Genomic DNA, 57,671 nt, shown 5'->3' with positions numbered 1-57,671 from the left:
CTGGGCTGACAAGGGCGACTTGCGGGTGCTGCTGCCCGCGACTTTTGGCTACCAGGCGCCGTTTTCGCTGATCATGCGCCGTGGGCGCAGCCGCGAACCGTTGATCCAGACCTTCCGCGACTTACTCAAAGCACAGCTCAATCAGGCCTGAACATGTCCAGACTCCAATGCCCCCGCTGCCTGCGGCCGACCACCCACTGCCTGTGCGCGCTGATCCCGAGCCTGGACAGCCGCACCCGAGTGTTGCTGTTGCAACATCCCAGCGAGGTCAACCATGCCCTCAACACCGCACGTCTGGCCGCGTTGGGCCTGGTGAATGCGCAACTGGTGGTGGGTGAAGTATTCGAAGGCTTGCAGACCTTGCTCAACCCCCCTGGGTATCAGGCGCGGCTGCTGTTTCCCGGCGAGGACGCGCAGCCGCTGCAGGCCTACAGCCCATCCGACAAACCGCTGCTGCTGGTGGTGCCCGACGGCACCTGGCGCAAGGCGCGTAAATTGCTGCACCTCAACCCGCTGCTGGCGGCGTTGCCACGGGTGACGCTGACGGCGGGCGCCGTGTCCCGTTATCGGTTGCGCAAGGCACCGGGGCCGGGGGCGTTGTCGACGGTGGAGGCGATCGTGCAGGCGTTGACGGTGCTGGAGGCGCCGCAGTCATTCGAGCCGTTATTGCGACCGTTCGAGACGTTGATCGAGGGGCAGATTGCGGCGATGGGGGAAGAGGTTTTCCTGCGCAATCATGGGGGGGATTAGCAGGGGCACCGAGGTGGGGCCATCGCCGGCAAGCCAGCTCCCACATTGACCGCGTTGCTCAAGACATGCGCGGTCAATGTGGGAGCTGGCTTGCCGGCGATGGCGCCCGCGCAAACACCGTTAACGCTCGCGCATCGCCTCCGTCCTCGCCTTCAGCACCGGCTTGAGCAAGTAATCCAGCACGCTTTTCTCCCCGGTAATAATGTCCACCGTTGCCACCATCCCCGGGATGATCAGCAGCGGTTTTTTCTCCCCGCCCAAATGGTTCTTATCGGTGCGCACCTGGATCAGGTAGAAGCTGTTGCCCTTGTCGTCGGTAATCGTATCGGCGCCGATCAGCTCCAGTTTTGCCGCGAGCCCGCCGTAGATGGTGTAGTCGTAGGCACTGAACTTGACCATCGCCTTCTGCCCCGGATGCAAGAACGCTACGTCCTGGGGCCGCACTTTGGCCTCGATCAGCAGGTTGTCTTCCAGCGGTACGATTTCCACCATGTCGCTGCCCGGTTGGACCACGCCGCCGATAGTGTTGACCTTCAGTTGCTTGATTACCCCATGGACCGGCGAGACCACGGTGGTGCGGCTGACACGGTCATCAATGGCGATGCTGGTGGCGGTGATTTTCGATAGATCAGTGCGCTTTTCGTTGAGCTCCTTGGCCGCTTCCGAGCGGAAGGTCTGCACCGATTCGTCGATCTTGCTCTTGATCTCATTGATCGCCGACTCCGCCCGGGGGATCGCCAGGGTGGTGGCGTTCAATGAGCCACGGATCTCCACGGCGCTGCGTTTGAGGCGCAGGATTTCCACTGGCGAGACCGCGCCGGTGCCCACCAGCGGCGCCGACATGTTCATCTCTTGCTGCAGCAGCGCCAGGCTGGAGCTGAATTGGCCCTGCTTGGAGCGGAATTCCGCCAGCTCCTGGGTTTTCTGCCGCAGTTGTTCGCTCAAGGTCCGCTGTTCGCTGCTCAAGCGCCGCTGGCGTTGTTCGAACAACGAGCGTTCGTCCTCGGCCACTTGCGGGGCCTTGGCGATCACTTCATCGGACAATTTGAACGGCCGCCCCTCGGCCTCGGCAGACAGGCGTTCGACCTGGGCGGTGAGGGCATAACGGTCGACTTCGCTTTCGCCCTTGTTCGAGCGAAACCGCGTGTCGTCCAGTTGCAGCAACTTGTCGCCCTTGTCCACCATCTGTCCTTCGCGCACGTAAATCTGGGTGACGATGCCACCCTCCAGGTTCTGGATCACCTGCACTTTGCTCGACGGGATGGCCTTGCCTTCGCCCATGGTCACTTCATCGAGCACGGCAAAGTTGGCCCACAGCAGGGCGCAGATCAGCAGGCCGGCGGTGAGCCACACGATAATCCGTGAACGGCGCGGCGAATCCTGCAGTGCAGCGCCCGCCAGTTCGGGCATGAATTCGCTGTCGGCGGTTTTGCCAAAACTCTTGAAGTAGCCCGGTGATGAGGGAGTGGCTGACATGGTGGGGCTCCTAGACGGCGGCCGAGCCGACACGGCCCTTGCGCAATGCATCGATCACACTTTCTTTGGGGCCGTCGGCCACGATGCGGCCGTTGTCCAGCACGATCAAACGGTCGACCAGGCTGAGCATCGAGGTGCGGTGCGTGACCAGGAGCAACGTCTTGCCCTTGACCCATAGCTCCAGGCGCTGGCGCAGGGTTTCTTCGCTGCTGTTGTCCATGGCGCTGGTGGGTTCGTCCAGCAACAGGATCGGCGGGTCGAGCAGCAGCGCGCGGGCCAGCAACACCGCCTGGCGTTGGCCGCCGGACAGCAGTTGCCCGCGCTCGCCCACCGGCCGGTCGAAGCCTTGGGGGTGTTGACGGGCCAGCTCGCTGACGCCGGTCAGCTCGGCCACTTCGAGCATCCGCGCATCGCTGATATAGCGCGCGCCCAGGGTCAGGTTGTCGCGCAGGCTACCGGCCAGCAGCGGCAGATCATGGGCCACATAGCCCACTTGCTGGCGCAGGTCGGCCACGTCCAGTTGCCGCAGGTCGAGACCGTCGAGCAGCAATTGGCCCTCTTCTGGGGTGTAAAAACCCATCACCAGCCGGCCCAGGGTGCTTTTGCCCGAGCCGCTGCGCCCGATAATCCCCACGCGCTCGCCCGCCTTGAGCTGGAAACTGACCTGGCTCAGGGCCGGGGCGTTTTGTCCGGCGTAGTGGAAGGTCACCTGGCTGACTTCCAGGGCGCCCGTCAGTTGCGTGCGTTCCAGGGGGCGCTGTTGCGGATCGCGTTCCTGGGGCAGGGCCATCAACGCGTCGGTGCTGCGCATGGTCAATTGCGCCTGCTGATAGCGGGTGATCAACCCGGCGATCTGCCCCAGCGGCGCCAGTACCCGGCTGCCGAGCATGTAGGTGGCCACCAGCGCACCGACACTGAGGCTGCCGGCGATGATGCTGTAGACCCCGGCGACAATCGTTGCCATCCCGGAAAACTGCTGGATGAACAACGTGCCATTGGTGGCCAGCGCCGAGAGGTTGCGCGCGTGGCTATCGAGGCGGGTGAGGGCGCCATGGGTGCTTTCCCACTGGTGCTGGCGCTCGCTTTCGGCGCTGCAGGCCTTGAGGGTTTCCAGGCCGCCGAGGGTCTCGATCAACAGCGCCTGACGTTCGGCGCCCAGGCTCAGGCTTTTTTGCACGGTGTCGCGCAGGCGAGCCTGGATCAGCATCGCAAAGCCGATGGTCAGCGGGAACGCACACAAAGGAATGATCACCAGCCAACCGCCGAGCAGGCCGATCACCACCAGCATCAGCACGGCGAAGGGCAGGTCGATCAGGCTGGTGAGGGTCACGGCGGTGAGAAACTCGCGCAGGCCCTGGAAGTCATGGATGCTCTGGGCGAAACCGCCGATGGTGGCCGGGCGCGCCTTCATCGACATGCCGGTGATGCGCTCGAACAGGGTGGCCGAAAGAATCACGTCGGTCTTCTTGCCGGCGGTGTCCAGCAAGTGAGCGCGCACCACCCGCAGCACCAGCTCGAAACCCGTGCCGATCAGCAGGCCGATCACCAGGACCCACAAGGTCGACGTGGCCTGGTTCGGCACCACGCGATCGTAGGTCTGCATGACAAACAGCGGCACCATCAGGCCCAGCAGGTTGATCAGCAAGCTGGCGAGAATCGCATCGCTGTACAGCCAGCGCGACAGCTTCAAGGTGTCGCGAAACCACGCCTCGACCCGCGGCACCAATGGCGCGCGCAGGTCTTCGATCTCGTGCCGTGGCCGGGCGAACAGGGCCTGGCCGCTGTAGGCCGCGTCGAGCTCCTCGCGGCTGACCCACTGTTCGCCGCCTTCGGCTTCGCTGGGCAGGATCAGCGCCTGGCCATCCTCGCTCCAACGCCGCAGCACCGCGCAGCGGCCTTCGTTGAGCAGCAGCAGCACCGGCAGGTTGAGCGCCGATATTGCCTTCAAGTCCCGGCGCAATACCCGCGCCTGCAAGCTGGCCCGGGCCGCTGCCCGTGGCAGCAAGTCCAGGCTCAGGCGTTGTTGCGCCAAGGGCAGGCCGGCGCTCAGGCTGGCGCGGCTGACGGTACAGCCATGCAGCTTGCACAGGATCAGCAGGCCGTCGAGCAACGGGTCATCAAAGCTCTGGCGCGGGTCGACGCCCGGGTTCAGCGGTTCCATCTGGCTCACGGCGGTCTGCTCCACGTCGTTGGCTACTTCAGGTCAGGCAAGTGGGCTTCGCTTCTGACTTCCGACTGGGCAATGGCTTCGGCCGGCACCACCACGCGCTCCTTGTTCAGCAGCTCGCCCATGTTGGCCAGCACGCGGTACATGGAGAACTCTTCGGTGTAGCGCACTTCGGTATAGCGCCGGTTGGCGTTGTACAGCTCGTTTTCACTGTCCAGCAGGTCCAGCAGTGTGCGCTGGCCCAGGCCGAACTGATCCTGATAGGCCGCGCGCACCCGTTGGGTGGTTTCGGCGTATTCGCGGGCGGTAGGGGTCTGGATGCGTGCGTTGTCCATGGCGTGCCAGGCCAGGTTGAGGTTCTCGTTGAGCATGCGCAGGGCGTTGTTGCGGATGTCCATGGCCTGGTTGATCTTGTGCGAGTCCGACGCCAGGCGGGCCTTGTCGCTGCCGCCACGGAACAGGTTGTAGTTCATCACCACGCCCACCCGCCATTCATTGTCGTGGCCCAGGTCGCCCTGCACATTGTTATTGGCGCCCACCGCAGCCTCGGCGTCGAAGCGTGGGTAGAACGGCGACTTGGCTACTTCGTACTGACTCTCGGCGGCCATCACATCGGAATGGGCGGATTTCAGATAGGGGTTGTTCTCCAGCATGCTGCGCCGCGCACCGAGTTGGTCGGCGGGCAACTGACCCTTGATCGAGGCTGGGCTTTCCAGTTCGTCCGGCATGCGCCCGACCACACTATAAAAATTCGATTCGGCGTCTTGCAGGTCGACCATGGCGGTCTGGTAGTTGTTGTCCGCCAGGGCCCGACGGGCGGTGGACTGGTCGCGGTCGGCGGTACTGCCGATGCCGCGCTCGGTGCGCAGGCCGATCTGATCGGTGACCCGCAGGTGCGCCTGCAGGTTGTTCTTGGCCAAGGTCAGCAGGTCGCGGCGCTTGAGCACTTCCAGGTACACCTCGACGGTGCGCAGGGCCAGGCTTTCGGCAGTACCGCGGGTGTAATAGGCACGTGAGTTGACCACGGCGCCGGTGCGTTGCACTTCGTTGGAGGTGTTGAAGCCGTCGAACAGCATCTGGCGCAGGCGCAGTTCTGACTGGGTGTAATTGTCGGTCTCGGTGTGGTGGTTGCCGCCACGCGCGCGGGTGGTGCTGTTGTCGCTGTAGCCGCGGCCATAGGCGGCATTCAGGTCGAGGCTGGGATAGAAGCCACCCTTGGCGACTTTCACATCTTCATCAGCCGACAGCCGGCTGTTACGGCTGGCATTGAGTTCCGGGTGAGTGTCCAGCGTGCTTTGGATCGCTTGGGTCAGCGACATCGCTTGGGTGTTGGTGCATGCCATGGCGATCAGAATGGCGCTGCAGAGGGGGGTAAAGACGCGCATGGGAACATCTCCTGTGTATCAGTGCTGCTGGTCTGTCGCCATTTATTTGACGAATTTAGGGGGCAAACCGTCTCAGGCTTGTAACAACAGAGCTAAGAACATTTGCAGGAGGACCTAAGAAGAATTTCTCATAACGTTTATGTCCAAAAAAACTTATGCGTTCTGCGTGAAGCAAGACATTGTTCAAAGCACAAGCCTTGAGTTATGTGCGCTTCGGCGCATTTTCAGGGCCTTGGAAAGTTCAATCGCAAGTGCAAGCGGATCGTGGGGTAGCGGAAAAAAGGGAATTTAAGGGTGACGGTTTTTTGTCACTTGGTCCCTGGGAAGGCTCTCTGCAAGCGGGTCGAAGCGCGGTTTGGCGGCTGATTTGAATCAGTTTTGTGCCACTTCCGGGCGAAGGTCCGGGCCACTGGATCCACTGCATTTGTGCACGTAACCGAGGTGCCGACTACTGGGGTCGGACAGGGAGATAAGCACATGGCCAAGTTAATCGGTGTTGTCAGCAAGGTGGTTGGGGAAGTCTTTGCCGTGGCGGGAGATGGCAGCCGCCGGAGCCTGATCGAAGGCGACCGACTGTTTGCCGGCGAGCAACTGCAGACCGGCGCGGCCGGTGCGGTGGCGGTGCAACTGACCAACGGCCATGAGCTGACCCTGGGGCGCGACAGCAGCCTGGGCCTCTCCCCGCAACTGCTGGCCGGCCAGGCGCCGCAGGTTCATGGGTCTGAAGACCTTGCGCCGAGCCAGGCGCAGTTGACCGATGTGCAGCAACTGCAAAAAGCCATTGCTGCCGGTGCCGACCCGACCCAGACCGGTGAAGCCACGGCTGCTGGCCAGACCGGCAGCACAGCGGCGGGTGAGTTGGGCGGTGGGCACTCCTTTGTGCTGCTGACCGAAGTCGCCGGGCGCGTGGAGCCGGTCATCGGCTTTCCGACGGCGGGCTTTGGCGCGATTCCCGAGTTTCCGTTGTTCCAGGTCGCCGGCCAGCCGGATACCGGCAACGACCAGCCGGTGGTGGTGCCTCCCGACAACCCGGTGAGCCTGGGCGGGCTGGAGGTCGAGGGCGGTGAGTTGACGCTCGACGAGGCCAATCTTGCCCAAGGCTCGGCCAGTAATCCGGCGGCGCTGGTGCAAAGCGGCACCTTCAACGTCTCGGCGCCCGATGGCCTGCAAAGCCTGACCGTGGGCGGCATCAGCGTGGTCAGCGGCGGGGTGGCCAGCAGCTTCCCGCAAACCATCACCACCGGGCTGGGCAACACCCTGAGCATCACCGGCTACGACGCGGCCACCGGGGCGATCAGCTACAGCTATACCTTGACCGGCAATGAGGCCCATCCGTCAGGTGGCGGCACCAACAGCCTGGGCGAACAATTTGCGGTGGTTGCCACCGATAGCGACAACGACACCGCCACCGGTTCCCTGGATATCACCGTGATCGATGACGTGCCCAAGGCGCTGGACGACAGCCACGAGGGCAGTGCGTCGGAAAGCCTGTTGACCCTCAGCGGCAACGTATTGGACAACGACACCCAGGGAGCGGACCGTATCGCCACCGGCCCCATCGTCGGCGGTACCTTCACCGGCCAATATGGCACCCTGGTCCTGGCTGCCGATGGCAGCTACACCTACACGCTGAACACCGCCGACCCTGACTTTGTCACGCTGCAGGGCGGTGGCAACGGCACGGAAACCTTCACCTACACCCTGACCGACGCCGATGGCGACAGCAGCACCGCCAACCTGGTGCTGCAAGTGCATAACAACGACGATCCGGTGGTGATCGGTGGCATCAGCATCAATGGTGCCGACCTGACGCTTTATGAAAAGAACCTGGTGGACGGCAGCAGCCCCGACGCTGGCGCGCTGACCCGCACCGGCAGCCTGACCGTGTCGGCAGCGGACGGCTTGCAGAACCTGTCCGTGGGCGGTATCAGCGTAGTGTCCGGTGGTGTTGCCGCCGGCTTCCCGCAATCGATCGCCACCGGCCTGGGCAATACCCTGACCATCACCGGTTTTGACCCGGCCACCGGAGTAATCAGCTACAGCTACACCTTGACCGGCACCGAGGCGCATCCAACGGCGGCGGGGGTGAACGAACTGACCGAAAGCTTCAGCGTGATCGCCAGTGATACCAACAACAGCACGGCCACCAGCACGCTGCATATCAGTGTGGTGGACGACGTACCGACCGCTGCCGATGACAGCAATGCGCAAGTGGCGTCTGAAAGCCTGTTGACCCTGACTGGCAGCGTGCTGGGCAATGACGTGCAAGGCGCGGATCGGGTCGCCACCGGCCCGGTAACTGCGGGTACGTTCACTGGTACTTATGGCACCTTGCAGCTCTTCGCCGACGGCAGCTATGTGTACACCCTCGATAAGACCGACCCACAGTTCATGGCTCTGAATGGTGGCGGCAGCGGCACTGAAACCTTCACTTATCAATTGAACGACAGCGACGGTGATAGCAGTACCGCCAGCCTCGTCTTGCAGGTGCATAACAACGACGATCCTGTGGTACTGACGGGCCTTGAGGTGAACGGCGGGGAAGTCACTGTCTATGAGAAAAACCTGCCGCTGGGCAGCGCTATCGATGGGTCTGCTTTGACCCAATCCGGCACCTTTACTGTGACCGCATTGGATGGACTGAAAAATCTGACTGTGGGCGGTATCAGCGTCGTCAGCAATGGCGTTGCGGCGACCTTCCCGCAATCGGAGCCAACCGGTTTTGGTAACACTCTGACCATCACCGGCTACAACGCCAGTACTGGCGTGATCAGCTATAGCTACACGCTCAACGGTACCGACAGCCACCCAACCGGCGCGGATGCCAATAGCATCAGCGAGTCGTTTGCGGTAACTGCCACCGATAGCAACAACAGCGGCGCTACGGGCACGTTGGACGTCAATGTGGTCGACGATGTGCCAAAAGCCTTCGACGACAATCCCGGCGGCGTGGCCTCTGAAAGCCAGCTCACACTGACCGGCAGCGTGCTGGGTAACGATGTGCAAGGTGCTGATCGGGTCGCCACTGGCCCGGTAACTGCCGGTACCTTCACCGGTACTTATGGCACCTTGCAGCTCTTCGCCGATGGCAGCTACACCTACACCCTGGACAAGACTGATCCACAATTTATCGCCCTGAACGGCGGTGGCAGCGGCACTGAGACTTTCACTTATCAATTGAATGACAGCGACGGCGATACCAGTACCGCCAATCTCGTCTTGCAGGTGCATAACAACGACGATCCAGTGGTACTGACGGGCCTTGAAGTGAACGGCGGGGAAGTCACCGTCTACGAGAAAAACCTGCCATTGGGCAGCGCTATCGATGGGCCTGCTCTGACCCAATCCGGCACCTTCACCGTGACCGCCTTGGATGGCTTGAAAAACCTGAATGTGGGCGGTATCAGCGTCGTCACCAATGGCGTCGCCGCGACTTTCCCGCAATCGGAACCTACTGGCTTCGGCAACACCCTGACCATCACCGGCTACAACGCCAGTACTGGTGTGATCAGCTACAGCTACACCCTCAACGGCACTGACAGCCACCCAACCGGCGCAGGCACTAACAGCATCAGCGAGTCGTTCACGGTGACTGCCACCGACAGCAACAACAGCGGCGCTACGGGCACGTTGGACGTCAATGTGGTTGATGACGTGCCAAAAGCCTTCGACGACAACCCCGGCGGTGTGGCCTCTGAAAGCCAGCTCATCCTCAATGGCAGCGTGCTGGGCAATGACGTACAAGGCGCGGATCGGATCGCCACCGGGCCCGTAACACCGAACACCATCGTCGGTACTTACGGCACACTGCAACTGTTTGCCGACGGCAGCTACACCTACACCCTCGACAAGACCGCCCCCCAATTTATCGCCCTGCACGGCGGGGGGAACGGTACCGAGACTTTCACCTACCAGTTGAACGACAGTGACGGCGATACCAGCACCGCCAATCTCGTCTTGCAGGTCCATAACAACGACGATCCAGTGGTACTGACGGGCCTTGAGGTGAACGGCGGGGAAGTCACTGTCTATGAGAAAAACCTGCCGCTGGGCAGCGCTATCGATGGGTCTGCTTTGACCCAATCCGGCACCTTCACCGTGACCGCATTGGATGGGCTGAAAAACCTGACTGTGGGCGGTATCAGCGTCGTCACCAATGGCGTGGCGGCGACCTTCCCGCAATCGGAACCCACCGGTTTTGGTAACACCCTGACCATCACCGGCTACAACGCTAGCACCGGTGTAATCAGCTACAGCTACACCCTCAACGGCACTGACAGCCACCCAACCGGCGCAGGCACTAACAGCATCAGAGAGTCGTTCACGGTGACCGCCACCGACAGCAACAACAGCGGCGCTACGGGCACGTTGGACGTCAATGTGGTCGACGATGTGCCAAAAGCCTTCGACGACAACCCCGGCGGCGTGGCCTCTGAAAGCCAGCTCACCCTGACCGGCAGCGTGCTGGGTAACGATGTGCAAGGTGCTGATCGGGTCGCCACCGGCCCCGTCACGCCAAATACGATTGTTGGTACCTACGGCACACTGCAATTGGTTGCCGATGGCAGCTATGTTTACACCCTGGACAAGACCGATCCGCAGTTCATGGCTCTGAATGGTGGTGGCAGCGGGACTGAGACTTTCACTTACCAACTGAACGACAGCGACGGCGACACCAGCACCGCCAACCTCGTCTTGCAGGTGCATAACAACGACGATCCAGTGGTATTGACTGGTCTTGAAGTGAACGGCGGGGAGGTGACGGTCTACGAGAAAAACCTGCCGTTGGGCAGCGCCAACGATGGGTCTGCATTGACCCAATCCGGCACCTTCACCGTGACCGCATTGGATGGACTGAAAAACCTGACTGTGGGCGGTATCAGCGTCGTCACCAATGGCGTCACCGCGACTTTTCCGCAATCGGAACCTACTGGCTTCGGCAACACCCTGACCATCACCGGCTACAACGCCAGCACCGGTGTAATCAGCTACAGCTACACCCTCAACGGCACTGATAGCCACCCAACCGGCGCAGGCACTAACAGCATCAGCGAGTCGTTCACGGTGACTGCCACCGACAGCAACAACAGCGGCGCTACGGGCACGTTGGACGTCAATGTGGTCGACGATGTGCCAAGAGCCTTCGACGACAACCCAGGCGGCGTGGCCTCTGAAAGCCAGCTCACACTGACCGGCAGCGTGCTGGGTAACGATGTGCAAGGTGCTGATCGGGTCTCCACCGGTCCCGTCACACCGAACACCATCGTCGGTACTTACGGCACCCTGCAATTGTTTGCCGATGGCAGCTACACCTACACCCTGGACAAAACCGATCCACAGTTCATGGCCCTGAATGGTGGTGGCAGCGGGACTGAGACTTTCACTTACCAACTGAACGACAGCGATGGCGATACCAGCACCGCCAACCTCGTCTTGCAGGTGCATAACAACGACGATCCTGTGGTTCTGGCCGGCCTGGAAGTAAACGGCGGCGAAGTCACCGTCTACGAGAAAAACCTGCCATTGGGCAGCGCTATCGATGGGTCTGCTTTGACCCAATCCGGCACCTTTACCGTGACCGCACTGGATGGCCTGAAAAACCTGACGGTGGGCGGTATCAGCGTCGTCACCAACGGCGTCGCCGCGACCTTCCCGCAGTCGGAGCCCACCGGTTTCGGCAACACCCTGACCATCACCGGCTACAACGCCAGCACCGGTGTAATCAGCTACAGCTACACCCTCAACGGCACTGACAGCCACCCAACCGGCGCAGGCACTAACAGCATCAGCGAGTCGTTCACGGTGACTGCCACCGACAGCAACAACAGCGGTGCTACGGGCACGTTGGACGTCAATGTGGTCGACGATGTGCCAAAAGCCTTCGACGACAACCCCGGCGGCGTGGCCTCTGAAAGCCAGCTCACCCTGACCGGCAGCGTGCTGGGCAATGACGTACAAGGCGCCGACCGCATCGCCACCGGCCCGGTCACGCCAAACACCATTGTTGGCACCTACGGGACCCTGCAACTGTTTGCCGACGGCAGCTACACCTACACCCTCGACAAGACCGACTCCCAATTTATCGCCCTGCACGGCGGGGGGAACGGTACCGAGACTTTCACCTACCAGTTGAACGACAGTGACGGCGATACCAGCACCGCCAAGTTGGTGCTCCAGGTGCATAACAACAACGACCCGGTAGTGCTGACTGGCCTGGATCTGACTGGCGGGGAGTTGACCGTCTTTGAAAAAAACCTGGTCGATGGTTCCAACCCGAACACGCCCTTGTTGACTCAGACCGGTACCTTCACCGTGACCGCCCTGGATGGTTTGAAAAACCTCACGGTCGGTGGCCTGAATGTGGTGACCAACGGGGTGGTTGCCACCTTCCCGCTGTCGGAAGGCACCCTGCTGGGCAACAGCTTTGTTGTCACTGGCTACGACCCCAACACCGGGGTGGTCAGCTACCGCTACACCCTGCTCGACAACGAAACGCACCCCAATGCCAGCGGGGCCAACAGCCTGTCCGAGCAAATTTCGGTCACGGCCAGCGATTACGACACCAATACGGCGACGGGCACGATTGATATCAACATCATCGATGACCTGCCCATCGCCAATCCCGATGTGCGCTCGGTAGCAGAGGGCGGTGTGGTCAGCGTCAATGTGTTGGGCAATGATGTCGGCGGTGCCGATAGCCCCACCCTGGCGGGTGCGGTGGTCGGGGTGCGGGCAGGGAGTGGTGTCGGTACGCCGGCCAGTGGTGGCCTGGGCGGGAATATCACCGGCAGCTTCGGCTACCTGACCCTGGATGCGAACGGCAATGCCGTGTATCACAGCAACCCCAACTCGGTGAACCCACCCGGAGCGGTGGACACCTTTGTCTACACCGTGCGTGATGCAGACGGTGACTTGAGCACCACGACCTTGACCATCAATGTGGCCGACAGTGGCCTGGTGGCTAGCGTCGATGGCGATGTCACGGTCTACGAAAAAGCCCTGGACCTGAAACTCGATGGCCTCGACCTGGCGCCCGGCACTGTGATCGGCAGCGACCCGACCGCCACCAGCGAAACGGCCACTGGCACCCTGGTGGGCTCGACCACCGGCGGCACTGGCCCGTTGAGTTTCAGCCTGGTGGGCAGTGCGACGGGCAGCTATGGGCAGATCCTGCTCAATGCCAATGGCACCTACACCTACACCCTGACGTCGGCACCGAAGACCTTGCCCAACAGCAATGACGGGCCGAATGTGCTGACCGAGACCTTCACCTACAAGGTCACCGACCAACTGGGCAACTCCACCACCAGCAGCATCGTGGTGAGTATTGTCGACGACATGCCAATAGTGGTGTCCAGCGCGCGTGAGGTCACGGCGACGGAGGTGGATTCCAACCTGCTGCTGATCATCGACATTTCCGGCAGCATGAATGACGCGTCTGGGGCCGGCGGTACGCGGCTCGACCTGGCCAAGGCGTCCATCACCCAGTTGCTTAACCGCTATGACGATATGGGCGACGTGAAGGTGCAGATCGTGACCTTCAACGACAGCTCGCAACAGTTGAGCAGCCAATGGGTCAGCGTCGCCACGGCCAAGACCCTGGTCAACGGCCTCACCGCGTTCAATGGCACCAACTACGACTCGGCCCTGGGCACTGCGCAGACCGCCTACGGCACCGCCGGCAAGCTGGAGGGTGCGCAGAACGTGGCGTACTTCTTCTCGGACGGTAACCCCACCACGTCCAACACCAATAACCCGAACAACCCTGGCAACGCGGTCAACCCGGAGTACGGCGACGGTATCGATGCCACTGAAGAAGGCGTATGGCGGGCCTTCCTCGATGCCAACGGCATCAAGGCCTATGCCATTGGCCTGGGCGCGGGCGTCAACGGCATTTACCTGGACCCGGTGGCTTATGACGGCAGTACCCACACCAATACCAATGCGGTAGTGGTTGCCAACCTGGCGGGCCTGGATGCGGTGCTGGCCGGCACGGTGCAGGGCGCGCCAGTCACGGGTAGCCTGCTGACCGATGGCACATTTGGTGCCGACGGTGGCTTCGTCAAATCCCTCACGGTAGACGGCATCACCTACACCTACAACCCGGCGGCGGGGGGCTCGATGAGCGCCAACCTGCCGGGCGGGCATGGCACGTTCGACACCGTCAGCAACAGTATTACCATCACCACCAATCAGGGGGGCACGCTGATCGTCGACATGGACAACGGCGAGTTCCGCTATAACCCGCCGAAGTTGACGGGCTCGCTGGTCACCGAGACCTTTGGCGTGACCGTCAGCGATAACGACGGCGACCTGGCGACCTCCAGCCTGGTGGTCAAGGTCAACCCCAACGTGGCACCGGTGGCCGGTGATGACCATGTGATCACCAATATCCTGTCGGGCAACATTGTTGTGCCTGCGCAGTTGCTGCTGGCCAATGACAGCGATGCCAACCATGACAACCTGACGGCTATCCCCACCAGTTTTCCAACCGGCTGGGTGGCCAAGAACGCGGCGTTTACCGGGACGGGGGCCAGAACGCTTACCGGTACAACCCTGGGGGATGTACGTACCTCGTTTGCCGATATCGGGGCCCTGACCGCAGCCCTTGCGATCACCGGCAATCTCAGCAGTGTCGGCGGCACTACGCCCGACGATCGCGTGACGGTCACACTCAGGGCGGGGGAGACCCTCAACCTGGATCACAACCGGCCGGTCGGTAACATCGTCATGACCTATTCGCTCAACGGTGGCGGAGAACTCCCTCTCGCGGATGGCGCGACGCTGACTGCGTTAACGGACGGTAGCTATCAGATTCACATTGCCAACACCACCAATCCAGCAGGTGGCAACGTCAATGGCGCAGAAAGCTACCAGTTAGATATGAAGATCAACTATGCCGGCGCCCAGGACTACACGCCGGACTACCACGGTAACTACTCGGTCAGCGATAACCACGGCGGCAGCGACAGCGCCGCCGTAGACATCACCTACCAGGCCGGCACCACCCTCACCGGTACCAACGGTGATGACATCCTCATGGCCGGGCCCGGTAACAACATCCTCAATGGCGGCGATGGCAATGATGTACTGAGTGCTGGCAATGGCAACAACGAGATGCACGGCGGCAATGGCAATGACCTGCTGTTCAGTGGCATCGGCAATGACCTGCTCGATGGCGGTGCGGGCATCGATACCGTGAGTTACGCCAATGCCACGTCGGGCGTGACCGTCAACCTTGGCACGGTGGGAGGGCAAATCACGGGGGGCGCCGGGACCGATACATTGACGGCCCTGGAGAACCTGATCGGTTCCAACTTCAACGACTTCCTCACCGGCAACGGCAGCAACAACCTGATCTCGGGCGGGCTGGGCAATGACACCCTCAAGGGCGAGGGCGGCGATGACATCCTGATCGGTGGTCCGGGCAACAACACCCTGACCGGCGGCGCGGGTGCCGACACCTTCCATTACCTCACCGGCGGTAGCGGGCACGACGTCATCACCGACTTTACCGTGGGCACCGACAAGCTGGACCTCTCGCAATTGCTGCAAGGGGAGAATGCGACGACGGCGTCCCTGGATGATTACCTGCACTTCAAGGTGGTGAGCGGCACGACCACCATCGACATCAGCTCTGTTGCAGGGGCCACGGCTACCCAGACCATCGACCTGGCCGGCGTCAACCTGGCGACCCAATATGGCGTGACACCGGGGGCGGGTGGCCTGATTGCGGGTGGGGCAGACACGGCGACCATCATTAACGGGATGCTCAACGATCATTCATTGAAGGTGGATACCGTGTAACTCCTGTGGCCAGGGAGCTGTTGTGGCAGAGGGGCTGTTGTGGCAGAGAAGCCCCTCTCCACCGACAGCCCTGGGCTTTAGTTCATTGAGTTATAAGCACCACACTTTGCGTGATATGGCCCGCCGGCGTTTGCCGGTATGATAGGCGCCCCCGCAGTCTGGATTGCGAATACGCCATGACCTTGCAGTACCCAACCATCGCCGATTGCGTCGGCAACACCCCCCTGGTCCGCTTGCAGCGCATGGCGGGTAACACCAGCAATACCTTGCTGCTCAAGCTCGAGGGTAATAACCCGGCAGGCTCGGTCAAGGACCGCCCGGCGTTGTCGATGATCACCCGCGCCGAGTTGCGTGGGCAGATCAAGCCCGGCGACACCCTGATCGAAGCCACCTCCGGCAATACCGGGATTGCTCTGGCCATGGCCGCGGCGATCAAGGGCTACAAGATGATCCTGATCATGCCCGACAACGGCAGCGCCGAGCGCAAGGCGGCGATGACCGCCTATGGTGCCGAGCTGTTGCTGGTCACCCCGGAAGAAGGCATGGAAGGCGCGCGCGATCTCGCCGAGCGCATGGCCGCCGAAGGCCGTGGCCAGGTCCTGGACCAGTTCGCCAACGGTGACAACCCGGAAGCGCACTACGCCAGCACCGGCCCGGAAATCTGGCGCCAGACCCAGGGCACCATCACCCATTTCGTCAGTTCCATGGGCACCACCGGTACCATCATGGGTAACTCGCGCTACCTCAAGGAGCAGAACCCGGCGATCCAGATCGTTGGCCTGCAACCGATGGAAGGCGCGGCGATCCCCGGTATCCGCCGCTGGCCCGAGGAGTATCTGCCAAAGATCTACAACGCCGCCCGCGTCGATCGCATCATCGACATGGCCCAGCGTGAAGCCGAAGACACTACCCGTCGCCTGGCCCGTGAAGAAGGCATCTTCTGCGGTGTGTCCTCGGGTGGCGCTGTGGCCGGCATGTTGCGCTTGTCTGCAGAACTGGAAAACGCGGTGATCGTCGCGATCATCTGTGACCGAGGCGACCGTTACCTGTCGACCGGCATTTTCGACGCGCCCAACTGATGGCCAAGCAAGAGCGAGGCCTGCGTTTCCAGCCAACGGGCGGTAATCGGGCGCCACAAATCCCGGTCGGTAAAAAACAGCGCCTGACCATCGAACGCCTGGCCAACGATGGCCGGGGGATCGTGTTTTTCGAAGGCCGCACCTGGTTTGTAGTGGGTGCACTGGCCGGCGAAGAGGTCGAGGCGCGGGTGCTGGGTGCCCATGGCAAAGTGGTCGAGGCCCGCACCGAACGGGTGTTCAAGGCCAGCGAACTGCGTCGCCCGGCGCCGTGCGCCCATGCCGGCCGTTGTGGCGGATGCAGCCTGCAACACTTGCCCCATGACGAACAGCTTGCCCTGAAACAGCGCATGCTCGCCGAGCAATTGTCCCGTGTTGCCGGGGTCGAGCCCCAGGAATGGGCCGCGCCGTTGAGCGGGCCCGAGTTCGGCTATCGCCGCCGGGCCCGCGTGGCCGTGCGCTATGACCTCAAGGCCAAGCGCCTGGACGTTGGCTTTCGCGCCGTGGCCAGCCAGGACATCGTGGCCATCGATGATTGCCCTGTGCTGGTACAGGCCTTGCAACCGATCATGCAGCGCCTGCCCAACATGTTGCGGCGCCTGAGCAAACCTCAGGCCCTGGGGCATGTGGAGTTGTTCAGTGGCTCGTCGATTGCCGTGTTGCTGCGGCATATGGCGCCGCTGTCGGATGCCGACCTGGTGGTGCTGCAAGAATTCTGTGCCTTCCATGATGCCCAGTTGTGGCTGCATGGAGAGGGCGAGCCGCAGCCGTTCGCGGCCGGGGCGGGCCTGGGCTATCGTCTGCAGCAGTGGGACTTGGACCTGGCTTACCGGCCTGGGGATTTTGTGCAGGTCAACGCCGGGGTCAACGAAGCGATGGTTGCCCAGGCGCTGGATTGGCTGGCACCACGTTCCGACGAACGGGTGCTGGACCTGTTCTGCGGCCTTGGCAACTTTGCCCTGCCTCTGGCGCGCCAAGTGCGTGAGGTGGTGGCGGTAGAGGGCGTGCAGGCCATGGTGGACCGCGCGGCGCTGAATGCCGCAAGCAACAATTTGCATAATGTGCAGTTTTTTCAGGCCGATTTGTCCCAGCCTTTGAGTGATGCGCAGTGGGCCAAAGCAGGCTTTTCTGCGGTACTCTTGGACCCACCCCGCGATGGTGCCCTGGAGGTTGTGCGCAAGCTCGCCAGTCTGGGGGCTGATCGCCTGGTGTATGTGTCCTGCAATCCAGCCACGCTGGCGCGGGACACTGTCGAGTTGGTCAAGCAAGGCTACCGGCTAAAACGTGCCGGGATCCTCGATATGTTTCCGCAAACTGCGCATGTCGAGGCGATGGCGTTATTTGAAGCGAGCTAGGATGCTCGCTTAGTCCGACTGGCCTGCGTTCTCCAGGGCCTGTGACCTGCCAGGGAGTTCGCGTTACAAGGGTCAGCGATTTTGACGCGCTACAGGCGCGTCGTAGGGAAGGTAAGCAAGATGGTACAGGTGAGAGCACACCAGCCGATCAACACCGACGGCAGTATCAATCTCGAGGCATGGCTGGATCATGCCATCAGTGTCGATCCGGCACTGGACCGTGAAGCCTTGAAAGCCGCCTGCGAGTTCGCTCGCGAGGCAGAACAGCAAGACAATGCGGCCAAGAACCTCTGGGCCGAAGGAACATCCAGTTTTCGTACCGGGCTTGAAATCGCCGAGATCCTCGCCGACCTCAAGCTGGACCAGGATTCGCTGATCGCCGCGGTGCTCTATCGCGGTGTGCGCGAAGGGCATATTGCGTTGCCGCTGGTCAGCCAGCGTTTCGGCGCGGTGGTGGCCAAGCTGATCGATGGCGTGTTGCGTATGGCTGCGATCAGCGCCAGCCTCAGCCCGCGCCAGTCGATGGTGCTCGGCACCCAGGGGCAGGTGGAAAACCTGCGCAAGATGCTGGTGGCGATGGTCGACGACGTACGCGTCGCGCTGATCAAGCTGGCCGAGCGCACCTGCGCGATCCGTGCGGTGAAAACCGCCGATGACGAAAAGCGCAATCGGGTTGCCCGTGAGGTCTTCGATATCTACGCGCCCCTGGCTCACCGCCTGGGCATCGGCCATATCAAGTGGGAGCTGGAGGACTTGTCCTTCCGCTACCTGGAGCCCGATCAATACAAACAGATCGCGACCCTGCTGCATGAGCGGCGGCTGGACCGTGAGCGCTTCATCAGCGATGTGATGGGCCAGTTGCGCTCGGAATTGCAGGCTACCGGTGTCGAAGCCGATATCAGCGGCCGGGCAAAGCACATCTATTCGATCTGGCGCAAAATGCAGCGCAAGGGCCTGGCCTTCAGCCAGATCTACGACGTGCGCGCCGTGCGTGTGCTGGTGCCGGAAATGCGCGACTGCTACACCGCGCTGGGTATCGTCCATACGCTGTGGCGGCACATTCCCAAAGAGTTCGACGACTACATCGCCAACCCCAAGGAGAACGGCTACCGCTCGCTGCACACGGCGGTGATCGGCCCCGAGGGCAAGGTGCTGGAAGTGCAGATCCGTACCCACGCCATGCACGAAGAGGCAGAGTTGGGCGTGTGTGCGCACTGGCGCTACAAGGGTACCGACGTCAAGTCGGGCTCCAACCAGTACGAAGAGAAAATCTCCTGGCTGCGCCAAGTGCTGGAATGGCACGAAGAACTGGGCGATATCGGCGGCCTGGCCGAGCAACTGCGGGTGGATATCGAGCCCGACCGGGTCTACATCTTCACCCCCGATGGCCACGCCATCGACTTGCCCAAGGGGGCGACGCCGCTGGACTTTGCCTACCGCGTGCACACCGAGATCGGCCACAACTGCCGTGGCGCCAAGATCAACGGGCGCATCGTGCCGCTCAACTACAGCCTGCAGACCGGTGAGCAGGTCGAGATCATCACCAGCAAGCACGGTACGCCGAGCCGCGACTGGCTGAACCCGAACCTGGGCTACATCACCACGTCGCGTGCGCGGGCGAAGATTGTCCACTGGTTCAAGCTGCAGGCGCGGGACCAGAACGTCGCCGCCGGCAAGACCTTGCTCGAGCGCGAGCTGGGGCGCCTGGGCCTGCCCCAGGTGGATTTCGACAAGTTGGCCGAAAAGGCCAACATGAAGATTGCCGAAGACATGTTCGCTGCCCTCGGTGCCGGCGACCTGCGCCTGGCGCAGTTGGTCAACCTGGCCCAGCAACTGGTGGAACCGGAGCGTGGCAGCGAGCAACTGGAACTGATCCCACGCAAGGCCACCGGCTACAAGCCGGGCAAGCGCGGCGATATCCAGATCCAGGGCGTAGGCAACCTGATGACCCAGATGGCCGGCTGCTGCCAGCCGTTGCCGGGCGATGCCATCGTCGGCTACATCACCCAGGGCCGTGGGGTGAGCATTCACCGCCAGGACTGCGCCTCGGTGCTGCAGTTGGGCGGGCGTGAGCCGGAGCGGATCATCCAGGTCAGTTGGGGGCCGGTGCCGGTGCTCACCTACCCGGTGGACATCATCATCCGTGCCTACGACCGCTCGGGTCTGCTGCGGGACGTTTCGCAAGTGCTGCTCAATGAGCGGATCAACGTACTGGCAGTCAATACCCGCTCGAACAAAGAGGACAACACTGCACTGATGTCCCTGACCATCGAGATTCCGGGGCTGGACGCGTTGGGGCGGTTGCTGGGGCGTATCTCCCAGTTGCCGAACATCATCGAGACACGGCGTAACCGCACGCCATAAATCGCTGGATGAGCGCGGTCTAAAATGTGGGAGCGGGCTTGCTCGCGAAAGCGCTGGATCAGTCAATATATTCGGCGACTGACACAACGCCATCGCGAGCAAGCCCGCTCCCACATTTGATCCTCAGCGCTCCCCGAACAGAGATTGACCGATGTATTCACTTGAAGACCTGCTGCACCTGATGAACCGCCTGCGTGACCCGCAATATGGTTGCCCGTGGGACATCAAGCAAACCTACGCCAGCATCGTGCCCCATACCCTGGAAGAAGCCTACGAAGTCGCCGACGCCATCGAGCGCGGGGATTTTGATCATCTGCAAGGCGAGTTGGGCGACCTGTTGTTCCAGGTGGTGTATTACAGCCAATTGGCCCGGGAAGAAGGGCGCTTCGAGTTCGCCGGGGTGGTCGACAGCATCACCCGCAAGCTGATTCGCCGGCATCCCCATGTGTTCCCCACCGGCGACCTGTATGCGCCGCTGGATGTTCCTCAGTTAAGCGAAGAGCAGGTCAAGGAGCGCTGGGAGCAAATCAAGGCCGAGGAGCGCGCAGAAAAATCCCAGGCCCCGCAGCAACTGTCCCTGCTCGATGATGTACCCAGCGCTTTGCCGTCCCTGTCCCGCGCGGCCAAATTGCAAAAACGCGCGAGCCAGGTAGGCTTTGACTGGCCAGCGGCGTTACCGGTGGTGGATAACGTGCGTGAAGAGCTCGATGAGGTGCTCGAAGCCATGGCCGACAACGACCCGGCAGCGATTGCCGATGAAGTCGGTGACCTGCTGTTTGCGGCGGTCAACCTGGCCCGGCACCTCAAGGTGGACCCGGAAACCGCCCTGCGCGGTGCCAATGCCAAATTCGAAAGGCGATTCCGATTTATCGAACAGGCATTGCGCGACACCCACCGTCCCATGGAAGATTGCACCCTCGAAGAGTTGGACGCCCTGTGGGGTGAAGCCAAACGCCAGGAAAAGAATGTGTCCAACTGCGGTTGAGCAGTTGCCTAAGTGAGTAAGCACCATGAGCATTTCCCTTCGCGACCAGTTGCTCAAAGCAGGCCTGGTCAATCAGAAGCAGGCCAAGCAGGTCGGCAAAGACAAGCAGAAGCAGCAGCGCCTGGTTCACAAAGGCCAGGCCCAGGCCGATGACACCCAGCAGCGCCTGGCCCTGGAAGCGCAGGCCGAGAAGGTCAAGCGCGACCAGGAGCTCAACCGTCAGCAGCAGGAAAAGGTCGAGGCCAAGGCCCGTGCCGCGCAGGTCAAGCAATTGATCGAGACCTCGCGCCTGCCCAAGCTGACCACCGAGGACTACTACAACTTTGTTGACGACAAGAAGGTCAAGCGCCTGTCGGTCAATACCTTGATGCGCAACAAGCTGAGCAACGGCTCGTTGGCGATTGTCCACCATGGCGGTAGTTACGAAGTGATTCCACGGGAGGCCGCCCTGAAAATCCAGGAGCGCGCGCCTGAGCGCATCGTCCAGCTCAACATCCTCACCGAGACCCAGGTGCCGGATGAGGATGATCCATACGCCGCGTACCAGATCCCTGATGATCTGATGTGGTAACAACCTTGCGGTTGTAAGCGGGGCTGTTGTGGCAGGCGGGCTTGTTGTGGCGAGCGGGCTTGCCCCGCGCTGGGCTGCGAAGCGGCCCCAAAACCCAAGCCCACCGTTGTATCTTAAAGATCGCGGCCGGCCTTATTGGGCCTGCTTCGCAGTCCAGCGCGGGGCAAGCCCGCTCGCCACAACAAGCCCGCTCGCCACAATCACTTCCACCTCCGGGGTCATAGCCACGGAGCGGCCCATAGCACTCCAGTGAGTCAGGAACTGGATGCCTGGCGTTTCATTTCGAGGGTTTCGAGCTCGTTTTTATAATTGTGGGCGTCGCACTCGTTGTGAAACATGCCTACCAGCAGGTCTTGTTGATGCACATCCCAGATATGAATGCCGTGGGCCAGGGCCTCGTGGGACATATGGGCATCGTCGCGTTCAGTTACTTTTACTGTCATCTGCTTGCTCCAGTCTCTGGTTGATCTGCGGCAAGGCGTCGCAGGCCTTTGTTATATATTTTGTTAGCTTGCTAAGTAAACTGACTTTGCGTGCAACAATTCATTGCAGTAGCCGCAACAATGCTCCAGGTCCCGTAAACCGCGACATTGCGTCGCAGGAGGGGGCGGTTTATGACAAAAGTTTCATGTTGGTTAGGCTGTTTAGACCTGTAGGAGCCGGCTTGCCGGCGATAGCGGTATCAGCCACCCATGAAAAAATGCAGGCGAAAAAAAGCCCCGCAGTTAGCGAGGCTCTTTCAATCAATCAACGATCAGCTGCCTTTCACAGCCTTGCCATTGACCGTGCCGTCCAACAGCATGATGTTGTATTCCTTACCGTCGGTTTCGACTTGTTGCAGGCGAACCAGCAGGTAGTCCCAATCCTTGGCAAACCACATCACCGTGGTGCGCTTGCTTTGCGTCGGGTCGCGCACGCGCTCAACCTTGATGGCGTCGATCTTGCCGGCCTTGGTGTCGACTTTCTCGGTGCCCAGTACGCGGAAGTCATAGGTCTCGACTTCGCCGTCATCCACTACCTGGTAACTCATGGTTTTCTTGCCGGCCGCTACGTCATGCTGCAGGGCCAACTGGTAGGTGGATTTATCGACCATACCGCGGTTCAGTGGGATCTTGACCGCGTCGCCGCGATCGGTACCGGTGACCATCTTGGCGGTCCAGTCGAAGTCCAGGTCGGCCTTCTTGGCTTTGCCCAGGCCACCACGTTCAAAGTGGTAGGACTGGGGCAGCAGGGTGTCCTTGTCCAGGGTCAGGGTGCTTTCTTCCGTCAGGCTGGCGATCATCATCGAGGCCTTGAAGCTGAGCTTCCAGACGCCGTTACCGGTGCTTTCCAGGCTGCGGGAGGCCTGGCCACTCATGGGCAACTGCTTCCAGTCGGCGGTGTAGCTGGCGGAGAAAGGCTGTAGATCTGCCGCGTGCACGGTAGGCAGGGCAAGCAGAGCAAAAGCGAAGAGCAGGGCACGACGCATAAAATCTCCTAGGTACGAATCAAGTGGCCGCTGGCCGCAAGTAACTGGCCGTCCAACAACGCGCCTTGTTCACCGAGCACCAAGCGTCCTTCGGCAAACCAGCGAACCGCCAGCGGGTAAATCCTGTGTTCCTGGGTGTGAACCCGTTGCGCAAGGCTCTGCGCCGAGTCCGCAGACTCTACCGGAACTACTGCCTGTACGACCAGAGGCCCGCCATCGAGTTCCTCGGTGACAAAGTGCACGCTGCAGCCGTGCTCTGTATCTCCGGCCTCAAGGGCCCGTTGGTGGGTATGTAACCCTTTGTATTTGGGCAGCAGGGAAGGGTGGATATTCAGCAGGCGCCCCTGGTAGTGGCGCACGAAGTCAGCGCTGAGAATGCGCATGAAACCGGCGAGGACCACGAGCTTGGGATTGAAGGCGTCGATCAGTTCGATCAAGGCTGCATCGAAGGCCTCGCGACCGTCGAACGCCTTGTGATCCAGGGAGCGGGTATCGATACCCGCGTCCTGGGCGCGTTGCAGGCCGTAGGCGTCGCTGCGGTTGGAAATCACCGCAGCGATGCGCACCGGGCTGTCGCCGGCGCGCGTGCTATCGATCAGGGCCTGCAAGTTACTGCCGGTGCCGGAAAGCAGCACCACGACATCACAGGTTGCTGGCATCAGTGAGCCTTGAGGTTCTTCAGTTCAACCTGGGCAGCACCTTCGGCAGCGGTGGCGATCTGGCCGATCACCCATGGCTGCTCGCCGGCTTCACGCAGTACGTTCAGCGCAGTTTCCACGTGTTCTTGAGCCACGCAGATGACCATGCCCACGCCGCAGTTCAGCACGCGGTGCATCTCGGTTTCATTGACGTTGCCTTGCTCTTGCAGCCAGTCGAAGACCGCCGGGCGCTGCCAACTGGCCACGTCGACGATGGCCTGGGCGCCTTTTGGCAGCACGCGCGGGATGTTGTCCAGCAGGCCGCCACCGGTGATGTGGGCCATGGCCTTGACGGCGCCAGTGTCCTTGATCAGCTTGAGCAATGGCTTGACGTAGATGCGGGTCGGGGCCATCAGCAGGTCGGTCAAGGGCTTGCCGTCGAGCTGGGTGTTTTCGATGTCGGCGCCGGACACTTCGATGATCTTGCGGATCAGCGAGTAGCCGTTGGAGTGCGGGCCGGACGATGGCAGGGCCAGCAGGGCGTCGCCAGCGGCCACCTTGGAACCGTCGATGATCTCGGCTTTTTCTACAACGCCGACGCAGAAGCCGGCCAGGTCGTAGTCTTCGCCTTCGTACATGCCCGGCATTTCAGCGGTTTCGCCGCCGACCAGGGAGCAACCCGACAGCTCACAGCCAGCGCCGATACCGGTGACCACTTGTGCAGCGGTCTCCACGTTCAGCTTGCCGGTGGCGTAGTAGTCGAGGAAGAACAGCGGCTCGGCGCCACATACCACCAGGTCGTTGACGCACATGGCTACCAGGTCGATGCCGATGGTGTCGTGCTTGTTCAGGTTCAGCGCCAGGCGCAGCTTGGTGCCCACGCCGTCGGTGCCGGAGACCAGCACAGGCTGCTTGTAGCCGGCCGGGATCTCGCAGAGGGCGCCGAAACCGCCCAGGCCGCCCATGACTTCGGGGCGCGCAGTGCGCTTGGCGACGCTCTTGATGCGTTCGACCAATGCTTCACCGGCGTCGATGTCTACACCGGCGTCCTTGTAGCTCAGGGAGGGTTGCTTGCTCATGATCCAGGCCTTTAGGGGGGGATTCAGGGGTAACGACCGATGCGGTGGGGGTACGGAAGTTGAACACTTCAGGACGCCCAGCCGTTGACGGTCTGCGAAGGCGCGCGATTTTATCAGGCTTGAGGGGCAGCGGCCATCCTCGGGCCGACGGGCAGAGGCATATGGTGCTAAAAAAACCTTAATCGGCGCCGCGATCGCCTGTATTAAGGTATAGCCTTTAACCCGCTATCGTTATGACAGTACGAAAACTTACCGGGGCCTTGTGAATGTTTTGCCGGTCGCTGTGGTCACAGCCTTGCTTAACCTTCTTCACGCGGTCTGTTCCAGCCGCTTTTTTGTCGTTCGGGAATCTTTTTTCATGGGTCTGAGTAGATACTTTTTTGTCGGCTGTTTGTCGTTGGTCAGCCTGGCGAGTCATGCCGAAACCCTCAATGGCCTCTATCAAGTGCTGGAGCCTGTCAGCAGCCAGGCGCCGCAAGAGCGTGAACAAGCCACCCAGCGAGCCCTGCAAACCCTGGTGATCCGCCTGACCGGCGACGCCAAGGCGGCCGAGGGCCCCGGCCTGGCAGCGATCCGCAAGGATCCGCAACAGATCATCAGCCAGTACGGCTACGACGCGGGCCCCCCGGAAAGCCTGCAAGTGGATTTCGACCCGGTCAGCACCGACCGCGCCCTGCGCGATGCCGGCCTGGCGTTGTGGGGCAACAATCGGCCGTCGATCCTTGGCTGGTGGCTGAACGATTCCACTGAAGGCAGCAGCCTGGTGGGGGATGGCCAGTCGGCGGCCGAGCCACTGCGTCGTGCAGCCCAGCATCGCGGCTTGCCGTTGCGCCTGCCACTGGGTGATCTCGATGAACAGATCGTTGCCACCGCGCCTAATCTTGAAAGTGCAGATCCCGCGCCCCTGCGTTCGGCCTCCGAACGTTATGGCGCCGATGCCCTGCTGGCGGTGCACGCCCGTGAAGAGGCGGGCCAATGGCAAGCCAAATGGCGCCTGTGGCTGGGTGACAAAGCCGAGCAGGGCAGCGTACAGGGCGCCGACACGGCTGCCTTGGCTGATGCCGTGTTGCTGGCGGTCAGTGAGCGTCTTGCTCCCCGTTTTGCGGTAAAAGCCGGGGTGTCCAGCGAGCAGTTGCTGCAAGTGCAAGGCATGACCCTGGAACGCTACGCCGCCCTCGGTCATCTGCTTGAGCCTTTTGGCGCGCAGTTGCAGCGGGTGGATGGCGATCGGATCGTCTATCGGGTCAATGGCAGCAGCGAGCAACTGCGCAGCCAGTTGAGCCTGGCCAAGTTGCAGGAAGTGCCCGCCGGTGAGGCACTTGCGCCGCAGCCTGTACAGCCGCCCGTGGCCGAGGGGGCTGCACCTGCGCCGCTGCCGCCAGCCGAGCCTGAGCCGCAACTGCGTTTTCGTTGGTAAATGTTCTTCCTTATATAGAAGCAAATGACAGATGGAGTGGTTTATGGCGGATACGCGTCGTTGGGTGTGGCTTGGCGGGATTGTCCTGCTGTGCGTCTTTGTGTTCTTGCTGCATTCGATCCTGACGCCGTTCCTGGTCGCGTTGCTGTTGGCCTATCTGTTCGATCCGGTGGTGGATCGCCTGGAAAAGGCCGGCTTGTCGCGAACCTGGGGGGTGGTGGCGGTATTTGCGCTGTTTACCCTGATCGTCATGGCGCTGTTGCTGGTGCTGGTGCCGATGCTGGCCAAGCAACTGGTCCGCCTGTATGAGCTGGCACCGCAGATGCTCGACTGGCTGCAACACACAGCCATGCCCTGGGCGCAGTCCAAGCTTGGCCTGGCCGATGGCTTCTGGAAGTTCGACAAGGTCAAGGCCGCGATCAGCGAGCACATGGGCCAGACCACCGATATCGTCGGGGTCATCCTCAGCCAGGCCACGGCCTCCAGCCTGGCCTTGATCGGCTGGCTGACCAACCTGGTGTTGATCCCGGTGGTGGCGTTCTACCTGCTGCGCGACTGGGACATCATGATGGCCAAGATCCGCAGCCTGCTGCCCCGTGATCGTGAGGAGCGCATCGTGTCCCTGGCCGGGGAGTGCCACGAGGTGCTGGGTGCCTTCGTTCGTGGGCAGTTGTTGGTGATGGTGGCGTTGGGGATTATCTATGCTGGCGGCCTAATGGCGATTGGCCTGGAACTCGGCCTGTTGATCGGCATGATTGCCGGCCTGGCGGCGATTGTGCCGTACATGGGCTTTGTCATCGGGATTGGCGCGGCGCTGGTGGCCGGCCTGTTCCAGTTTGGCGGCGACTTGTACCCGATGCTGGGGATTGTCGCGGTGTTCATGGTCGGTCAGGCGCTGGAAGGCATGGTGTTGACACCGTTGCTGGTGGGCGACCGTATCGGCCTGCACCCGGTGGCCGTGATCTTTGCGATCCTGGCGGGCGGCGAGCTGTTCGGCTTTACCGGCATCCTGCTGGCGCTGCCGGTGGCGGCGGTGATCATGGTGCTGGTGCGCCATGTGCATGATGTGTACAAGGATTCGGACGTGTACACGGGCGCGGATGACCCTCAGTTGTAAGGCTGATCACAAACCCGGCGCAAGGCCGGGTTTGTTGTCTTCAGGGCTTGGCATTTAGCCATCGCGTCAAACAATCTCCAAAAAATCCAATGAGTTAACGCAAACCTTTGATTTTGCTTGTGGTCTGTTGCATTGTGCGCCCGGCGTCACGGGTATAAACTTTGCAAACTTTTCACAGAGGCCACTAACGGTTCGATTGGAGCCGTTCAGTCAGCATGAAACCGATTCAGCTGCCCCTAGGTGTGCGTCTGCGTGACGACGCTACCTTCATCAATTACTACCCAGGCGCCAATGCCGCTGCACTCGGCTATGTCGAGCGGCTCTGCGAAGCCGACGCCGGGTGGACGGAAAGCCTGATCTACCTCTGGGGCAAGGACGGCGTGGGGCGTACCCACCTGTTGCAGGCAGCCTGCCTGCGCTTTGAGCAGTTGGGTGAACCGGCGGTGTACCTGCCGTTGGCCGAACTGCTGGACCGTGGCATCGGCATCCTCGACAACCTCGAGCAATACGAACTGGTGTGCCTGGATGACCTGCAAGCGGTCGCTGGCAGGGCGGACTGGGAAGAGGCGCTGTTCCATCTGTTCAACCGCCTGCGCGACAGCGGTCGGCGGCTGTTGATTGCCGCGTCAACCTCGCCTCGGGAACTGCCGGTCAAGCTGGCGGACCTGAAGTCGCGGCTGACCCTGGCGCTGATCTTCCAGATGCGTCCGTTGTCCGATGAAGACAAGCTGCGTGCCTTGCAACTACGCGCATCGCGCCGTGGCCTGCACCTGACCGATGAAGTCGGGCATTTCATCCTTACCCGTGGCACCCGCAGCATGAGCGCGTTGTTCGACCTGCTCGAACAGCTCGACCAGGCCTCCCTGCAGGCCCAGCGCAAGCTCACCATTCCCTTTCTCAAAGAGACCCTCGGCTGGTAGTCAGCCCTTTGAAACCGGGGCTTCTGGCAAAATCCAGGCGCCAGAAAACCTGCGTTTGGGCCGCTCTGGCCACGCAAAAGGCTCTAAATGGGGTTTAAGGGCTTAGATGACATAGGTCAAACAAGAAGTCACATAGATCACGATTGAATTTGCAAATCGATGTCATAGAAGGCATAGTCTCGACTTCTTTACATATCAGCCACGGTCGTGCCCATGCTAAATCGCTTCGCACCCCTCGTGCCTCTCGCACTCGTTACCCTGTTGTTTGGTTGCGCCACCCACCCCCAGCAGGTGGTCGAGCAGCAAAAGCCACAGCAACAACATCAAGCCAAATTCGTCGCAACACAGTCTTCTTCTGTTTATGAAGAAGAGGTGGCGACCGAAAAAGAACTGGCCCAGTTCGCCGACAGCAAGCCTTATCAGTTGCCACTGCTGGCCGACAGCATCCTCGAACGCGGCATGTCCCTGATCGGTACCCGCTACCGTTTCGGCGGTACTTCCGAAGCCGGTTTCGACTGCAGCGGTTTTATCGGTTATCTGTTTCGTGAAGAAGCTGGCATGAACCTGCCGCGCTCCACCCGCGAAATGATCAACGTGGATGCACCGTTGGTCGCACGGAACAACCTCAAGCCTGGCGATCTGCTTTTCTTCAGTACCAATGGCCGTGGTCGTGTCAGCCACGCCGGTATCTACCTGGGTGATGACCAGTTCATCCACTCCAGCAGCCGCCGCAGCGGTGGGGTGCGGGTCGATAAGCTGGGCGACAGCTACTGGAGCAAAACCTTCATCGAAGCCAAGCGCGCACTGGCGATGGCCCCGACTACCGTTACCGCTCGCAAGTAAACTTAAAGTGATACTTGAAGTTTGACGCGTAACCGCTAGAATCCTGAGATATTGTTGCGAACCTGACCGCGCAAGCTTGCTTGCGCGGTCTAGTTTTCAGCGTTCGGCAGCGAAAGCCGCATCCAGATCAGGATTGTTCTGCCCATGTCGACCTCGGCCCGCCTAATTCTTCTTGTCTGCGCCGCGCTGCTCAGTGCCTGCGCCAGCCGTCCTCCACCTGCGCCTGTGGCCGTCAAGCCCAAGCCGGTATTCAACTACACCACCCAGAACTTTTCGCCGGTTGCCGAAGATGTGCTGTTTCGCGCCTTGGGCTTGGTCGGCACGCCTTATCGCTGGGGCGGCAACACGCCGGACTCGGGGTTTGATTGCAGCGGCCTGATTGGTTTTGTCTACCGCGATGCTGCTGGCATCTCGCTGCCGCGCACCACTCGCGAGTTGATCGTGATGCGTGCCCAGGACGTGCGTGAAGATGCGCTGCAAACCGGCGACCTGCTGTTTTTTGCCACGGGCGGTGGTTCGCAGGTCAGCCATGCCGGCATCTATGTAGGGGAAGGGCGCTTCGTCCATGCGCCACAAACTGGCGGTACGGTGAAGCTTGATACCTTGTCCAAGGCCTATTGGCAGAATGCCTACCTGAGCGCCAAGCGCGTGTTGCCGGCCGAGCACCTGGCGCGTAACCCTTAAGACCTGCACCGATCAAAAATGTGGGAGCGGGCTTGCCCGCGATGGCGGTGTATCAGTGGATAGATTCCTGGCTGATCCACCGCCATCGCGGGCAAGCCCGCTCCCACAGTTGTTTTTTGGGGCGGCAAATTATTTATTTAACAGCCGACACCCGCCACACCTTATTCCCCACATCATCCGCCACCAACAGCCCGCCTTGCTGGTCGATCACCACCCCCACCGGCCGCCCCATGGCTTTCTCATCACTGTTGAGAAACCCGGTCAGCACATCCACCGGTTGCCCCTTCGGCTTGCCGCCTTCGAACGGCACAAAGATCACCTTGTAGCCACTGTGCGGCTTGCGATTCCACGAGCCATGCTGGCCGATAAACGCGCCATGGCTAAATTGTGCCGGTAGCGTGTTGCCTTCTGCGAAGGTCAGTCCCAGGGACGCGGTGTGTGGCCCGACGGCGTAGTCCGGCGCGATGGCCTTGGCCACCAGGTCCGGGTCCTGCGGCGTGACCCGTACATCCACATGTTGGCCGTAGTAACTGAACGGCCAGCCATAGAAGCCGCCATCCTTGACCGAGGTGATGTAGTCCGGCACCAGGTCGCTGCCGATTTCATCGCGCTCGTTGACCGCCGTCCACAGCTTGCCGCTTTGCGGCTCCCAGGCCATGCCGTTGGGGTTACGCAGACCGGAGGCAAAAATCCGCTGTTTGCCGCTGGCCCGATCGACTTCCCAGATCGCAGCGCGGCCCTGTTCGGGTTCCAGGCCGTTTTCGCCGACGTTGCTGTTAGAGCCGACGCTCACATACAACTTGCTGCCATCCTTGCTGGCCACCACGTTTTTCGTCCAGTGGTGGTTCAGCGGGCCGCCCGGCAGGTCGATGACCTTGGTGCCTGGCGCCTTGATCGCGGTTTCCCCCGGTTGATAAGGGAAGCGCAGCAGCTTGTCCGAATCAGCCACATACAGATCGTTGCCCACCAGGGTCATGCCAAAGGGCGAGTTGAGGTTTTCCAGGAAGACCGTGCGGGTTTCTGCCACGCCATCATGGTCGGCATCGCGCAGCAGGGTGATGCGGTTAGGGCTGGGCACACCCGCGCCGGCGCGGCCCATGACCTTTTCCATGACCCAGCCGCGAATGCCCTTGGAGTCATCCGGCTTGGGCGGCGCGTTGGTCTCGGCCACCAGCACATCGCCATTGGGCAATACATACAGCCAGCGCGGGTGGTCCAGGCCTTCGGCGAAGGCGCCGACCTGGGTACCGGCGGCGGCCTGGGGCTTGGCGCCATCGGGCCAGCCAACGGCCGGGGCGATGTTGACAGTGGGGATCAGGGTTTTGTTCGGTTCCGGCAGCTTGGGCGAAGGCCCGGTGCCGTCGGACACCTGCAACGTTGAGCTTTCCCCGCAGGCGGCGAGTGCGCCTGCGGCCATGATCAGTACGGCGATTCGGGTCTTGTGCATGTTTTTCTCCTCAATGCCTGTAGTCATAGAGGTACGGCCCGTGGCGATGGTTCAAGTGCGTGGCCGGCTTTAATTGACGCTGTACCCCCAACCCACTAACCTTCGCCGCTTGTTTCAGGTGCTCTGTGGCGTACGCGTCGATCGAGTGAAACAGGGAAGCCGGTGAGGGCGCGCACTTTTCTACAGTGCGGCCACGATCCCGGCGCTGCCCCCGCAACGGTAAATGAGTCAAGACGCTGCTTTTGCCACTGTATCGCGTGCGATATGGGAAGGCGCATCGTCGGCCCGCCCTGGTCAACAGGGCGCCACTCATGAGCCCGGAGACCGGCCTGATTCATCCAACAGCATCACGGTGGGCGATGCTTGGCTTCATAGAAATTGTCTTTTCCTGCCCGCCGTTTTTGTCCAGCCCCAACGGAGAGCTGCCATGACTGATTCCCCTGATCGTGACGAACGCCACCTGGCGCGCATGCTGCGCAAAAAAGCGGTGATTGATGAGCGCATTGCCAATTCACCGAATGAATGCGGTTTGCTGCTGGTATTGACCGGCAATGGCAAAGGCAAGAGCAGTTCGGCGTTTGGCATGCTGGCCCGCGCCATGGGGCACGGCATGCAATGCGGCGTAGTGCAGTTCATCAAGGGCCGTAACAGCACCGGTGAAGAACTGTTCTTCCGCCGTTTCCCCGAGCAGGTGCGGTTTCATGTGATGGGCGAGGGCTTCACCTGGGAAACCCAGGACCGCCAGCGCGATATCGCCGCCGCCGAAGCGGCCTGGCAAGTCTCCCGGGAAATGTTGCAGGACCCGTCCATCGGCCTGGTGGTGCTGGATGAGCTGAACATCGCGCTCAAGCACGGCTACCTCGACCTGGACCAGGTGTTGAGCGACCTGCAAGCCCGCCCACCGATGCAGCACGTGCTGGTCACCGGTCGTGGCGCCAAGCCAGAACTGATTGAAATGGCCGACACCGTGACCGAAATGGGCATGCTCAAGCACGCGTTCCAGGCCGGTATCAAGGCACAGAAAGGCATCGAACTTTGAATCAGCCGCGCCATTGCCCAGCCGTACTGATCGCCGCACCGGCGTCAGGCCAGGGCAAAACCACTGTCACCGCCGCCCTGGCCCGGTTGCACCGCAACCTGGGGCGCAAGGTCCGGGTATTCAAATGCGGCCCGGACTTTCTCGACCCGATGATCCATGAGCGCGCCAGTGGCGCGCCGGTCTATCAATTGGACATGTGGATGGTGGGCGAGCAGGAAAGTCGCCGTTTGTTGTGGGAAGCCGCGGGGGAGGCGGACCTGATCCTGATCGAGGGCGTGATGGGGCTGTTTGACGGCACCCCCTCCAGCGCCGACCTGGCGCGCCACTTTGGTGTGCCAGTGCTGGCGGTGATCGATGGCACCGCCATGGCCCAGACCTTTGGCGCCCTGGCGCTGGGGCTGGCGCGTTACCAGGCGGACCTGCCGTTCGCCGGGGTCTTGGCCAACCGCGTCGGGACCGTGCGCCATGCGCAATTGCTTGAAGGCAGCCTGACCGAAGGCCTGCGTTGGTACGGTGCACTGTCCCGGGAAACCGGGATCGAGTTGCCCAGCCGCCACCTGGGCCTGGTGCAGGCCAGCGAGTTGAACGACCTGGACCTGCGTCTGGATGCGGCCGCCGAAGCCCTGGCTGGCAGTTGCGAGGTAGCGCTGCCACCGCCGGTGGAGTTCGCCGCACCCGAGCTGATCGAGGCCGAGCCACTGCTGGCCGGGGTGCGGATTGCCGTGGCCCGTGATGAAGCCTTCGCGTTCACCTATGGCGCGAGCCTCGACTTGCTGCGGGCGATGGGCGCCGAGTTGCGCTTCTTCTCGCCGATCCATGACCAACTGTTGCCCGATGCCGATAGCCTCTATCTGCCCGGTGGTTACCCCGAGCTGCATCATCAGGCGTTGTCGCAAAACACCGCGATGCTGCAGGCGATCCGTGGCCATCACGCTGCCGGTAAGCCGTTGTTGGCCGAATGTGGCGGCATGCTCTATTTGCTCGACTCATTGACCGATGTCGAGGGCACTCGCGCCGAACTGCTGGGGCTGTTGCAAGGCGATGCGGTCATGCAGAAACGCCTGGCGGCCCTGGCCCTGCAAACGGTGGAATTGCCGGAAGGCGTGCTGCGCGGCCATACCTATCATCACTCCCTGACCAGCACGCAATGGCAGCCGATTGCCCGTGGCCTGAGCCCCAATGGCGGGCGCGGTGCCGAGGCGGTGTATCGCCAGGGGCGGATGACGGCCTCCTATGTGCACTTTTATTTCCCCTCGAACCCGGCTGCGATGGCTGCGCTGTTTGCGCCCGAGCGGGACGCCGCTATCGCCGGCAAGCCAGCTCCCACAGGGGATTGCATTGCAACTGTAGGCGCGGGCTTGCCCGCGATAGGGCCATGACCGACAACGCCTTCCCCGCAGCCGAGCGCCAGGCCATCTACCGCGCCATCGCCGAACGCCGCGACATGCGCCACTTCAGCGGCGGCACCGTGGCCCCCGAACTGCTCCAGCGCCTGCTGCACGCCGCGCACCAGGCCCCCAGTGTCGGCCTGATGCAGCCTTGGCGCTTTATCCGCATCAGCGACCGGAGCCTGCGTGGGCAGATCCAGCAGTTGGTGGAAGCCGAGCGCATCCGCACCGCGGCCGCCTTGGGCGAGCGTTCGGACGACTTTATGAAGCTCAAGGTCGAAGGCATCAACGACTGCGCCGAAGTGTTGGTGGCAGCGTTGATGGATGATCGCGAGCGGCATATCTTCGGCCGGCGCACGTTGCCGGAAATGGACCTGGCCTCGCTGTCCTGCGCGATCCAGAATCTATGGCTAGCCTCCCGCGCCGAAGGCCTGGGCATGGGCTGGGTGTCGTTGTTCGAACCCCGGGACCTGGCCGACCTGCTCGGCCTGCCGCCTGGCGCCAAGCCGCTGGCCGTGCTGTGTCTGGGCCCGGTGACGGAGTTCTACCCGGCACCGATGTTGCAACTCGAAGGCTGGACCGAACCGCGTCCGTTGAGTGACATGCTGTATGAGAATTATTGGGGAGTGAGTCAATGAGTGTGGCCTTGCTGAGTGTCGCGGCAGTGGCGCTGGATGCGCTGCTGGGCGAGCCCAGGCGCTGGCATCCGCTGGTGGCGTTCGGCAATTTTGCCGGGCGCATCGAGCAGCGTTTCAACTCCGCAGGTCGCGGCTGGCGCAGCCACGGCGTGACCGCGTGGTTTATCACTGTGATACCGCTGACCTTGCTGGCCACGGCATTGTCCTGGGCGCCTTACTTCGGCTGGGTGATCGAGATCCTCGCGTTGTACCTGGCCCTGGGCATGCGCAGCCTGGGGGAGCACGTGTTGCCGGTGGCCCAGGCCCTGCGCAGTGGGGACCTGGACGAGGCGCGTACGCGCGTCAGTTACCTGGTCAGTCGTCAGACCAGCGAACTGGACAGCACTGAAGTGGCGCGTGCGGCCACCGAGTCGGTGCTGGAAAACGGCAGCGACGCGGTGTTCGCCGCGCTGTTCTGGTTTGTCGTGGCCGGCGTGCCGGGCGTGGTGTTGTACCGCCTGAGTAATACCCTGGATGCCATGTGGGGCTATCGCAACGAACGCTTTGAACGCTTCGGCTGGGCGGCGGCAAAAATTGACGATCTGCTCAATTACATTCCCGCGCGCCTGGTCGCGTTGACCTACGCTGTGCTCGGCAAGACGCGCCTGGCGCTCACATGCTGGCGCCGCCAGGGCCCGACCTGGGACAGCCCGAATGCCGGCCCGGTGATGGCCGCCGGTGCGGGCGCCCTGGGCGTCGAGTTGGGCGGTGCGGCGATTTATCACGGCGAGTTGCACCAACGTCCAGTCCTGGGTGAAGGGCCTCCAGCCGATGGCGATTCCATTGAGCGTGGCTGGCAACTGGTGCAGCGCGGCGTGTGGTTGTGGGTGTTGATCCTGTGCGCGGGGGCACAATTCTATGCTTGAACATGGTGGCCGGCTGCGCAAAGCCGCGATGCAGTACGGCATCGCCCAGGAAGACTGGTTGGACCTTTCCAGTGGCCTCGCGCCCTGGCCCTGGCCAATCCCACCCATCCCGTTACGGGCCTGGGCGCGCTTGCCAGAGACAGATGACGGCCTGGAACAGGCCGCCTGCGACTACTACGGCGCCGCCCAGGTGTTGCCGGTGGCGGGCTCCCAGGCGGCGATCCAACTGCTGCCGCGCCTGCGCCGAGCGGGCAAGGTCGGCGTATTGTCGCCGTGCTATGCCGAGCATGCCGAAGCCTGGCGCCGCGCCGGTTACATCGTGCGTGAGGTGCTGGAGCAGGAAGTCGACTTCTTCCTCGACAGCCTCGACGTGTTGGTGGTGGTCAATCCCAATAACCCAACCGGCCTGAGCCTTACCCCCCAGCGCCTGCTGGATTGGCATGCGCGGCTGGCCCAGCGCGGTGGCTGGCTGGTGGTGGATGAAGCCTTTATGGACAACACCCCGCACTTGAGCCTGGCAAGCCAGGCTAACCAAGTAGGGTTGATTGTGTTGCGCTCCTTCGGCAAGTTTTTCGGCCTGGCCGGGGTGCGCCTGGGCTTTGTCCTGACCGAGCGCAAGCTGCTCAAGCTGCTGGCCGAACAGGTCGGGCCGTGGGCGGTGAGCGGGCCGACCCGGGAGTTGGGCCAGGTCTGCCTGCGTGACAGCGTCGGCCACACCCAGCAGCGCCAGCGCTGCGAGGAAGCCAGCCAGCGTCTGTTCAATCTGCTGGACCAGTATGGCCTGCGCCCGCAAGGCGGTTGTGCGCTGTTCCAGTGGCTGATTGCCGATCGTGCCGAGCAGTTGCATGAGTTCATGGCCCAGCGCGGCATCTTGCTGCGCCTGTTTGTCCACGACAGCAGCCTGCGTTTTGGCCTGCCCGGGACCGACGCCGATTGGCTGCGCCTTGAACAAGCCCTGACTGCCTGGAAACACGCCTCATGACCACCCTGATGGTGCAAGGCACCACCTCCGATGCGGGCAAAAGTACCCTGGTGACCGCACTGTGCCGCTGGGTCGTGCGCCAGGGCGTGGCGGTGGTGCCCTTCAAGCCGCAGAACATGGCGCTCAACAGTGCGGTCACGGCAGAAGGTGGCGAGATCGGCCGTGCCCAGGCCGTGCAGGCCCAGGCCGCCAACCTGGCGCCGCACACCGATATGAACCCGGTGCTGCTCAAGCCCAACAGCGACACCGGCTCCCAGGTCATCATCCATGGCCATGCCGTGACCAGCATGAATGCCGTGGCCTATCACGACTACAAGGCCATCGCCATGCAGGCGGTACTGGCTTCCCATGCGCGTTTGAGTGCGGCCTACCCAGTGGTGATGGTCGAAGGCGCGGGCTCCCCGGCCGAGATCAATCTGCGCGCCAACGACATCGCCAACATGGGGTTCGCCGAAGCGGTGGACTGCCCGGTACTGCTGATTGCCGATATCAATCGCGGCGGGGTATTCGCCCACCTGGTCGGCACGTTGGAGTTGCTATCGCCATCGGAACAGGCGCGGATCAAGGGTTTTATCATCAACCGCTTTCGCGGCGATATCGCGCTGCTGCAACCGGGCCTCGATTGGCTTGAAGCGCGCACCGGCAAACCGGTGGTCGGCGTGCTGCCCTATGTGATGGACCTGCACCTGGAAGCCGAGGATGGCATCGACCAGCGCCAGATCGACAAGGCGGCGCAGGTGCTCAAAGTGGTGGTGCCGGTATTGCCGCGCATCAGCAATCACACCGACTTTGACCCTTTGCGCCTGCATCCCCAGGTGGATTTGCAGTTTGTCGGGCCGGGGCAGGCGATCCCTGCCGCTGACCTGATCATCCTGCCCGGCTCGAAAAGCGTGCGCAGCGATTTGGCCTACCTGCGCGCCAATGGCTGGGACCGTGCGATCGCCCGGCACTTGCGCTACGGCGGCAAGGTCCTGGGGATCTGCGGCGGCCTGCAGATGCTGGGTGAGCAGGTCCACGATCCTCTCGGTCTGGAAGGCACTGCGGGCTCCAGTGAGGGGCTGGGCCTGCTGGCGTTCAGCACCACCCTGGAAGCCGAAAAACAATTGCGCAATGTGCGCGGCCGGCTGGTGCTGGAAGACGCGCCGGTCAGTGGTTATGAGATTCATGCGGGCGTGACCCGTGGCACGGCCCTGGAGCAGCCGGCGGTACGCCTGGATGACGGGCGCAGTGACGGCGCCTGTAGCGATGACGGGCAGATCCTCGGCACCTATCTGCACGGCCTGTTCGAAACGCCTGCTGCGTGCAGCGCCTTGTTGCGCTGGGCCGGTTTGCAGGATGTGCAGGAGGTGGATTACCACGGGCTGCGCGAGCGCGATATCGAGCGTCTGGCGGACCTGGTGGAGCAGCATCTGGACACCCGGTTGCTGCGCCAGTTATGTGGCATTTGAGGGTTTGACCATGTTGCAACTGATCCTCGGCGGCGCCCGTTCCGGCAAGAGCCGCCTGGCGGAAAAACTCGCCAGCGACAGCGCCATGCCTGTCACGTATATCGCCACCAGCCAGCCCCTGGACGGTGAAATGAATGCGCGCGTGACACTGCATCGCCAACGTCGCCCAAGCCATTGGGGCCTGATCGAAGAGCCGCTGGAACTGGCCCGGGTCCTGCGCGAACACGCCGCCCCCGGCCAGTGCCTGCTGGTGGATTGCCTGACCTTGTGGCTCACCAACCTTTTGATGCTCGACGACCCGCAGCGCCTGGGCGTGGAGCGTGAACAACTGCTGGACTGCCTGGCGTCGCTGCCGGGGGAAATCATTTTTGTCAGCAACGAGACCGGCCTGGGTGTCGTGCCGCTGGGCGAATTGACTCGCCGCTACGTGGATGAAGCCGGTTGGCTGCATCAAGCCCTGGCCGAGCATTGTCAGCGTGTCGTGCTGACCGTTGCGGGCCTGCCCCTGACTTTGAAAGGTACTGCGTTATGAGCCAATCCTGGTGGCTGGACCCCTGCAAGATGCTGGACGCTGCGGCCTATGAACAAGCGCTGGCCCGCCAGCAACAACTGACCAAACCCGCCGGGTCCCTGGGCCAACTGGAAGCGCTGGCGGTGCAATTGGCCGGTTTGCAGGGCCGGGTCAAGCCGATGGTCGATCACGTGTGGATCAGCATCTTTGCCGGCGATCACGGCGTGGTCGCGGAAGGTGTCTCGGCCTATCCCCAGGAAGTCACCGCGCAGATGCTGCATAACTTCGTCAGTGGTGGCGCGGCGATCAGCGTGTTGGCGCGCCAACTGGATGCACGGCTGGAAGTGTTGGACCTGGGCACGGTCACGCCATCGCTGGACCTGCCGGGCGTGCGCCACCTGAATATCGCCCCCGGCACGGCCAACTTCGTGCTGGGCGCGGCCATGACCGAGGCCCAGGGACGGCTGGCTTTGGCGGCGGGGCGTGACAGCGTGCAGCGCGCGATCAGCGCCGGTACGCAGCTGTTTATTGGCGGCGAAATGGGCATCGGCAACACCACTGCCGCCAGCGCGCTGGCCTGTGCGCTGCTCGATTGCCAGGTCAGCGACCTGACCGGCCCCGGCACCGGCCTGAATGCCCAGGGCGTGAGCCACAAAGTGGCGGTGATCGAGCGCGCGCTGGCACTGCATGCGGGGCAGCGCGGTGACCCGTTGCAGACCCTGTTCAACCTCGGTGGCCTGGAGATTGCCGGGTTGGTGGGGGCTTATCTGGCCTGCGCCCAAGCGGGCGTGGTGGTATTGGTCGACGGGTTTATCTGCAGCGTCGCGGCGCTGGTCGCCACGCGTCTGAACCCGTCCTGCCGGCCATGGCTGTTGTTCGGCCACCGGGGCGCCGAGCCGGGTCATCGCCACGTGCTGCAAAGCCTGCAAGCCGAGCCGCTGCTGGAGCTGGGCCTGCGCCTGGGCGAGGGCAGCGGCGCGGCGCTGGCGGTGCCACTGTTGCGCCTGGCTTGTGCGTTGCACGGGCAGATGGCGACGTTTGCTGAGGCGGCAGTGGCGGATCGCCCGGCATGACCTTGCACCTGGACCTGCTGCGCCATGGCGAAACCGAACTGGGCGGCGGCTTGCGCGGCAGCCTGGATGATGCGCTGACGGCCAAGGGCTGGACGCAGATGCGCGAGGCGGTGCTGGCGCGCGGGCCGTGGGATCGCCTGGTCAGTTCGCCGCTGCAGCGTTGCGCGCGTTTTGCTGAAGAGTTGGGCGCACGGCTGGATTTGCCGGTGAGCTTGGAGCCGGATCTGCAGGAGCTGCATTTCGGTGCCTGGGAAGGGCAGAGCGCGGCGAAGTTGATGGAAACCGACGCCGAGGCACTGGGGCTGTTCTGGGCTGACCCGTATAGCTTTACGCCGCCAGATGGCGAGCCTGTCGAAGGGTTTTCCCGGCGCGTACACGGTGCGGTCCTGCGCCTGCACCAGTTGTACGCCGGGCAACGGGTGCTGCTGATCAGCCATGGCGGTGTCATGCGTTTATTGCTGGCCCAGGCCCGTGGCTTGCCCCGTGAACAGTTGTTGAATGTCGAGGTGGGGCACGGCGGCTTGTTCAGCCTGCGGGTCGAGGCCGATGGCGTGTTGAGCGAGGGCGCCTGATGTTGCCATTCTGGATTGCCTTGCAGTTTCTCAGCAGCCTGCCGATCCGCCTGCCAGGCATGCCGCAACCGCAGGAACTGGGGCGTTCGCTGCTGTTTTATCCGTTGGTGGGCCTGCTGTTCGGGCTGCTGCTGTGGGGCTTGAGCACGCTGTTGATGGGCGCGCCGTTGCTGTTGCACGCGGCGCTGCTGTTGACGGTGTGGGTGCTGCTCAGTGGCGGCCTGCACCTGGATGGCCTGGCGGACAGTGCCGATGCGTGGCTGGGGGGCTTTGGCGACCGCGAGCGCACCCTGACCATCATGAAGGACCCGCGCAGCGGCCCGATTGCCGTGGTCACCCTGGGCTTGGTGCTGCTGCTCAAATTCACCGCGCTGGTAGCGCTGATCGAGCAACACAACGGCGCTGCGTTGATCCTCGCCCCATTGATCGGTCGCGGTTCGCTGCTGGCGTTGTTCCTCACGACTCGCTATGTGCGTGCCGGGGGACTGGGCCAGGCGCTGGCCGACCATTTGCCGCGGATTGTCGGGCAACAAGTACTGATCCTTACCGGTCTGGCCTGTGTGTTGATCGGTGGTTTCAGCGGTGGGATCGCCGTCCTGCTCGCTGCCATCTGCTTTATGGGGCTGCGCCAAGTGATGATCAATCGACTGGGTGGCACGACCGGTGACACGGCCGGCGCCTTGCTGGAGCTGCTCGAAGTGGCAGTGTTGATCGGCCTGGCTCTGTAACACTTTCTTGCATTTCCTTAATCGCGGGTATATACACGTTCCATGCTTGCCTCCCAATGTTTATGCACCAACCTGCGTCGTGCCGCCCGTGGCGTCAGCAGGCACTACGACGGCGCCCTCGATGGCTTCGGGATCAACGTCGCCCAGTATTCCCTGCTGTGTAATCTGCAGCGCCTGGACCAGCCGAGCATTTCCAGCCTGGCCGATGCCATGGGCCTGGACCGCAGCACCCTGGGGCGTAACCTGCGGGTGCTGGAAGGTGAAGGCCTGGTACGGTTGGTCGAGGGCGATGACCTGCGCAATCGCCTGGTAGTGCTCACGGAGGAAGGCAAGCAGCGCCTGACGGCCGCTTTGCCGGCCTGGGAAGCGGCGCAGCAGAAATTGATCGATAAATTGGGTGTGCAAAAACGCGAAACCCTGTTGGCCTTGCTGGACGAACTCGCTTAAACGCGGGCTAGTTCGAATACAAGCGGGTATATACCCGCAGGCGGAGAATAATAATGACCTCGATGTGGCGTACCAGTGGCTGGATTCTTGTCGGGAGTGCGCTGATCCTGGCTCTTTCCCTGGGCGTACGGCATGGCTTTGGCCTGTTCCTGGCGCCCATGAGCGCCGAGTTCGGCTGGGGCCGTGAAACCTTTGCCTTCGCCATCGCTTTGCAAAACCTGATCTGGGGCCTGGTGCAGCCGTTTACCGGGGCCCTGGCCGACCGCTTTGGTGCGGCCAAAGTGGTGATGATCGGTGGCGTGCTCTATGCCTTGGGCCTGGTGTTCATGGGCTTGTCTGATTCGGCGTGGTCGCTGTCCCTGAGTGCCGGCTTGCTGATTGGTATCGGCCTGTCCGGTACCTCGTTCTCGGTGATCCTCGGTGTGGTAGGGCGTGCCGTGGCCCCGGAAAAACGCAGTATGGCCATGGGCATCGCCAGTGCTGCCGGCTCTTTCGGCCAGTTCGCCATGTTGCCGGGCACCTTGGGCCTGATCGGCTGGCTGGGCTGGTCCGCGGCCTTGCTGGTGCTGGGCCTGCTGGTGGCGCTGATTGTGCCCTTGGTGACGATGATCAAGGACCGCCCGCTACCGGTCATGGCCGGTCAGCAAACTCTGCGCGAGGCCCTGCAGGAAGCCTGTTCCCATTCCGGGTTCTGGTTGCTGGCCTTTGGTTTTTTTGTCTGCGGTTTCCAGGTGGTGTTTATCGGCGTGCACTTGCCGGCCTATCTGGTGGATCAGCATCTGCCAGCGACCGTCGGCACTACGGTGCTGGCGCTGATCGGCCTGTTCAATATCTTCGGCACCTACACGGCGGGCTGGCTCGGTGGGCGGATGTCCAAGCCACGCTTGCTCACGGCGTTGTACCTGCTGCGGGCGGTGGTGATAGTGCTGTTTCTGTGGGCGCCGGTGACACAGATGAGCGCCTACCTGTTCGGCATGGCCATGGGCTTTTTGTGGCTGTCGACTGTGCCGCTGACCAACGGTACGGTGGCGACCTTGTTCGGGGTCAGAAACCTGTCGATGCTGGGCGGGATTGTGTTCCTGTTTCACCAGCTAGGTTCGTTCCTGGGCGGTTGGCTGGGGGGCGTGGTCTATGATCGAACGGGCAACTACGATTTGATCTGGCAGGTGGCGATTGTGCTGAGCCTGGTCGCGGCCGCCCTGAACTGGCCGGTGCGTGAGCGACCGGTGGCAAGGCTGCAGGCGCAGATGGGGGTAGCATGAATTCGATCGGATACTGGTTTGGCGCAGCCGGGTTACTGACGCTGTTGCTGCTGGCCTGGTGGGGCTGGCAGCGTAGCGGGCTGGCGTTGATGCAACTGGGCATGGCGATCTGTTAAGTTGCTTGCCTGACTTTGTCCAAGGACCCTCGACATGTTGAAGCGCTGGCTTGCAGTACCTGCCCTGATGGTGGCTTTTGGCGGTGTCGCCATGGCCGCCGATTGTCCGTCGTTGCTCGAAGGTCAATTGCCCAAGTTACGCGCCAAGGAGTCCATCGACCTGTGCCAGCGCTTTGCAGGTAAGCCCCTGGTGATCGTCAATACCGCCAGCTTTTGTGGGTTTGCCCCGCAGTTCAAAGGCCTGGAGGCGTTGTATCAGCGCTACAAGGGCGACGGCCTGGAAGTGATTGGCGTGCCTTCCGATGACTTCAAGCAGGAAGCCAAGACGGGCGAAGAGACGGCCAAGGTCTGCTATGTGAACTACGGCGTGACCTTCACCATGACCGAGCCACAGAAGGTCAGGGGCCCGGATGCGGCACACCTGTTCAAGGTCCTGGCCGAGCAGAGCAACGCGCCGAAGTGGAATTTCTACAAGTACGTGGTGGACCGCCAGGGCAAGGTGATCGCCAGCTTCTCCAGCCTGACCAAGCCGGACAGTCCGGAACTGATCGAGGCCGTGGAGCAGGCGCTGGCTTCCAAGCCCTGATTATCGGCCACTAAAAAGCCCCGCCTCCTTTGCAGGAGTGCGGGGCTTTTTTATGCAGCGTTGGATCAGAACTTGTACGTCATGCCCAGGCCAAAACCGTTGGCGCTGTTTTTGTACTTGGCGTTGTAGCTTGCCAGAGCGTTGGAGCGGTTGACGCTGACTTCTTCTTCCTTGAGGTAGGAGTAGGCCAGGTCGATGGTCATGTTATCCATGACGGCATAGCCCAGGCCAACACTGAAGATGGTCCGGTCGCCGGTAGGGATACGTGGCGAACGATCAGTGTTGTTGGTTGGCGACTGGTCGAAGGTCAAACCGGTACGCAGCACCACCTGCTTGGTCAACTGGTACGAGGTGCCCACGGCATAAGCCCAGGTGTCGTGCCAGTTCTGGTCTTCCTTGATGGTGCCCACAAGACCTGGGGCGAGGCCGCCACCGGCTGCTGTCACGCCTTTGTTGTTGACGGTGATGTCCTTCAGACGGCTCCAGCGAGTCCAGGTAGCACCGGCATACAGCTTCCAGGCGTCGTTCATGTCTTGGGTAACCGACAGATCCCAGGATTCAGGCGTGTCGATTTTCAGCGACGCGTCATAACGGCCGGTTGCCAGGGCGCTGGAGGTCGCAGTAGGCGCGTTGACTTCGGTGTGGCCTTCAAGCTTGTACTTGACCTTCGAGTGGTAGGTCAGGCCGACGCGGGTGGAATCGGTCGCCTGGACCAATACGCCGGCGTTGAAGCCAATGGCAGTATCGTCACCCTTGATCTTGATCTTGGTATCTGGCACGGCCGGGTTGAGGGTCAGCTCGGATTCCAGGGTGCCGGCAATGCGGTTGAAGGTTGGGCCAAAACCGACGGAAACCCGGTCGTTGAAGGCATAGCTGACGGTCGGCTGGAAAGTGATGACTTGCACTTCACTTTTGCTGCCAAAGCCACGGCCCTGATAGCCGCTTTCGTAGTCGGTAATCAGGCCGAACGGTGCGTACACACCAAAGCCGACTGCCCACTGGTCATTGAGTTTGTTGGTGTAGAAGCCGAACGGTACCGCCGTGAAGGGGACCATGTCGCCCTTGTTGGTGCCGCGGGAGCGACCGCTGACATCTTTGATATCAGTGGACGCATCAATCGCTGCAACACCGCCGGTGACTTGCTGGCCTTCAAGGCGAGCCATACCGGCAGGGTTGCCATAAACAGTGCTTGCATCATCGGCAGAAGAAGAACGGCCTGCGAACCCGGTACCCATACCGCTGACGCTTTGTTCGTTGAGGGCAAAGCCGCTGGCGAACAGTTGGGAAGAGGCCATGGCAACGGCGAGGCTAAGTGTGGTCTTGAGCATTACTTTTTTCATTATTAGAACTCCGAGGTGATCACCGCTGCGGAAAGTACCAATAAAATTAACGCAGCGCTATAGGCTGTAATGTAGGAGATAGAGCGGTTTTGTAGGACAATCCGACCAAAATTGCCGATTTTTGCCGAATCTTGCAAAGTGCCCGATCAGCAGGCGACCTGATTCATTGGGTTTACACAGGTTTGCCAGGCCAGGGTGTAATCGCGCAGCCGGCCCTGGGGGTGAAAAATTTCTTTCCAGATACGGGCCATGGCGAGCAAGTCGTCGGGCTGGGGGAGTTCGGGGCGATGTTGCTCCACCAGCAGCCAGGCAATGGCGGTGGCGTAGCGCAGGTTGACCGTCAGCTCCAGTTGCGGCCCGCTGAGGAAAGCATGTTGGCTGGCGAGGCCACGCACCAGGCTGGCGCGCTCTGGGTCGAGGGCCAGGTAGTCGTCCCACAGGGCCCTGTGGCGCGGTTCGGTAATGCGATACAGGCCGTGGCCGCGCCTGTCGTGCAAGGCAGAGCCCAGTTCCGATTGGCTGGCGGCGACCCCCAGCAGCAGGGTTTCTGCGGTCTGGCTGTGGCGGCCCAGGTAAATCAACGTGGGTCGGATCACATAACGACACAACTCGCCGGCGGCAATGCCCATAAAACCCTCGAAACCGTGAAAGTGGTCGACGAGGCCTGAGAAGGGGGGGGGCTTGGCAGCGGTGAATCGGATCTCAGGCTCGCCGGAGGCGGGACATGCCGCCTGAGTTGAAGTGTAGTGTCAGATTCACGACGTAAAGGACTGTTTTTAAAATATTTCCGGCTACGGGTTATAAGCGTTATATCTGTTTGGCCTAAGGGGAACCGCTAAAAAAGCCGAATCGCGGGCAATAAAAAACCCTGCCTTGCGGGCAGGGTTTTCGATGTTCAGCGTCGGGTCAATCAGGCAACCAGTGCCTGACGGGTACGCTCGATCACGGCCTGCAGCGGTTCTGCGCTGGAGTATTGATCGGGGTACAGGCGTTCGCTATGACGAGCGATGCCGTGTTCGTTGACCAGGGTGAAGCTGAAGCAGCCTTTGCGAGCGGCCATGATCAGGCAGTTCATTGGAGCAAAAGCATTGGTTAGGGTGCGAATGGCATCCTGAGTATGGATTTGAGTGGACATATTATTGGTGTTCCTACAAATGACACGGATAAGAACCGTGCAACGTTAAAACGTTCCAGTGACGCTGATCACCATTGATCATGCGAAGAACCCGACTGGAACAAAGCAGCCAGTTTGAAGCGCTAAATAGTTTGGCGCGCTTGGGCTGGCAGGTAGGTACTTAGGAGGGCAGGCAACACAACAGGGGCAAAGGTTCTGGGCCCAGGGTGAAGATCCTGATCAATTTGCAGGTTGGTTCGGTCAGAGTATGGATACTTCGCGACACCCTTTGCATTGTTCAAAGGCAGTGTCGTCGCAAGTGATACCTGGAAACCATCGAGGTGGTCGATCCCATCAAGATTGACAGAACTTCTCTTTAGGGAAGCTACGTCGCGGGGATTAGTTCGACCAGAATTGACTTTCAGCTTGGTACTAACGCTGCGGATACTAATGGCTTGAAACAGCTAAAGCAAGTGTGTTAGCAAAAATACTTCAATCAGCCGCCCATCAGCCCGCGATAAATCAGCACCGTGGACGCTGCGGCCAATGAACATCCCAGTGCATAGGCGGCGAGGGTCAAGCGCAGGGATTGGCCGGTTTCGATGACTTTCACTACATCGCGCAGGTCGTTGACCCGTCCGTCACCCAGCTCGATACACAAGCTGACCGCCGTGAAAGCGGCCGATAACAGGATGGCGATGGCAAACAGCGCGCCGTCGGGAGATGGCAGCACGGCATTGGTGCCCAGGGAAATCACACAAACGGCGAACAGCAATAACGCGAACACCAGGATTCCTTTCATGAAGTGGCGCACCTCCTTGCTGTAGGGCGAACAGTGTGGCGAGCGCAGGCACGTTTGAAAAGTGGCCTTTGTGTGTCGCCCGTAACGTTTTGTTGTGCCCTCGGGCCACAAAAGTGCGGGATATAACCGTCAGGCAGGTAGTTGTGCACATTGGTTGCGCAGTGTGTCACCGGGAAGGTGCTGCGCCGGATTGGCCCGTGAATGCCTGCATCGAAAATTTAAGTCAATGAAAAGTCTGGCTTTTTTTTATTGGTGAAAAAATCGTCAGTTTAAGCGCGGCCCCCGTTCCATGGGCCTTTGCGCGAGTTAAAGCACGGTTGTCCACTGAGTTATCCACAGCTTCTGTGGATTGTCCCAAGCGCTTGCTCTAGAACGGGCGTGCAGGTTTTTTTCAGCTTTACCCGTACGAAAAAAGGAGTAGAGTGGCGCGCCTTCCGTTCTGCCCTACAGTGCTTTATGAAGTTTCGCTCAGTATCATCTTCTGTTACCGACAACCCTCCAAGTGTTACCGCACCCAAGCGCTTCTCCTTGAAAGTCGCCTTGTGGCTGCTGGATAGCCCACGCATTGGCGATCACCCCAATATCAAGCATTTTGCCGGGCGTTTGCTCAAACAGCCGGCCCGTGAAGGGGTGGTTGTGGCACAGAGCCGCCTGGGCCTGTTGATGTGTCGTGAGTGCGGCAATGCCCGAGACCGCCGCATCGGCCACGACCTTCTGCGCCAGGCCGCCCGTGCCGGCGACGTGGGCGCCCAGCGTGAACTGGGCCAGATCAAAGACTGAGCTGTCCACAAAGCGCCCGCTTGGTTAACCTTCCTCTTTTACCGTAATGGCAGGAATGGCTATGGCTTTTGACTGGACCAGTGTTGCACTGGGTCTCGCCGCTGCGGTGTTGCCTCTGTCGGTCCTGTGCTGGCAGATCCAGCGCCGCCTGAATGCACGCAGCGCCGGTTGGGAACTGCTGGAGGAGCGCCTGGCGACGGCGCAGATGGCCCAGGAAGGCCTGGCCGCGCAACTGGACGCCAGCCGTGACGAGATCAGCGACCTGAGCCAGGCCAATGCCGCCAAGCAGGCAGATCTGGCCGCTGTCCGCCGGGAAGTCGAGTTGCTGCAGATCGACCGCGACAATGCGCGTGATGCCGCTCATGCCTGGAACATCGAGCGCAGCGCCAAGGAAGGCGAACTGCGCCGCCTGGACGCCTTGTCGGCCTCCCTGCGTGCCGAACTGCGGGAGCAGCAAGACAGCCATCAACAGCGCCTCAACGACCTGCAAGGCTCGCGGGACGAGTTGCGTGCGCAGTTCGCCGAATTGGCCGGGAAAATCTTCGATGAGCGCGAACAGCGGTTCGCCGAGACCAGCCAGCAGCGCCTGGGGCAATTGCTCGATCCGTTGAAAGAGCGCATCCAATCGTTCGAAAAGCGTGTGGAAGAAAGCTATCAGAACGAGGCGCGCGAGCGTTTTTCCCTGGCCAAGGAGCTGGAGCGCCTGCAGCAATTGAACCTGCGCCTGTCGGACGAAGCCACCAACCTCACCCGCGCCCTCAAGGGGCAGAAAACCCAGGGTAACTGGGGTGAGTTGATTCTGGAGCGGGTGCTGGAACATGCCGGCCTGGAGAAGGGCCGCGAGTACCAGACCCAAGTCAGCCTCAAGGGCCCGGATGGCGAGCGCTTCCAGCCGGACGTGTTGATCATGTTGCCTGGCGACAAGCAGGTGGTGGTGGACTCCAAGGTCAGCCTGACGGCCTACCAGCAATACGTGGCGGCCGATGACGAGGTGATCGGCCAGGTCGCTCTCAAGCAGCATGTGCTGTCGTTGCGCAACCATGTCAAAGGCTTGGCCGGCAAGGACTACAAGCGTCTGGAAGGCCTGCATAGCCTGGATTTCGTGTTGTTGTTCGTGCCTATCGAAGCAGCGTTTTCCGCCGCGTTGCAGGCCGAGCCCAACCTGTTCCAGGAAGCCTTCGACCGGCATATCGTGATTGTCAGCCCAACCACCTTGCTGGCGACCCTGCGCGTGATCGACAGCCTGTGGAAGCAGGAGCGGCAAAGCCAGAACGCCCGGGAAATCGCCGAGCGCGCCGGCTGGCTGTACGACAAGTTCGTGCTGTTTATCCAGGACCTGGACGAAGTGGGCAATCGATTACAGCAACTGGATAAGGCTTACAGTGCAGCGCGCAATAAGCTCACAGATGGTCGCGGCAATCTGGTCAGCCGGGTCGAGCAGTTGAAGCTGCTGGGCGCGCGCGCGAGCAAAGGCTTGCCGTCCGACCTGTTGGAGAAAGCGATGACCGATGAAGATGGCGTCGCACAGTTACCTGACTAAACGCAGAGCCCAAATGTGGCATCGGGTATCTACACAACGCTCAGAAACTGATGACTCTCCCTGTGGCGAGCGGGCTTGCCCCGCGCTGGGCTGCGCAGCAGCCCCACCCAACGCGGGGCAAGCCCGCTCGCCACAGCAGCCCTATCGGCTTGGGTTTAAAGCACCCACAAGCTACAGCGGCAAATGCCGGTTCAGCAGCGCCCGCAACGCAGCAGGCTTGACTGGCTTGGCCAGGTAATCCAAACCCGCGGCATGCACCTCGGCCACCATTTCTGGCCGGCCATCGGCGCTGATCACCACCCCTGGAATCGGCTCTGCCAGTTGCGCGCGCAGCCACCCCATCAACTCGGTACCCGTCTCGCCGTGGTCCAGGTGGTAATCCACCAGTGCCAATTGCGGGCGCATGCCCTCGGCCAGCAACGCCGCGCATTGCGCCTGGTCACGTGCGGTCCAGACCTGGCAGCCCCAACGACTCAACAGGCTGCGCATGCCAATCAGGATGCTGTCTTCGTTGTCCACGCACAGCACCTGGGCGCCGCTCAGTGGCAGGCCCTTGTCCGGTGTGACCGGTACCTGCAAGCTGGTTTGCGCCTTGGCCAGTGGCACGCTGACGCTGAACACACTGCCTTTGCCCGGCCATGAGCGCACGCGCAAGCGGTGGCCGAGTACCCGGCACAACCCGTCGGCAATCGCCAAGCCCAGCCCCAGGCCCTTCTCGGCACGGGTCTGGTGGCTGTCCAGGCGCTTGAACTCTTCGAAGATCACTTTCTGCTTATCCAGTGGAATCCCCGGTCCACGGTCCCACACCTCCAGACGCAACTCACCGCGACGGCGTCGTACACCCAGCAGCACTGGGCCGTGGGCATAACGGAAGGCGTTGGTCAGGAAATTCTGCAGGATGCGCCGCAGCAGCTTGATATCACTGTCGATGCGCAAGCGGCTGCCACGCAGGCGGAAGCGCAAGCCTTGTTCCTGGGCCAGCACCTTGAACTCTGCGCCCAGGGCATCGAACAGTTCGCTCAAGGCAAACGGCTGGCGCTGGGGATTGATCTTGCCGTTTTCCAGGCGCGAGATATCCAGCAAATCGCTGATCAGGTCTTCGGCCGAGCGCAGCGAACTGTCCAAGTGGTGCACCAACTGCCGAGCCTCGCCGGACAATCCTTCGCTCTGGTGGGAGAGGGCGGCCGAGAACAGCCGCGCAGCGTTGAGCGGCTGCATCAGGTCATGGCTGACCGCAGCGAGGAAGCGGGTTTTCGATTGGTTGGCCGATTCGGCTACGCCTTTGGCATCGGTCAGCGCGACGTTGAGTTGCGACAGCTCATGGGTGCGCTCGGTGACGCGCTGTTCCAGGCCCTCATTGGCCTCGGTCAGGGCCTGTTCGGCCTCGCGGAAGGCGGTGATGTCGGTGAAACTCATGACAAACCCGCCGCCCGGCATCGGGTTGCCGATCAGCTCGATCACGCGTCCGTTGGGAAACAGCCGTTCCGAGGTATGCGCGCGGCCCTGGCGCATCCAGTGCAGGCGCCGCGCCACGTGGACTTCGGCCTCACCGGGGCCGCACAGGCCGCGCTCGGCGTTGTAGCGAATAATGTCGGCAATCGGCCGCCCGACACTGATCAGTCCGTCGGGGTAGTTGAACAGTTCCAGGTAGCGGCGGTTCCAGGCCACCAGCTTGAGGGACTGATCCACCACGCTGATGCCCTGGGTGATGTTCTCGATTGCACCTTGCAACAGTGCCCGGTTGAACTGCAGCACTTCGGAGGCCTCGTCAGCGATACGGACTACGTCCTCCAGCTGCATTTCGCGGCCTTCAATCGCTGCTTTCACCACCGCCCGCGTGGATGAGGCACCCAGTACGCCTGCCAGCAGCCGCTCGGTATGGGCGATCCAGTCGTTGTCGGCATTCTGGTTGGGGTTAAAGCCCTTGCCTTGGCGGTAGGCGAAGCGGATGAAGCTCTGTTGCGCCCGTTCCTCGCCGACAAAGCGCGCCGCCAGGCTCAACAGATCATTGATCTGCACCGACAACATGGAGCGGGCGCTGGCGCGCTGGCTGGTTTCCTGGCCGATAAACCGCCCGGCCTGCCAATGCTCTGATACCCGAGTGCGCGAGAGGACCGAGACCCAGGCAAACAGAGTGAAGTTACCGGCCAGGGACAGCACAACCCCTTGGGTCAGCGGCGTGATCGGCAGCCCCAGCGGGTTGCCGTGCAGCCAGGAGAGGCCAGGGAAGATATTCAGCGACCAACCCAGGCTATGGGCGGCAATTGGCAGCACCAGGGTGTAGAACCACAGGAACGTGCCCGCCGCCAGGCCGGCAAACACGCCGCGACGGTTGGCCTGCTTCCAGTACAGCGCGCCGAGCATTGCAGGCGCCAGTTGGGTCACGGCGGCAAAGGCAATCTGGCCGATGGTCGCCAGGCTCGCGGTGGAGCCGAGCAGGCGATAACTCACATAGGCCAGCAGCAGAATAATCACGATGCTGACCCGGCGTACCGAGAGCATCCAGTGGCGGAAGACTTCGAACGGGCGCTCGGCGTTGGTGCGACGCAGCAGCCAGGGCAACAGCATATCGTTGGAGACCATGGTCGACAGCGCCACGCTCGCGACGATGACCATGCCGGTCGCCGCCGAAGCACCGCCGATAAATGCCAGCAGCGCCAGGGCCGGATGGGCTTCGGCCAGGGGCAGGCTGATCACGTAGGAGTCCGGTAGCACCGAGCTTGGCAGCAGCATCTTGCCGCCGAGGGCAATCGGCACCACAAACAGCGCGGCCAGCACCAGGTAGGCCGGGAACACCCACTTGGCCAGGCGCAGGTCCTGGGGCTCGATATTCTCCACCACGGTGACGTGGAACTGCCGGGGCAGGCAGATAATTGCCATCATCGCCACCCCGGTCTGCACCACCATGGATGGCCAGTTCACCGTCTCTTTCCAGTACTCCTCCAGCCTCGGCGCGAGCATTGCCTGGCTGAACAGGTCGTTGAAACCGTCGTACAGGCCGTAGGTGACAAACGCGCCGACAGCAAGAAATGCGAACAGCTTGACCAGGGATTCAAAGGCAATCGCCAGGACCATGCCACGGTGGTGCTCCGTGGCGTCGAGGTTGCGTGTGCCGAACACAATGGTGAACAGCGCCAGCACCAGGGACACAATCAGGGCGGTGTCCTGGGCCCGTGTGCCGGTGGCATCGGCGCCGGCGCCAATCAGCAGGTTGACCCCCAGCACGATGCCTTTGAGTTGCAGGGCAATATAAGGCAGCACACCTACCAGGCAGATCAGCGCCACCACCACCGCCAGGGACTGGGATTTGCCATAGCGCGCGGCGATGAAGTCGGCGATGGAGGTGATGTTTTCCTGCTTGCTGATCAGCACCATTTTCTGCAGGACCCAGGGCGCGAGTACCAGCAGCAGTACGGGTCCCAGGTAGATCGGTAAAAAAGCCCACAATTGTTCGGCGGCCTGGCCTACGGCGCCGAAGAAGGTCCAACTGGTGCAGTACACCGCCAGCGACAGGCTATACACCCACGCACGCACCCGTGGCGGCAGCGGCGCGTGGCGGCGGTCACCGTAGAAGGCGATGGCAAACATAATGGCCATATAGGCCAGGGCAACGGCGGCGATCAGCCCGCTGGACAGCGTCATGAGGACTCCGGACATAAGAACACCCAGGCATTCCAGGCCCGGGGCGACAGTCTCGCATGATGCTCGGGGTTAGTCAGTGTCGACGAAGGTCGGGTAGGTGCTGTCATGCAGGGGTGGATGGGCGGTGCTGTCGTGGCGAGGGGGCTTGTCCCCCGTTGGGCTGCGCAGCAGCCCCAAAACCATCTCCCCCGGTATACCTGACACTACTTGGTGGGACTTATTGGGGCTGCTGCGCAGCCCAACGGGGGACAAGCCCCCTCGCCACGGGTCAGTTGGATCGTGGTGGCAGGGTTTTCTGGCGCAGGATATAGATCGTCACCAGCACCGCACTGGTCAACATGAACCCGCGTGCCCAGGGCAATGGCACCAGGTAGCAGGACAGGCCGATGCTCAGCCACATCAGGCCGATGGCGTACACCTTGCCTTTGAGAGGGATACCGTTGCCATCCAGGTAATCCCGAATCCAGGGACCCAGGCGCGGATGGTTGACCAGCCACGCATAAAAGCGCGGTGAACTACGGGCAAAACAGCCGGCAGCCAGGAGCAGGAAGGGGGTGGTCGGCAAGACTGGCAAGAAGATTCCGATCACGCCGAGCACCACGCTCAACCAGCCAATGGCCAGTAGCGCGTAGCGCACAATCGGCGAGCGGTTGCCCATGGGCGCCACGGGCGGGGGACTCAGTGGTGGCGAGGCTTGAGGATCGCCGGTTTTTCGTCGGGGGCGTTGCACAGCAGGTACAGGGCGGTGAGTGCTTCCGGGATCTGTACGATCATGTCGTCCATCAGGTTGGCGTCGCTGGCGATATCGGCGAATTCAGGCTGGTCGTCGAACAGGCCGGAACCGACCATGATCGGCAGCAGCATTTCGCTGACCTCGTCCTCGGCGGTTTCGAACCAGGCCGCTTCACGCAGGAACACGCCTTCCATGAAGCCAATGCACCAGCCGCGCAGGTCGGAGTCGTCCGGCTCTTCGCCCAGGTCGAGGTCGCATGGCAGCTCGAACTCTTCATCGGATGCCAGTTGGCGGGAGATGTGGGCCTTGAGCTGGACCAGGGTTTCTTCGATTTCGGTGCGCTGGGCCTCGTCCTTGTAGTGAGGCTCTTCGGCGAACAGCGCGTCGATCCATTCACGGTCAGGGACCTGCTCCGAGCAGATCGATAGCGCAGTCAGGTAGCCATGGGCGGCTACGTAGTCCAGCGCCTCGTCATGCAGCTCATCGGCATCGAGGAAGGCTTGCAGGCGGTTTATTTGCTCAGCGAAGGACATTGAAAGACTACCTTGGGAATAAACGATGCTGAATTCTAGGCCTTCTTGAGCGTGCAGGCCAGCCGCACTGCATATTTGCAGGGTTTCCAGATGGGCCGCTATTCGTCAGTGGCGCCCTGTGCGGGGGAGCGCTCGGGTATACTGCCGCGTTTTGTGATGCCCCTGCAGGCCGGAGGCGGTCGCGGGAAAAGTTCGCTTACGGATTATTTCCCGGCCAAGCGCGCTTTTTCAGCCAGCCTGTACAGAGGGATTTCGGTGGAATTTGGAGTTTTTCATGCTTGAACAGGCTCAACGCGTCCTCAAGGACATCTTCGGCTACGACAGCTTTCGTGGCCGCCAGGGTGCGATCATTGAGCGCGTGGCCAGCGGTGGTGATGCGCTGGTCCTGATGCCTACCGGTGGTGGCAAGTCGTTGTGCTTCCAGGTGCCGGCATTGTTGCGTGAAGGGCTGGCGGTGGTGGTTTCGCCGTTGATCGCACTGATGGACGACCAAGTGGCCACCCTGGAAGAACTGGGTGTCGCCGCCGCTGCGTTGAACTCGACCCTGAGTGCCGAGCAGCAGCGCGACCTGGCGGCGCGGATCCGCCGGGGCGAAGTGAAGATGCTCTATCTTGCGCCCGAGCGTCTGGTGCAGCCGCGCATGCTGGCGTTTTTGCAGAGCCTGGAAATCTCCCTGTTCGCCATCGACGAAGCCCACTGCGTTTCCCAATGGGGTCACGATTTCCGGCGTGAATACCTGCAACTGGGGCAACTGGCCGAGCTGTTCCCCAATGTGCCGCGTATCGCCCTGACGGCCACGGCCGACAAGCGTACCCGCGAAGAAATCGTCGAGCGCCTGCACCTGCAGAACGCCGAGCGCTTTCTCTCCAGCTTCGACCGGCCGAATATCTTTTATCGCATCGTGCCCAAGGAACAGCCGCGCAAGCAATTGCTGGCGTTCCTCTCGGAGCGGCGCAGCGATGCCGGGATTGTCTATTGCCTGTCGCGCAAGAAGGTCGATGAAGTGGCCGCGTTCCTCTGCGAGCAGGGCTACCCCGCGTTGCCTTACCACGCTGGCCTGCCCAATGAGTTGCGGGCCTATCATCAGAAGCGCTTCCTCAACGAGGAAGGCCTGATCATGGTGGCGACCATTGCGTTCGGCATGGGCATCGACAAGTCCAACGTGCGCTTCGTTGCGCACATGGACCTGCCCAAGTCCCTCGAGGCGTACTACCAGGAAACCGGACGCGCCGGCCGCGATGGCCTGCCGGCGGATGCCTGGATGGTCTACGGCCTGCAGGATGTGGTGATGCTCAAGCAGATGCTGCAAAACTCCGAAGGCGATGAGCGCCACAAGCGCCTGGAGCAACACAAGCTCGACGCCATGCTGTCGCTGTGTGAAGAGACCCGCTGCCGCCGCCAGACCCTGCTCGCCTATTTCGACGAAGACATGCCCCAGCCGTGCGGGCATTGCGATAACTGTGTGGACGGCGTGCAGACCTGGGATGCCACCGAGCCGGCGCGCCAGGGCCTGTCGGCGATCTTCCGTACTGGCCAGCGTTATGGTGTCGGGCATCTGGTCGATGTGCTGCTGGGCAAGGACAACGAAAAAATCCGCAGTTTCGGTCACCAGCACCTGTCGGTGTATGGCGTGGGCAAGGCGCGGGCTGAAGGCGAATGGCGGTCGTTGTTCCGCCAGATGGTGGCCCGTGGCCTAGTGGATATCGATCTGGAAGGCTATGGCGGCCTGCGCCTGAATGACAGCTGCCGGCCGCTGCTCAAGGGCGAGGTCAGCCTGGAGCTGCGCCGCGACCTCAAGCCGCAGACCACTGCCAAGTCCAGCAGCACCAGCCAGGCCAGCCAACTGGTGCGCGGCGAGGAGCGGGAACAGTGGGAAGCCCTGCGGGCGTTGCGGCGCAAGCTGGCGCAAGAGCACAGCGTGCCGCCCTACGTTATTTTCCCCGACTCCACCCTGCTGGAAATGCTACGCGAGCAGCCCACCACCATGGCTGAAATGGCCCGGGTCAGCGGCGTGGGTGCGCGCAAGCTGGAGCGTTATGGCCAGGCCTTCCTGGAAGTCCTTGGCGGCCAGGCCGAGGCACCGAAGGAAATCGCCGATATTCGCCACGAACTGATCAGCCTGGCCCGTGCGGGCATGACGCCGATCCAGATCGCCGGGCAGTTGCAATGCTCGGAAAAAAACGTCTACACCTTGCTGGCCGAGTCCATTGGCAAGCAGCAGTTGTCTCTGGAGCAGGCTCTAGATCTGCCGGAGGACTTGCTCGGGGAAATCCAGGACGCCTTTCTCGACGGCGAAGGTGAATTGCCACCGGTTAGCGATATAGCGCCGCTGTTTACCGGACGGGTGCCCGAGGGCGTTTTGTACTGTGTGCGGGCCGCTTTGCAGTCGGAATTCGAGATTTAATGTGTCAATTACGACAATGTAACGAATCAGTACATTGCAAACCTTGCCTACTGTCATGGGTCATGCTTAGCTGACTAATAATTAGCCATACTTTATTTTCAGTCTAACCCATGAGTTTTTTATGCCGTTAACCGATCAACACCGTTTTGGCATGCAGTTGGCGCAAATGTCCCGTGGCTGGCGCGCAGAACTGGATCGCCGCCTGGCGGGGCTGGGATTGTCCCAGGCCCGCTGGTTGGTGCTGCTGCATCTGGCCCGTTTTGAAGAAGCACCGACCCAGCGCGAATTGGCGCAGAGCGTCGGCGTTGAAGGGCCAACATTGGCTCGCCTACTCGACAGCCTGGAGAACCAGGGCCTGGTGCAACGCCAGGCTGTGGTGGAAGACCGGCGTGCCAAGCGCATTGTGTTGTGTGATCCCGCCCGCCCGTTGATCGATCAGATCGAGACCATCGCCACGGCCCTGCGCCAGGAGCTGTTTGTGGGTGTCGATGAAGAGGATATGCGCGTGTGCATGCGGGTCCATGGGCACATCCTGGCCAATCTGGAAAAGACCTGAGCCGATTACGTCGCTGATCAAAATGTGGGGGCGGGGTTGCTCGCGAAAGCGGTGTGTCAGTCAATATATTCGGTGACTGAACCACTGCTTTCGCGGGCAAGCCCGCTCCGTCTTGGCTAAGTGTCGTTAGAAGGTCTGGCCGAGGTTCAGGTACACCGCCTTCTGATTGTCATCATTAAACCCATAGCTGAAATTCAACGGCCCCAGTGGCGTATCGAACCCCAGGAAGATGCTCGCGGCGTTGATGTAGCCACTGTCGAACTCATTGTCGTTGTTCCACGCCCGCCCGCGTTCCAGGGAGGCGCCCAGGTACAGCGGGAAGTCCAGTGGCAAGTATGAGCGTGGGGTCAGGCGACGGTAGTAGACGGCGCGCATCAGGCTGATGTTCTGCCCGGAAATCGCATCCTGGCGGAACCCTGACAACTGCCGCGCGCCGCCCAGCAGGAAGCTGGAAATCACCACGTCGGAATCATCCAGGGTGCGCCCGTAGCGACCGCCCAGTACCAGGGTGTCCGGGCCGTGGCTCATGGCTTTGTCCAGTTTGAACTCCCATTGCCGGTAGCGCTGGTCGGAGCCTAGGCCCGGTTCGAACTCGCGGTAGGCCAGGCCGATGTCCTCACCTGTGTGGGGGAAGTACACGTTGTCCAGGGAGTCGAACGAGTACTTGAGTTCATAGAAACCCTCGCTGAAGCTCACGCTTGGCAAGTCGCGGTCGCCGATGCGCACATCGGCCTTGCCCCACGCCTCTCCCACGCCGAAGCGGATTTCGCCGCTGTTGCCGATCTGCCGACCGACGTTCAGGCCAAACCCGTAGCGCTCAAGGCGGTATTCGGAGATCGGGTCGTTATCCAGGATCAGTTCGACGTTCTGCGCCTGGGCGCTGATGTAGGGGGCGACGAAATAACGTGAGCCGGTATCCATCGGCTGATAGAACTCGCTGTACAGCTCCTGGCGATCACCGATCTGTACCCTTGTCAGCCATT

At 61.8% G+C, this 57,671-nt stretch carries 46 protein-coding genes and 1 riboswitch (2 of these 47 cut by a window edge); of the genes, 30 read left to right on the top strand and 16 right to left on the bottom strand.

All coding sequences use genetic code 11. From position 1 onward, the window contains the following. Positions 1–151 carry the 3' portion of a LysR family transcriptional regulator gene (locus HKK57_RS02400; RefSeq protein WP_169389726.1) on the top strand. The gene continues 743 nt to the left of window position 1, outside the view, so the window shows 151 of its 894 coding nt (coding positions 744–894); its start codon lies beyond the left edge, outside the window; the stop codon is at positions 149–151. 2 nt (positions 152–153) lie between these two features. Further along, a complete protein-coding gene (locus tag HKK57_RS02395) occupies positions 154–750 on the top strand; it encodes a tRNA-uridine aminocarboxypropyltransferase (protein WP_169389725.1) in 597 nt (198 codons plus the stop codon). Between the two features lie 120 nt (positions 751–870). Here the strand turns inward: HKK57_RS02395 and HKK57_RS02390 are convergent, their stop codons facing one another. The 3 genes from HKK57_RS02390 to HKK57_RS02380 are packed head-to-tail and all read right to left on the bottom strand — an operon-like array spanning position 871 to position 5,778. Beyond that, positions 871–2,226, bottom strand: a complete 1,356-nt coding sequence (locus HKK57_RS02390; protein ID WP_029292388.1) for an HlyD family type I secretion periplasmic adaptor subunit — start codon at positions 2,224–2,226, stop codon at positions 871–873. Positions 2,227–2,236: 10 nt separating this feature from the next. Next, positions 2,237–4,396 (bottom strand): type I secretion system permease/ATPase, encoded by a 2,160-nt coding sequence (locus HKK57_RS02385; protein WP_070995133.1) that lies wholly within the window; start codon positions 4,394–4,396, stop codon positions 2,237–2,239. A gap of 23 nt (positions 4,397–4,419) precedes the next feature. Then, positions 4,420–5,778: a TolC family outer membrane protein gene (locus HKK57_RS02380; protein ID WP_169389724.1), complete on the bottom strand. Its 1,359-nt coding sequence runs from the start codon at positions 5,776–5,778 to the stop codon at positions 4,420–4,422. A gap of 477 nt (positions 5,779–6,255) precedes the next feature. On the opposite strand from HKK57_RS02380, the gene HKK57_RS02375 reads away from it, so the two are divergent. The 6 genes from HKK57_RS02375 to HKK57_RS02350 all read left to right on the top strand — a co-directional run bounded on the left by HKK57_RS02375 (position 6,256) and on the right by HKK57_RS02350 (position 21,936). After that, on the top strand, positions 6,256–15,585 hold the full coding sequence (locus HKK57_RS02375) for a retention module-containing protein (RefSeq protein WP_169389723.1): 9,330 nt from the start codon (positions 6,256–6,258) through the stop codon (positions 15,583–15,585). Between the two features lie 176 nt (positions 15,586–15,761). Next, complete coding sequence (gene cysM, locus HKK57_RS02370) at positions 15,762–16,664, top strand: cysteine synthase CysM (RefSeq protein ID WP_029292392.1); 903 nt, start codon at positions 15,762–15,764, stop codon at positions 16,662–16,664. Next, complete coding sequence (rlmD, locus tag HKK57_RS02365; protein ID WP_169389722.1) at positions 16,664–18,016, top strand: 23S rRNA (uracil(1939)-C(5))-methyltransferase RlmD; 1,353 nt, start codon at positions 16,664–16,666, stop codon at positions 18,014–18,016. The genes cysM and rlmD overlap by 1 nt, the downstream gene beginning before the upstream one ends. A 120-nt stretch (positions 18,017–18,136) precedes the next feature. After that, entirely contained in the window at positions 18,137–20,380 is a 2,244-nt protein-coding gene (gene relA, locus HKK57_RS02360) for a GTP diphosphokinase (protein ID WP_029292394.1), read from the top strand. 151 nt (positions 20,381–20,531) lie between these two features. Next, positions 20,532–21,365 carry a nucleoside triphosphate pyrophosphohydrolase gene (gene mazG, locus HKK57_RS02355; protein WP_133714205.1) on the top strand — a complete coding sequence of 278 codons (834 nt, stop codon included), beginning with the start codon at positions 20,532–20,534 and terminating at the stop codon, positions 21,363–21,365. Between the two features lie 25 nt (positions 21,366–21,390). After that, positions 21,391–21,936 (top strand): DUF2058 domain-containing protein, encoded by a 546-nt coding sequence (locus HKK57_RS02350; RefSeq protein WP_070995894.1) that lies wholly within the window; start codon positions 21,391–21,393, stop codon positions 21,934–21,936. 254 nt (positions 21,937–22,190) lie between these two features. Here the strand turns inward: HKK57_RS02350 and HKK57_RS02345 are convergent, their stop codons facing one another. The 4 genes from HKK57_RS02345 to purM form a co-directional block, all read right to left on the bottom strand. Continuing rightward, positions 22,191–22,379, bottom strand: coding sequence for a hypothetical protein (locus HKK57_RS02345; RefSeq protein ID WP_029292397.1), 189 nt, complete (start codon positions 22,377–22,379; stop codon positions 22,191–22,193). 311 nt (positions 22,380–22,690) lie between these two features. After that, a complete protein-coding gene (locus HKK57_RS02340) occupies positions 22,691–23,404 on the bottom strand; it encodes a DUF3108 domain-containing protein (protein ID WP_029292398.1) in 714 nt (237 codons plus the stop codon). Positions 23,405–23,412: 8 nt separating this feature from the next. Further along, positions 23,413–24,063 (bottom strand): phosphoribosylglycinamide formyltransferase, encoded by a 651-nt coding sequence (purN, locus tag HKK57_RS02335; RefSeq protein ID WP_070995892.1) that lies wholly within the window; start codon positions 24,061–24,063, stop codon positions 23,413–23,415. Beyond that, positions 24,063–25,121, bottom strand: coding sequence for a phosphoribosylformylglycinamidine cyclo-ligase (gene purM / locus HKK57_RS02330; RefSeq protein WP_029292400.1), 1,059 nt, complete (start codon positions 25,119–25,121; stop codon positions 24,063–24,065). The genes purN and purM overlap by 1 nt, the downstream gene beginning before the upstream one ends. A 358-nt stretch (positions 25,122–25,479) precedes the next feature. On the opposite strand from purM, the gene HKK57_RS02325 reads away from it, so the two are divergent. The 5 genes from HKK57_RS02325 to HKK57_RS02305 all read left to right on the top strand — a co-directional run bounded on the left by HKK57_RS02325 (position 25,480) and on the right by HKK57_RS02305 (position 30,102). After that, complete coding sequence (locus HKK57_RS02325) at positions 25,480–26,538, top strand: DUF2066 domain-containing protein (RefSeq protein ID WP_029292401.1); 1,059 nt, start codon at positions 25,480–25,482, stop codon at positions 26,536–26,538. Positions 26,539–26,581: 43 nt separating this feature from the next. Further along, positions 26,582–27,655: an AI-2E family transporter gene (locus HKK57_RS02320; RefSeq protein WP_133714206.1), complete on the top strand. Its 1,074-nt coding sequence runs from the start codon at positions 26,582–26,584 to the stop codon at positions 27,653–27,655. Between the two features lie 215 nt (positions 27,656–27,870). Then, positions 27,871–28,575, top strand: coding sequence for a DnaA regulatory inactivator Hda (hda, locus tag HKK57_RS02315; RefSeq protein WP_029292403.1), 705 nt, complete (start codon positions 27,871–27,873; stop codon positions 28,573–28,575). Between the two features lie 213 nt (positions 28,576–28,788). Further along, positions 28,789–29,418 carry a C40 family peptidase gene (locus tag HKK57_RS02310; RefSeq protein WP_029292404.1) on the top strand — a complete coding sequence of 210 codons (630 nt, stop codon included), beginning with the start codon at positions 28,789–28,791 and terminating at the stop codon, positions 29,416–29,418. Positions 29,419–29,562: 144 nt separating this feature from the next. Continuing rightward, positions 29,563–30,102, top strand: coding sequence for a C40 family peptidase (locus tag HKK57_RS02305; protein WP_029292405.1), 540 nt, complete (start codon positions 29,563–29,565; stop codon positions 30,100–30,102). A 133-nt stretch (positions 30,103–30,235) separates the two neighbouring features. On the opposite strand, the gene HKK57_RS02300 is transcribed toward HKK57_RS02305, so the two are convergent. Beyond that, on the bottom strand, positions 30,236–31,549 hold the full coding sequence (locus HKK57_RS02300) for a PQQ-dependent sugar dehydrogenase (protein WP_169389721.1): 1,314 nt from the start codon (positions 31,547–31,549) through the stop codon (positions 30,236–30,238). 99 nt (positions 31,550–31,648) lie between these two features. Then, positions 31,649–31,896: riboswitch (cobalamin riboswitch) on the top strand. Between the two features lie 80 nt (positions 31,897–31,976). Here HKK57_RS02300 and cobO point away from each other — a divergent pair. The 13 genes from cobO to HKK57_RS02235 all read left to right on the top strand — a co-directional run bounded on the left by cobO (position 31,977) and on the right by HKK57_RS02235 (position 43,244). Next, the gene (cobO, locus tag HKK57_RS02295) at positions 31,977–32,588 is read left to right on the top strand and encodes a cob(I)yrinic acid a,c-diamide adenosyltransferase (RefSeq protein ID WP_029292407.1); all 612 of its coding nucleotides are present in this window, start codon (positions 31,977–31,979) and stop codon (positions 32,586–32,588) included. Continuing rightward, positions 32,585–33,967: a cobyrinate a,c-diamide synthase gene (locus HKK57_RS02290; RefSeq protein ID WP_169389720.1), complete on the top strand. Its 1,383-nt coding sequence runs from the start codon at positions 32,585–32,587 to the stop codon at positions 33,965–33,967. Before cobO ends, HKK57_RS02290 begins: the two co-directional genes overlap by 4 nt. After that, on the top strand, positions 33,964–34,614 hold the full coding sequence (gene bluB / locus HKK57_RS02285; RefSeq protein ID WP_169389719.1) for a 5,6-dimethylbenzimidazole synthase: 651 nt from the start codon (positions 33,964–33,966) through the stop codon (positions 34,612–34,614). The genes HKK57_RS02290 and bluB overlap by 4 nt, the downstream gene beginning before the upstream one ends. Beyond that, positions 34,611–35,519, top strand: a complete 909-nt coding sequence (gene cbiB / locus HKK57_RS02280; protein ID WP_169389718.1) for an adenosylcobinamide-phosphate synthase CbiB — start codon at positions 34,611–34,613, stop codon at positions 35,517–35,519. The genes bluB and cbiB overlap by 4 nt, the downstream gene beginning before the upstream one ends. Beyond that, positions 35,512–36,501, top strand: coding sequence for a threonine-phosphate decarboxylase CobD (gene cobD / locus HKK57_RS02275; protein ID WP_169389717.1), 990 nt, complete (start codon positions 35,512–35,514; stop codon positions 36,499–36,501). The genes cbiB and cobD overlap by 8 nt, the downstream gene beginning before the upstream one ends. Further along, a complete protein-coding gene (locus HKK57_RS02270) occupies positions 36,498–37,949 on the top strand; it encodes a cobyric acid synthase (protein WP_169389716.1) in 1,452 nt (483 codons plus the stop codon). Before cobD ends, HKK57_RS02270 begins: the two co-directional genes overlap by 4 nt. A gap of 10 nt (positions 37,950–37,959) precedes the next feature. Continuing rightward, on the top strand, positions 37,960–38,481 hold the full coding sequence (gene cobU / locus HKK57_RS02265) for a bifunctional adenosylcobinamide kinase/adenosylcobinamide-phosphate guanylyltransferase (RefSeq protein ID WP_169389715.1): 522 nt from the start codon (positions 37,960–37,962) through the stop codon (positions 38,479–38,481). Beyond that, complete coding sequence (gene cobT, locus HKK57_RS02260; RefSeq protein ID WP_169389714.1) at positions 38,478–39,533, top strand: nicotinate-nucleotide--dimethylbenzimidazole phosphoribosyltransferase; 1,056 nt, start codon at positions 38,478–38,480, stop codon at positions 39,531–39,533. Before cobU ends, cobT begins: the two co-directional genes overlap by 4 nt. Beyond that, positions 39,530–40,105 carry an alpha-ribazole phosphatase family protein gene (gene cobC / locus HKK57_RS02255; protein ID WP_070995882.1) on the top strand — a complete coding sequence of 192 codons (576 nt, stop codon included), beginning with the start codon at positions 39,530–39,532 and terminating at the stop codon, positions 40,103–40,105. Before cobT ends, cobC begins: the two co-directional genes overlap by 4 nt. Continuing rightward, positions 40,105–40,833 (top strand): adenosylcobinamide-GDP ribazoletransferase, encoded by a 729-nt coding sequence (locus HKK57_RS02250; protein WP_154906371.1) that lies wholly within the window; start codon positions 40,105–40,107, stop codon positions 40,831–40,833. Before cobC ends, HKK57_RS02250 begins: the two co-directional genes overlap by 1 nt. A 42-nt stretch (positions 40,834–40,875) precedes the next feature. Continuing rightward, the gene (locus tag HKK57_RS02245; RefSeq protein WP_029292421.1) at positions 40,876–41,280 is read left to right on the top strand and encodes a MarR family winged helix-turn-helix transcriptional regulator; all 405 of its coding nucleotides are present in this window, start codon (positions 40,876–40,878) and stop codon (positions 41,278–41,280) included. A gap of 62 nt (positions 41,281–41,342) precedes the next feature. Then, positions 41,343–42,542: an MFS transporter gene (locus tag HKK57_RS02240; RefSeq protein WP_169391170.1), complete on the top strand. Its 1,200-nt coding sequence runs from the start codon at positions 41,343–41,345 to the stop codon at positions 42,540–42,542. Between the two features lie 150 nt (positions 42,543–42,692). After that, on the top strand, positions 42,693–43,244 hold the full coding sequence (locus HKK57_RS02235) for a glutathione peroxidase (protein WP_029292425.1): 552 nt from the start codon (positions 42,693–42,695) through the stop codon (positions 43,242–43,244). Positions 43,245–43,309: 65 nt separating this feature from the next. Here HKK57_RS02235 and HKK57_RS02230 read toward each other — a convergent pair whose 3' ends face one another. The 4 genes from HKK57_RS02230 to HKK57_RS02215 form a co-directional block, all read right to left on the bottom strand. Next, positions 43,310–44,584 (bottom strand): OmpP1/FadL family transporter, encoded by a 1,275-nt coding sequence (locus tag HKK57_RS02230; RefSeq protein ID WP_169389713.1) that lies wholly within the window; start codon positions 44,582–44,584, stop codon positions 43,310–43,312. Positions 44,585–44,730: 146 nt separating this feature from the next. Beyond that, a complete protein-coding gene (locus tag HKK57_RS02225; RefSeq protein WP_092234485.1) occupies positions 44,731–45,213 on the bottom strand; it encodes a hypothetical protein in 483 nt (160 codons plus the stop codon). Between the two features lie 281 nt (positions 45,214–45,494). After that, a complete protein-coding gene (locus HKK57_RS02220; protein ID WP_007898912.1) occupies positions 45,495–45,719 on the bottom strand; it encodes a hypothetical protein in 225 nt (74 codons plus the stop codon). Positions 45,720–46,194: 475 nt separating this feature from the next. Beyond that, on the bottom strand, positions 46,195–46,500 hold the full coding sequence (locus tag HKK57_RS02215; protein ID WP_029292434.1) for a hypothetical protein: 306 nt from the start codon (positions 46,498–46,500) through the stop codon (positions 46,195–46,197). 456 nt (positions 46,501–46,956) lie between these two features. Here HKK57_RS02215 and HKK57_RS02210 point away from each other — a divergent pair, with 456 nt between their 5' ends. Together HKK57_RS02210 and rmuC are read left to right on the top strand one after the other, a co-directional pair. Continuing rightward, on the top strand, positions 46,957–47,280 hold the full coding sequence (locus tag HKK57_RS02210; RefSeq protein ID WP_029292437.1) for a sel1 repeat family protein: 324 nt from the start codon (positions 46,957–46,959) through the stop codon (positions 47,278–47,280). A gap of 175 nt (positions 47,281–47,455) precedes the next feature. Beyond that, positions 47,456–48,820 (top strand): DNA recombination protein RmuC, encoded by a 1,365-nt coding sequence (rmuC, locus tag HKK57_RS02205; RefSeq protein ID WP_167362643.1) that lies wholly within the window; start codon positions 47,456–47,458, stop codon positions 48,818–48,820. Between the two features lie 171 nt (positions 48,821–48,991). On the opposite strand, the gene HKK57_RS02200 is transcribed toward rmuC, so the two are convergent. The 3 genes from HKK57_RS02200 to HKK57_RS02190 all read right to left on the bottom strand — a co-directional run bounded on the left by HKK57_RS02200 (position 48,992) and on the right by HKK57_RS02190 (position 53,728). Next, on the bottom strand, positions 48,992–52,462 hold the full coding sequence (locus HKK57_RS02200; RefSeq protein WP_092234488.1) for a hybrid sensor histidine kinase/response regulator: 3,471 nt from the start codon (positions 52,460–52,462) through the stop codon (positions 48,992–48,994). A 268-nt stretch (positions 52,463–52,730) separates the two neighbouring features. Next, positions 52,731–53,120, bottom strand: coding sequence for a YbaN family protein (locus HKK57_RS02195; protein WP_070995438.1), 390 nt, complete (start codon positions 53,118–53,120; stop codon positions 52,731–52,733). A 20-nt stretch (positions 53,121–53,140) separates the two neighbouring features. Continuing rightward, positions 53,141–53,728: a UPF0149 family protein gene (locus tag HKK57_RS02190; protein WP_029292445.1), complete on the bottom strand. Its 588-nt coding sequence runs from the start codon at positions 53,726–53,728 to the stop codon at positions 53,141–53,143. 274 nt (positions 53,729–54,002) lie between these two features. On the opposite strand from HKK57_RS02190, the gene recQ reads away from it, so the two are divergent. After that, positions 54,003–56,132 (top strand): DNA helicase RecQ, encoded by a 2,130-nt coding sequence (gene recQ, locus HKK57_RS02185; protein WP_029292447.1) that lies wholly within the window; start codon positions 54,003–54,005, stop codon positions 56,130–56,132. Between the two features lie 121 nt (positions 56,133–56,253). After that, the gene (locus HKK57_RS02180) at positions 56,254–56,688 is read left to right on the top strand and encodes a MarR family transcriptional regulator (protein WP_029292449.1); all 435 of its coding nucleotides are present in this window, start codon (positions 56,254–56,256) and stop codon (positions 56,686–56,688) included. Positions 56,689–56,814: 126 nt separating this feature from the next. On the opposite strand, the gene HKK57_RS02175 is transcribed toward HKK57_RS02180, so the two are convergent. Further along, on the bottom strand, positions 56,815–57,671 hold the end of the coding sequence (locus tag HKK57_RS02175; protein WP_169389712.1) for a patatin-like phospholipase family protein. Its footprint extends 1,333 nt past the window's final position; 857 of the gene's 2,190 nt are visible here — the last part of the coding sequence; its start codon lies off the right edge, out of view; the stop codon is at positions 56,815–56,817.

This window comes from Pseudomonas sp. ADAK21, from assembly GCF_012935735.1.
GTDB lineage: Bacteria > Pseudomonadota > Gammaproteobacteria > Pseudomonadales > Pseudomonadaceae > Aquipseudomonas > Aquipseudomonas proteolytica.
The sequence above is the reverse complement of the archived record's forward strand: the minus strand, read 5'-3'. Positions and strand labels throughout refer to the sequence as shown.

Excerpts from the sequence above, each read along its gene's own strand:
- HKK57_RS02395 (WP_169389725.1), top strand. The coding sequence starts at position 154 with ATGTCCAGACTCCAATGCCCCCGCTGCCTGCGGCCGACCACCCACTGC.
- HKK57_RS02390 (WP_029292388.1), bottom strand. The coding sequence starts at position 2,226 with ATGTCAGCCACTCCCTCATCACCGGGCTACTTCAAGAGTTTTGGCAAA.
- HKK57_RS02380 (WP_169389724.1), bottom strand. The coding sequence starts at position 5,778 with ATGCGCGTCTTTACCCCCCTCTGCAGCGCCATTCTGATCGCCATGGCA.
- HKK57_RS02375 (WP_169389723.1), top strand. The coding sequence starts at position 6,256 with ATGGCCAAGTTAATCGGTGTTGTCAGCAAGGTGGTTGGGGAAGTCTTT.
- cysM (WP_029292392.1), top strand. The coding sequence starts at position 15,762 with ATGACCTTGCAGTACCCAACCATCGCCGATTGCGTCGGCAACACCCCC.
- rlmD (WP_169389722.1), top strand. The coding sequence starts at position 16,664 with ATGGCCAAGCAAGAGCGAGGCCTGCGTTTCCAGCCAACGGGCGGTAAT.
- relA (WP_029292394.1), top strand. The coding sequence starts at position 18,137 with ATGGTACAGGTGAGAGCACACCAGCCGATCAACACCGACGGCAGTATC.
- mazG (WP_133714205.1), top strand. The coding sequence starts at position 20,532 with ATGTATTCACTTGAAGACCTGCTGCACCTGATGAACCGCCTGCGTGAC.
- HKK57_RS02350 (WP_070995894.1), top strand. The coding sequence starts at position 21,391 with ATGAGCATTTCCCTTCGCGACCAGTTGCTCAAAGCAGGCCTGGTCAAT.
- HKK57_RS02345 (WP_029292397.1), bottom strand. The coding sequence starts at position 22,379 with ATGACAGTAAAAGTAACTGAACGCGACGATGCCCATATGTCCCACGAG.
- HKK57_RS02340 (WP_029292398.1), bottom strand. The coding sequence starts at position 23,404 with ATGCGTCGTGCCCTGCTCTTCGCTTTTGCTCTGCTTGCCCTGCCTACC.
- purN (WP_070995892.1), bottom strand. The coding sequence starts at position 24,063 with ATGCCAGCAACCTGTGATGTCGTGGTGCTGCTTTCCGGCACCGGCAGT.
- purM (WP_029292400.1), bottom strand. The coding sequence starts at position 25,121 with ATGAGCAAGCAACCCTCCCTGAGCTACAAGGACGCCGGTGTAGACATC.
- HKK57_RS02325 (WP_029292401.1), top strand. The coding sequence starts at position 25,480 with ATGGGTCTGAGTAGATACTTTTTTGTCGGCTGTTTGTCGTTGGTCAGC.
- HKK57_RS02320 (WP_133714206.1), top strand. The coding sequence starts at position 26,582 with ATGGCGGATACGCGTCGTTGGGTGTGGCTTGGCGGGATTGTCCTGCTG.
- hda (WP_029292403.1), top strand. The coding sequence starts at position 27,871 with ATGAAACCGATTCAGCTGCCCCTAGGTGTGCGTCTGCGTGACGACGCT.
- HKK57_RS02310 (WP_029292404.1), top strand. The coding sequence starts at position 28,789 with ATGCTAAATCGCTTCGCACCCCTCGTGCCTCTCGCACTCGTTACCCTG.
- HKK57_RS02305 (WP_029292405.1), top strand. The coding sequence starts at position 29,563 with ATGTCGACCTCGGCCCGCCTAATTCTTCTTGTCTGCGCCGCGCTGCTC.
- HKK57_RS02300 (WP_169389721.1), bottom strand. The coding sequence starts at position 31,549 with ATGCACAAGACCCGAATCGCCGTACTGATCATGGCCGCAGGCGCACTC.
- cobO (WP_029292407.1), top strand. The coding sequence starts at position 31,977 with ATGACTGATTCCCCTGATCGTGACGAACGCCACCTGGCGCGCATGCTG.
- bluB (WP_169389719.1), top strand. The coding sequence starts at position 33,964 with ATGACCGACAACGCCTTCCCCGCAGCCGAGCGCCAGGCCATCTACCGC.
- cbiB (WP_169389718.1), top strand. The coding sequence starts at position 34,611 with ATGAGTGTGGCCTTGCTGAGTGTCGCGGCAGTGGCGCTGGATGCGCTG.
- cobD (WP_169389717.1), top strand. The coding sequence starts at position 35,512 with ATGCTTGAACATGGTGGCCGGCTGCGCAAAGCCGCGATGCAGTACGGC.
- HKK57_RS02270 (WP_169389716.1), top strand. The coding sequence starts at position 36,498 with ATGACCACCCTGATGGTGCAAGGCACCACCTCCGATGCGGGCAAAAGT.
- cobU (WP_169389715.1), top strand. The coding sequence starts at position 37,960 with ATGTTGCAACTGATCCTCGGCGGCGCCCGTTCCGGCAAGAGCCGCCTG.
- cobT (WP_169389714.1), top strand. The coding sequence starts at position 38,478 with ATGAGCCAATCCTGGTGGCTGGACCCCTGCAAGATGCTGGACGCTGCG.
- cobC (WP_070995882.1), top strand. The coding sequence starts at position 39,530 with ATGACCTTGCACCTGGACCTGCTGCGCCATGGCGAAACCGAACTGGGC.
- HKK57_RS02250 (WP_154906371.1), top strand. The coding sequence starts at position 40,105 with ATGTTGCCATTCTGGATTGCCTTGCAGTTTCTCAGCAGCCTGCCGATC.
- HKK57_RS02245 (WP_029292421.1), top strand. The coding sequence starts at position 40,876 with ATGCTTGCCTCCCAATGTTTATGCACCAACCTGCGTCGTGCCGCCCGT.
- HKK57_RS02240 (WP_169391170.1), top strand. The coding sequence starts at position 41,343 with ATGTGGCGTACCAGTGGCTGGATTCTTGTCGGGAGTGCGCTGATCCTG.
- HKK57_RS02235 (WP_029292425.1), top strand. The coding sequence starts at position 42,693 with ATGTTGAAGCGCTGGCTTGCAGTACCTGCCCTGATGGTGGCTTTTGGC.
- HKK57_RS02230 (WP_169389713.1), bottom strand. The coding sequence starts at position 44,584 with ATGAAAAAAGTAATGCTCAAGACCACACTTAGCCTCGCCGTTGCCATG.
- HKK57_RS02225 (WP_092234485.1), bottom strand. The coding sequence starts at position 45,213 with ATGGGCATTGCCGCCGGCGAGTTGTGTCGTTATGTGATCCGACCCACG.
- HKK57_RS02220 (WP_007898912.1), bottom strand. The coding sequence starts at position 45,719 with ATGTCCACTCAAATCCATACTCAGGATGCCATTCGCACCCTAACCAAT.
- HKK57_RS02215 (WP_029292434.1), bottom strand. The coding sequence starts at position 46,500 with ATGAAAGGAATCCTGGTGTTCGCGTTATTGCTGTTCGCCGTTTGTGTG.
- HKK57_RS02210 (WP_029292437.1), top strand. The coding sequence starts at position 46,957 with ATGAAGTTTCGCTCAGTATCATCTTCTGTTACCGACAACCCTCCAAGT.
- HKK57_RS02200 (WP_092234488.1), bottom strand. The coding sequence starts at position 52,462 with ATGACGCTGTCCAGCGGGCTGATCGCCGCCGTTGCCCTGGCCTATATG.
- HKK57_RS02195 (WP_070995438.1), bottom strand. The coding sequence starts at position 53,120 with ATGGGCAACCGCTCGCCGATTGTGCGCTACGCGCTACTGGCCATTGGC.
- HKK57_RS02190 (WP_029292445.1), bottom strand. The coding sequence starts at position 53,728 with ATGTCCTTCGCTGAGCAAATAAACCGCCTGCAAGCCTTCCTCGATGCC.
- recQ (WP_029292447.1), top strand. The coding sequence starts at position 54,003 with ATGCTTGAACAGGCTCAACGCGTCCTCAAGGACATCTTCGGCTACGAC.
- HKK57_RS02180 (WP_029292449.1), top strand. The coding sequence starts at position 56,254 with ATGCCGTTAACCGATCAACACCGTTTTGGCATGCAGTTGGCGCAAATG.